The sequence below is a fragment of the Psychrobacter sp. S4(2024) genome, from assembly GCF_036861305.1.
GTDB classification, from domain to species: Bacteria; Pseudomonadota; Gammaproteobacteria; order Pseudomonadales; family Moraxellaceae; genus Psychrobacter; species Psychrobacter cryohalolentis.
In genome coordinates this window covers 1-57,671 of sequence record NZ_JAZAQR010000003.1, presented here as the reverse complement: position 1 = coordinate 57,671, position 57,671 = coordinate 1, and the positions used below count along the sequence as shown (strand labels likewise).

46 protein-coding genes, 2 pseudogenes and 2 riboswitches (1 of these 50 running past the window's edge) are annotated in these 57,671 nt (G+C 42.7%); of the genes and pseudogenes, 29 read left to right on the top strand and 19 right to left on the bottom strand.

What is annotated here, in order from left to right; translation table 11 throughout:
* Positions 1-231: the final stretch of an IclR family transcriptional regulator gene (locus tag VLA57_RS08210; RefSeq protein WP_011513163.1), read on the top strand. 528 nt of this gene lie to the left of the window's left edge; 231 of the gene's 759 nt are visible here — the last part of the coding sequence; its start codon lies off the left edge, out of view; its stop codon occupies positions 229-231.
* A gap of 184 nt (positions 232-415) precedes the next feature.
* Here VLA57_RS08210 and VLA57_RS08205 read toward each other — a convergent pair whose 3' ends face one another.
* On the bottom strand, positions 416-1,687 hold the full coding sequence (locus VLA57_RS08205; protein ID WP_133105327.1) for a CaiB/BaiF CoA transferase family protein: 1,272 nt from the start codon (positions 1,685-1,687) through the stop codon (positions 416-418).
* A 223-nt stretch (positions 1,688-1,910) separates the two neighbouring features.
* Positions 1,911-3,095 (bottom strand): acyl-CoA dehydrogenase, encoded by a 1,185-nt coding sequence (locus VLA57_RS08200; RefSeq protein WP_133105326.1) that lies wholly within the window; start codon positions 3,093-3,095, stop codon positions 1,911-1,913.
* A 187-nt stretch (positions 3,096-3,282) separates the two neighbouring features.
* Here VLA57_RS08200 and VLA57_RS08195 point away from each other — a divergent pair, with 187 nt between their 5' ends.
* From VLA57_RS08195 to VLA57_RS08180, 5 genes and pseudogenes are all read left to right on the top strand, one after another.
* Complete coding sequence (locus VLA57_RS08195) at positions 3,283-4,098, top strand: IclR family transcriptional regulator (RefSeq protein WP_333954803.1); 816 nt, start codon at positions 3,283-3,285, stop codon at positions 4,096-4,098.
* A gap of 560 nt (positions 4,099-4,658) precedes the next feature.
* Positions 4,659-6,461: an FMN-binding glutamate synthase family protein gene (locus VLA57_RS08190; RefSeq protein WP_133105324.1), complete on the top strand. Its 1,803-nt coding sequence runs from the start codon at positions 4,659-4,661 to the stop codon at positions 6,459-6,461.
* A 64-nt stretch (positions 6,462-6,525) separates the two neighbouring features.
* The gene (locus VLA57_RS08185) at positions 6,526-7,356 is read left to right on the top strand and encodes a phosphodiester glycosidase family protein (RefSeq protein ID WP_133105323.1); all 831 of its coding nucleotides are present in this window, start codon (positions 6,526-6,528) and stop codon (positions 7,354-7,356) included.
* A gap of 594 nt (positions 7,357-7,950) precedes the next feature.
* Positions 7,951-8,430 (top strand): annotated as a pseudogene (locus tag VLA57_RS12565) (glycine zipper domain-containing protein); the annotation flags it as partial.
* An 81-nt stretch (positions 8,431-8,511) separates the two neighbouring features.
* Positions 8,512-8,691: pseudogene (locus tag VLA57_RS08180) on the top strand (glycine zipper domain-containing protein); the annotation flags it as partial.
* A gap of 789 nt (positions 8,692-9,480) precedes the next feature.
* On the opposite strand, the gene VLA57_RS08170 reads toward VLA57_RS08180, so the two are convergent.
* The 4 genes from VLA57_RS08170 to VLA57_RS08155 form a co-directional block, all read right to left on the bottom strand.
* On the bottom strand, positions 9,481-10,704 hold the full coding sequence (locus VLA57_RS08170) for a vWA domain-containing protein (RefSeq protein ID WP_133105321.1): 1,224 nt from the start codon (positions 10,702-10,704) through the stop codon (positions 9,481-9,483).
* A 132-nt stretch (positions 10,705-10,836) separates the two neighbouring features.
* Positions 10,837-11,691 carry an AAA family ATPase gene (locus tag VLA57_RS08165; RefSeq protein ID WP_133105320.1) on the bottom strand — a complete coding sequence of 285 codons (855 nt, stop codon included), beginning with the start codon at positions 11,689-11,691 and terminating at the stop codon, positions 10,837-10,839.
* 243 nt (positions 11,692-11,934) lie between these two features.
* Positions 11,935-12,522, bottom strand: coding sequence for a hypothetical protein (locus VLA57_RS08160; RefSeq protein ID WP_133105319.1), 588 nt, complete (start codon positions 12,520-12,522; stop codon positions 11,935-11,937).
* 235 nt (positions 12,523-12,757) lie between these two features.
* Positions 12,758-13,081, bottom strand: coding sequence for a YcgL domain-containing protein (locus VLA57_RS08155; protein ID WP_020443088.1), 324 nt, complete (start codon positions 13,079-13,081; stop codon positions 12,758-12,760).
* A 383-nt stretch (positions 13,082-13,464) separates the two neighbouring features.
* A riboswitch (glycine riboswitch) is annotated at positions 13,465-13,602 on the top strand.
* 56 nt (positions 13,603-13,658) lie between these two features.
* Positions 13,659-13,797: riboswitch (glycine riboswitch) on the top strand.
* Between the two features lie 169 nt (positions 13,798-13,966).
* Here VLA57_RS08155 and gcvT point away from each other — a divergent pair.
* The 5 genes from gcvT to VLA57_RS08130 all read left to right on the top strand — a co-directional run bounded on the left by gcvT (position 13,967) and on the right by VLA57_RS08130 (position 20,496).
* Positions 13,967-15,139 carry a glycine cleavage system aminomethyltransferase GcvT gene (gcvT, locus tag VLA57_RS08150; protein WP_020443087.1) on the top strand — a complete coding sequence of 391 codons (1,173 nt, stop codon included), beginning with the start codon at positions 13,967-13,969 and terminating at the stop codon, positions 15,137-15,139.
* Between the two features lie 66 nt (positions 15,140-15,205).
* On the top strand, positions 15,206-15,586 hold the full coding sequence (gene gcvH / locus VLA57_RS08145; protein ID WP_011280078.1) for a glycine cleavage system protein GcvH: 381 nt from the start codon (positions 15,206-15,208) through the stop codon (positions 15,584-15,586).
* A gap of 350 nt (positions 15,587-15,936) precedes the next feature.
* Positions 15,937-16,695, top strand: coding sequence for a nitroreductase family protein (locus VLA57_RS08140; protein ID WP_333954802.1), 759 nt, complete (start codon positions 15,937-15,939; stop codon positions 16,693-16,695).
* A 63-nt stretch (positions 16,696-16,758) separates the two neighbouring features.
* Positions 16,759-19,656 (top strand): aminomethyl-transferring glycine dehydrogenase, encoded by a 2,898-nt coding sequence (gene gcvP, locus VLA57_RS08135; RefSeq protein ID WP_133105317.1) that lies wholly within the window; start codon positions 16,759-16,761, stop codon positions 19,654-19,656.
* A gap of 162 nt (positions 19,657-19,818) precedes the next feature.
* On the top strand, positions 19,819-20,496 hold the full coding sequence (locus VLA57_RS08130; RefSeq protein ID WP_133105316.1) for an esterase/lipase family protein: 678 nt from the start codon (positions 19,819-19,821) through the stop codon (positions 20,494-20,496).
* A 17-nt stretch (positions 20,497-20,513) separates the two neighbouring features.
* Here the strand turns inward: VLA57_RS08130 and VLA57_RS08125 are convergent, their stop codons facing one another.
* From VLA57_RS08125 to VLA57_RS08110, 4 genes are all read right to left on the bottom strand, one after another.
* A complete protein-coding gene (locus VLA57_RS08125; protein ID WP_133105315.1) occupies positions 20,514-21,812 on the bottom strand; it encodes a ribonuclease D in 1,299 nt (432 codons plus the stop codon).
* Between the two features lie 148 nt (positions 21,813-21,960).
* Positions 21,961-22,554 (bottom strand): recombination mediator RecR, encoded by a 594-nt coding sequence (gene recR / locus VLA57_RS08120; RefSeq protein ID WP_020443082.1) that lies wholly within the window; start codon positions 22,552-22,554, stop codon positions 21,961-21,963.
* Positions 22,555-22,664: 110 nt separating this feature from the next.
* A complete protein-coding gene (locus tag VLA57_RS08115; protein ID WP_011513146.1) occupies positions 22,665-22,994 on the bottom strand; it encodes a YbaB/EbfC family nucleoid-associated protein in 330 nt (109 codons plus the stop codon).
* A gap of 84 nt (positions 22,995-23,078) precedes the next feature.
* Positions 23,079-24,347 (bottom strand): O-succinylhomoserine sulfhydrylase, encoded by a 1,269-nt coding sequence (locus tag VLA57_RS08110; RefSeq protein ID WP_133105314.1) that lies wholly within the window; start codon positions 24,345-24,347, stop codon positions 23,079-23,081.
* Between the two features lie 424 nt (positions 24,348-24,771).
* Between VLA57_RS08110 and VLA57_RS08105 the strand changes: the two genes are divergently transcribed.
* The 3 genes from VLA57_RS08105 to dusA all read left to right on the top strand — a co-directional run bounded on the left by VLA57_RS08105 (position 24,772) and on the right by dusA (position 29,089).
* Positions 24,772-26,472, top strand: coding sequence for a phospholipase D family protein (locus tag VLA57_RS08105; protein ID WP_133105313.1), 1,701 nt, complete (start codon positions 24,772-24,774; stop codon positions 26,470-26,472).
* Between the two features lie 193 nt (positions 26,473-26,665).
* Complete coding sequence (locus VLA57_RS08100; RefSeq protein WP_133105312.1) at positions 26,666-27,967, top strand: MFS transporter; 1,302 nt, start codon at positions 26,666-26,668, stop codon at positions 27,965-27,967.
* 150 nt (positions 27,968-28,117) lie between these two features.
* The gene (dusA, locus tag VLA57_RS08095) at positions 28,118-29,089 is read left to right on the top strand and encodes a tRNA dihydrouridine(20/20a) synthase DusA (RefSeq protein WP_133105311.1); all 972 of its coding nucleotides are present in this window, start codon (positions 28,118-28,120) and stop codon (positions 29,087-29,089) included.
* Between the two features lie 75 nt (positions 29,090-29,164).
* On the opposite strand, the gene VLA57_RS08090 is transcribed toward dusA, so the two are convergent.
* The 4 genes from VLA57_RS08090 to VLA57_RS08075 all read right to left on the bottom strand — a co-directional run bounded on the left by VLA57_RS08090 (position 29,165) and on the right by VLA57_RS08075 (position 35,398).
* Positions 29,165-29,950 (bottom strand): CPBP family intramembrane glutamic endopeptidase, encoded by a 786-nt coding sequence (locus VLA57_RS08090; RefSeq protein WP_333954801.1) that lies wholly within the window; start codon positions 29,948-29,950, stop codon positions 29,165-29,167.
* Positions 29,951-30,062: 112 nt separating this feature from the next.
* Complete coding sequence (locus VLA57_RS08085) at positions 30,063-30,953, bottom strand: alpha/beta fold hydrolase (protein WP_133105309.1); 891 nt, start codon at positions 30,951-30,953, stop codon at positions 30,063-30,065.
* Between the two features lie 142 nt (positions 30,954-31,095).
* Entirely contained in the window at positions 31,096-32,151 is a 1,056-nt protein-coding gene (gene sppA / locus VLA57_RS08080) for a signal peptide peptidase SppA (RefSeq protein ID WP_133105308.1), read from the bottom strand.
* A gap of 256 nt (positions 32,152-32,407) precedes the next feature.
* The gene (locus VLA57_RS08075; protein WP_333954800.1) at positions 32,408-35,398 is read right to left on the bottom strand and encodes a ComEC/Rec2 family competence protein; all 2,991 of its coding nucleotides are present in this window, start codon (positions 35,396-35,398) and stop codon (positions 32,408-32,410) included.
* A 262-nt stretch (positions 35,399-35,660) separates the two neighbouring features.
* Between VLA57_RS08075 and VLA57_RS08070 the strand changes: the two genes are divergently transcribed.
* Positions 35,661-36,254, top strand: a complete 594-nt coding sequence (locus tag VLA57_RS08070; RefSeq protein ID WP_011513137.1) for a DUF2062 domain-containing protein — start codon at positions 35,661-35,663, stop codon at positions 36,252-36,254.
* Between the two features lie 9 nt (positions 36,255-36,263).
* Here VLA57_RS08070 and VLA57_RS08065 read toward each other — a convergent pair whose 3' ends face one another.
* From VLA57_RS08065 to VLA57_RS08055, 3 genes are read right to left on the bottom strand one after another with little or no spacing between them, the layout of a single operon-like run.
* Complete coding sequence (locus VLA57_RS08065; RefSeq protein ID WP_133105306.1) at positions 36,264-36,572, bottom strand: hypothetical protein; 309 nt, start codon at positions 36,570-36,572, stop codon at positions 36,264-36,266.
* A 58-nt stretch (positions 36,573-36,630) separates the two neighbouring features.
* On the bottom strand, positions 36,631-37,311 hold the full coding sequence (gene lolD, locus VLA57_RS08060) for a lipoprotein-releasing ABC transporter ATP-binding protein LolD (RefSeq protein ID WP_011513135.1): 681 nt from the start codon (positions 37,309-37,311) through the stop codon (positions 36,631-36,633).
* Between the two features lie 44 nt (positions 37,312-37,355).
* Positions 37,356-38,591: a lipoprotein-releasing ABC transporter permease subunit gene (locus VLA57_RS08055; RefSeq protein ID WP_333954799.1), complete on the bottom strand. Its 1,236-nt coding sequence runs from the start codon at positions 38,589-38,591 to the stop codon at positions 37,356-37,358.
* A gap of 449 nt (positions 38,592-39,040) precedes the next feature.
* On the opposite strand from VLA57_RS08055, the gene VLA57_RS08050 reads away from it, so the two are divergent.
* Positions 39,041-40,009: a hypothetical protein gene (locus VLA57_RS08050; RefSeq protein WP_333954798.1), complete on the top strand. Its 969-nt coding sequence runs from the start codon at positions 39,041-39,043 to the stop codon at positions 40,007-40,009.
* An 89-nt stretch (positions 40,010-40,098) separates the two neighbouring features.
* Here VLA57_RS08050 and VLA57_RS08045 read toward each other — a convergent pair whose 3' ends face one another.
* On the bottom strand, positions 40,099-40,488 hold the full coding sequence (locus VLA57_RS08045) for a hypothetical protein (RefSeq protein ID WP_011513132.1): 390 nt from the start codon (positions 40,486-40,488) through the stop codon (positions 40,099-40,101).
* Between the two features lie 872 nt (positions 40,489-41,360).
* On the opposite strand from VLA57_RS08045, the gene ccoN reads away from it, so the two are divergent.
* From ccoN to VLA57_RS08015, 6 genes are all read left to right on the top strand, one after another.
* Positions 41,361-42,842: a cytochrome-c oxidase, cbb3-type subunit I gene (gene ccoN / locus VLA57_RS08040; RefSeq protein WP_011513131.1), complete on the top strand. Its 1,482-nt coding sequence runs from the start codon at positions 41,361-41,363 to the stop codon at positions 42,840-42,842.
* A 9-nt stretch (positions 42,843-42,851) separates the two neighbouring features.
* Positions 42,852-43,490 carry a cytochrome-c oxidase, cbb3-type subunit II gene (gene ccoO, locus VLA57_RS08035; RefSeq protein WP_011513130.1) on the top strand — a complete coding sequence of 213 codons (639 nt, stop codon included), beginning with the start codon at positions 42,852-42,854 and terminating at the stop codon, positions 43,488-43,490.
* Positions 43,490-43,669, top strand: coding sequence for a CcoQ/FixQ family Cbb3-type cytochrome c oxidase assembly chaperone (locus tag VLA57_RS08030; protein WP_011513129.1), 180 nt, complete (start codon positions 43,490-43,492; stop codon positions 43,667-43,669). Before ccoO ends, VLA57_RS08030 begins: the two co-directional genes overlap by 1 nt.
* Positions 43,669-44,817 (top strand): cytochrome-c oxidase, cbb3-type subunit III, encoded by a 1,149-nt coding sequence (ccoP, locus tag VLA57_RS08025; RefSeq protein WP_011513128.1) that lies wholly within the window; start codon positions 43,669-43,671, stop codon positions 44,815-44,817. Before VLA57_RS08030 ends, ccoP begins: the two co-directional genes overlap by 1 nt.
* 440 nt (positions 44,818-45,257) lie before the next feature.
* Entirely contained in the window at positions 45,258-46,667 is a 1,410-nt protein-coding gene (gene ccoG / locus VLA57_RS08020) for a cytochrome c oxidase accessory protein CcoG (protein WP_333954797.1), read from the top strand.
* Positions 46,668-46,813: 146 nt separating this feature from the next.
* Complete coding sequence (locus VLA57_RS08015) at positions 46,814-47,395, top strand: FixH family protein (protein ID WP_011513126.1); 582 nt, start codon at positions 46,814-46,816, stop codon at positions 47,393-47,395.
* Between the two features lie 92 nt (positions 47,396-47,487).
* Here the strand turns inward: VLA57_RS08015 and ttcA are convergent, their stop codons facing one another.
* Complete coding sequence (gene ttcA / locus VLA57_RS08010) at positions 47,488-48,633, bottom strand: tRNA 2-thiocytidine(32) synthetase TtcA (RefSeq protein WP_333954796.1); 1,146 nt, start codon at positions 48,631-48,633, stop codon at positions 47,488-47,490.
* A gap of 354 nt (positions 48,634-48,987) precedes the next feature.
* On the opposite strand from ttcA, the gene queC reads away from it, so the two are divergent.
* From queC to VLA57_RS07975, 7 genes are all read left to right on the top strand, one after another.
* Positions 48,988-49,764, top strand: a complete 777-nt coding sequence (queC, locus tag VLA57_RS08005) for a 7-cyano-7-deazaguanine synthase QueC (protein WP_333954795.1) — start codon at positions 48,988-48,990, stop codon at positions 49,762-49,764.
* A gap of 274 nt (positions 49,765-50,038) precedes the next feature.
* Complete coding sequence (locus VLA57_RS08000) at positions 50,039-50,368, top strand: hypothetical protein (protein ID WP_133105298.1); 330 nt, start codon at positions 50,039-50,041, stop codon at positions 50,366-50,368.
* 161 nt (positions 50,369-50,529) lie between these two features.
* On the top strand, positions 50,530-51,027 hold the full coding sequence (locus VLA57_RS07995; RefSeq protein WP_333954794.1) for a peroxiredoxin: 498 nt from the start codon (positions 50,530-50,532) through the stop codon (positions 51,025-51,027).
* A 54-nt stretch (positions 51,028-51,081) separates the two neighbouring features.
* Positions 51,082-52,617, top strand: a complete 1,536-nt coding sequence (locus VLA57_RS07990) for a dihydrolipoyl dehydrogenase (protein WP_133105296.1) — start codon at positions 51,082-51,084, stop codon at positions 52,615-52,617.
* A gap of 212 nt (positions 52,618-52,829) precedes the next feature.
* Positions 52,830-54,023: a mechanosensitive ion channel family protein gene (locus tag VLA57_RS07985; RefSeq protein WP_227673075.1), complete on the top strand. Its 1,194-nt coding sequence runs from the start codon at positions 52,830-52,832 to the stop codon at positions 54,021-54,023.
* Between the two features lie 185 nt (positions 54,024-54,208).
* Positions 54,209-56,539, top strand: coding sequence for a bifunctional 23S rRNA (guanine(2069)-N(7))-methyltransferase RlmK/23S rRNA (guanine(2445)-N(2))-methyltransferase RlmL (gene rlmKL / locus VLA57_RS07980; protein ID WP_133105294.1), 2,331 nt, complete (start codon positions 54,209-54,211; stop codon positions 56,537-56,539).
* Positions 56,540-56,806: 267 nt separating this feature from the next.
* Positions 56,807-57,382: a TerD family protein gene (locus VLA57_RS07975; RefSeq protein WP_011513118.1), complete on the top strand. Its 576-nt coding sequence runs from the start codon at positions 56,807-56,809 to the stop codon at positions 57,380-57,382.
* Positions 57,383-57,671: the final 289 nt, after the last annotated feature.

Below are 57,671 nucleotides of genomic sequence, written 5' to 3'. Positions count from 1 at the left end.
GCGGATGAAATTGCTGCCATACAGCAGAGCCGTATTTCACTGGATGATGGGCAATTGCGTGATGGTATGTATTGCTTAGGGACTTACATACGCAATGCGTCGGGCAATGCGGTTGCGGGTATGGCAGTCAGCTTTTTACAAGCAGAATATGAGTCCAAGCGTGCTGAGGTCAGTGCTGTACTGATTGAATTGGCGAAGCAAATTGAACAGCGTTTAGGTTTCATTGATTAGCAATAAAACCTAAACGCTGCTATTTCCATGTTTAAAGAAAGAAAAATTTATACCAGTAGCACTTTATGATATTTGTCCTTATTTTATTTAGGACTGACTATAAGCCCTGACAAAAACGCCTGCAAATTGTCATTGAGCTTTTGCAGGTAATAACCGCCTTCGACCAAGAGAATCAAGGGTTTAATCAAACAATCCCATCAGCTTTCAATTTGGCGATCATATCGCTGTCATAGCCCAAATTACTAAGCGTGCTGTCAGTATGCTCGCTCAAACGCGGTGGCGGTGTACGATAGGTGACAGGCGAGCCTGAGAGTTTAATGGGACTACCAAGTGCTCTTACCGGACTGCCTTGCGCGGCAAAATTAACAATCATCCCTCGTGCCAGCGCTTGCGGCATAGCCAAAGCTTCTGCAACATTATGAATAGGACCGCAAGGAATACCCGCCTCATGCAAGCGCGTAAGCCAATATGCACGTGGATGCTCGGCAAATGCGTTTATGAGCCACTCACAAATCAGCTCACGATGGGCAACGCGTTGAGGGTTGGTCGCAAAACGACTGTCAGTATGCCACTCTACGGATAACATCTGGCATAGTCTGGCAAATTGACTGTCATTACCGCAGGCTAAAATGAAATGCTCCTCCCCTGCACCGGCAAACACTTGATAAGGAACGATGTTAGGGTGACCATTGCCCAGTCTTGGCGGCACCTCGCCAGATGCCAAATGATTCATACCAACATTGGCGAGCATTGCCAACGCACTGTCTAGTAACGCGACATCGACATGTTGACCAATTCCAGTATGCTGGCGCGCTATTAACGCCGCTTGAATACCAATCGTCAGCTGCAAGCCTGCAAATAAATCTACCACTGCCACGCCAACTTTATGCGGTTCGCCATCAGTAGGTCCAGTGATGCTCATTAGCCCTGACAAACCTTGAATAATATAGTCATAGCCCGGAAGCTCAGCATCGGGACCTGTCTGCCCAAAGCCCGTTAATGAGGCATAAATCAGACGTGGATTGCTTTGCTTTAGACTCTCATAGTCCAAACCGTATTTTTTCAGACCGCCAACTTTAAAGTTTTCTACCACGATATCGCTTGTTTCAGCGAGCTGCTTAATGATGGTTTGTCCAGCAGGCGTGGTGATATCGACCGTAAGGGATTTTTTATTGCGATTAATGGTGGCGTAATAAGCGGATGTATCATCGCCGAATTTTGGCGGCGCCCAATGACGGGTTTCATCACCGATATGTGGACGCTCAACCTTGATCACATCAGCACCAAGGTCGGCGAGCACTTGAGTGCAAGAAGGACCTGCCAATACCCGCGACAAATCAAGCACCTTGATACCATGCAATGCGCCTTTTGATACCGCATCAGTCGCAATATCAGCGGTAGAATTATTAGTAAAGTTGGCTTGTTCAGGCTGTTGTGTGGTTGTAGTGACAGTCATAATAATCCCTTATTGATAACGTATTTTTTATAATGATAAAAATGATAAGACAGTGCCTAGTCCTCATTTATCTAATTCTTTAAAGGTACTGCTAAACCAGATATAAATGAGGACTAATAACTAAAAAACGCACGCTACTGCTTATCAAGTGCTTCGTAAGAAGCACAACAGTAACGTACGTTAATGGTCGGGAAATTAGCTAATACTTATTAGCTAACAACGCTTAATAAAATGCCTGAATCCCAGTCTGCGCACGACCTAAGATGAGCGCATGAATATCATGGGTACCTTCATAAGTATTGACCGCTTCTAAATTCATCACATGACGAATAATATGAAACTCATCAGAGATACCATTGCCGCCATGCATATCACGGGCAATACGGGCAATCTCTAGCGCTTTGCCGCAATTATTACGCTTAATCAGTGAAATCATTTCAGGAGCAGCATTGTCCTCATCCATCAAACGACCAACACGCAATGCTGCTTGCAGACCTAGTGTGATTTCCGTTTGCATATTGGCAAGTTTTAGCTGTACCAACTGTGTCGCGGCTAGCGGACGACCAAATTGTTTACGGTCAAGGGTATACTGGCGTGATGCTTTCCAGCAGAATTCAGCGGCGCCCATTGAACCCCAAGCGATACCGTAACGGGCTTTATTTAGGCAACCAAACGGACCTTTTAGACCACGAATATCTGGGAAAGCATTGGCTTCAGGGACAAACACTTTGTCCATGACAATCTCACCCGTGACAGACGCACGCAATGAGAACTTGCCTTCGATTTTCGGTGCGGACAGCCCTTTCATACCTTTATCTAAGATAAAACCACGAATGTCACCGGCATCATCTTTTGCCCAAACGACAAATACATCAGAAATCGGGCTATTGGTAATCCACATTTTATTACCAGTCAGCTCATAACCGCCTGCCACTGCGCGCGCGCGCGTTGACATTGATGAAGGATCTGAACCCGAATCCGGCTCTGTCAGACCAAAGCAGCCGACATATTCTCCAGTTGCCAGTTTTGGTAGATATTTTTCTTTCTGCTCTTCTGTACCATAGGCATGTATCGGATGCATGACCAAGCTTGACTGCACGCTCATCGCTGAACGGTAGCCCGAATCCACCGCTTCCACTTCTCTCGCAATCAAGCCATAAGCCACGCTTGACATACCAGCACAACCATAACCGTCAATCGTTACACCAAGAAGACCCATCTCGCCCATCTGACGCATGATATCGCGGTCAAAATGTTCATTACGATTGGCCTGAATGATACCCGGCATCAGCTCTTTTTGAAAAAACTGACGCGCACTATCCGTTACCATGCGCTCTTCATCTGTAAGCTGGTCACGTAATAAAAATGGATCTTCCCAATCAAAACGTGGGCTGCTAGAAGTTGCCATGTGGTGCTCCTTGTTGTCAGTCATCCTGACCGACGATTAATGATGAATATGATGCTTTGGCTAAATTTACTATTGACTTCAAAATTCCGCTGTGCGAAACTTAGTTTCATAATATAAACTATTTAAGCAAAATTTTAGCGTCCTGTAAACCCTTATTCATTCAGATGGTTATAAAATGAGAAAAAACATGTCGGTAGCTGCACCATTATTGGATCGATTAAATAGCTCTCTTACCCAAGGTAAAGAAGACAACGATAGGCAATTTGTCACTGCCCTTGGACGTGGCTTAATGATATTGGCAGCTTTTGAGCATGAGGAGGCGCTTAGCCATCAGCAATTATGCCAGATGACAAAATTGCCAAAAGCGACGATTACTCGTCTGATTCATACCTTGATGACGCTTGGATTTTTGCGCGTGACGCTACATGGACAGTATCAATTGGGTAGTAGTGCGGTACGATTAAGTGCAACAGCGTGGAGTCGTCATGATTTAGTGGCAGCAGCTGAACCGTTATTGCGGCAGTTTGCCAGTCAAAACGAGGTGTCGGTGAATTTAGCAACCGAAGTCGAAGGGGAAATGCGCTATCACGCTTGTTGTCGTAGCCCTGCCCGCCTATCGGTCAATTTGCAAGTTGGCTCAGCCGTTCCCGTCGCCCGAACCGCTATTGGACGTGCTTTTTATGCAGCTAGTTCGCAAATACGACAGGCTGTTATTCGTAGTAATTTACAAGAGCAGCTATCAGCAGAAGATTATAACCATGCGCACGCTGCTTTATCTGACGCCGCAGAACATTATAAAATGCATGGTTATACCGTATCAGATGGTGAGTTCTCTACAGACATATTAGCAGTGGCCGTTGGTGTCTTTGATGTTGCGACTGGGCAATATGCCTATTCACTCAATGCCAGTGTCCCAAGTGCTAACTGGGAAAGCGAAGACTATGCGGCGATGATAGTACCTAAATTGCAAGTGTTGGCTGAAAGGATTGGTAGCGGGGTTTAGACTAATTGAGTTGCCAAGTAAGTTTTAACTTAGTTTACCAATGATACTAAAGCGTTTCGATGCAATCACAAAGTGATTTGGTCTAAGTGCTATAGCCATTGCTTTTTTTACCCTTCATGCCCCGTCCTCGTCACAGCTTACAAGGTACTTTGCATACCTTGCTACCAGATACTGAAAGTCGGTTTCAATTTTATTTTTAATATTTTCTGCCATTGATTATAGACAATTTAATCATAGCTACGCGACAAACGGTCATTAAAACATAAGCTTAAGGTTTTTTTTGGAATTATTAAAGCCTGAGAGTAGCAATTGCAAGGTCTTTATCGGTCTGCCGTTACTTAATTGATATGGAGCCGTGATATTATAGGCGTATGATACACACCACAAATTTGAGCCCCTAAGGGCGTTTGGCCTGCTTTTAACATGTTGGCTTTTAGCGCTTTTGCTCATTTTCAAACTCTCACTTAATCTTTCTATATTGAATCATGAATAGCGGCAAAGTTACCAAATAACTTACTGCCGCATTTTTTAATTCCTATTTTTTATAGTTGAGCCTTGTTATGCCCGATTCCAGAACCAATTTGAACCCTGAGCCTGAACACAACTCCCCTTACCTAACCGGTGTTTTGCTACGCTACAGCACCTTTGGCGCCGCAATCTTGCTGTTTTTAGCAGGATTACTCCTCGTCAACTGGGTACTCATCATCATCGGTGGTCTCGCCGTTGGGCTAGGTATTTATGACTTATTGCAATCTAAGCACTCTATCCTAAGCAACTATCCTATCGCCGGTCACATCCGCTATGTGTTAGAGGATTTCCGTCCTGAGATTCGCCAGTATTTGCTCGAAGACGATAAAGAGCAAGTGCCGTTCTCACGTCAGCAGCGGGCCTTGGTCTATCAGCGCGCCAAAAACGTCAGCGATACCAATGCTTTTGGCACTTTGGACAATTTATATGCTCATGGTAAAGAATGGTTTTTGCAATCTGCTGTCAGTGAGCCGATTAAGAATAAAGACTTCCGCATCATTGTGGGCGGTGAGCGGTGTAAGCAGCCGCATGATATGTCAGTGTTTAATATCTCAGCGATGAGCTTTGGCAGTTTGTCTGCCAATGCCATTATGGCGCTCAATCAAGGCGCAAAAATGGGCGGCTTCACTCATGATAGTGGTGAAGGTGCTATCAGTCCTTATCATCGTAAATTCGGTGGTGATTTGATTTGGGAGCTGGGTACAGGTTACTTCGGTTGCCGCGATGACAATGGCAACTTTGACCCACTGTCATTTGCCGAAAAAGCTGTTGACCCGCAAGTCAAAATGATTGAAATCAAACTGTCACAAGGTGCTAAGCCCGGTCAGGGTGGCGTGTTGCCAGCAGAAAAAATCACCCCAGAAATCGCTGAAACCCGTCAAGTGCCGATGGGTCAAGACTGCGTATCACCTGCGTCGCATTCTGCTTTTAGTACGCCTCGCGAATTGGTTGTGTTTTTACAGCAGCTACGGGATTTATCAGAAGGCAAGCCAGTTGGCTTTAAGCTTTGTATTGGTCAGCCTTGGCAGTTTATGGCGATTGTCAAAGCCATGATAGAAGCCGATAACTACCCTGATTTTATCGTCATTGATGGTGCTGAAGGCGGCACGGGTGCTGCACCTGTTGAGTTTATGGATAGCGTCGGCATGCCATTGATCGATGGTTTTTTATTCGTCCATAACACCTTAGTTGGGGCAGGCATTCGCAACCAAATCAAACTTGGCGTGAGTGGCAAAATCGTCTCAGGTTTTGATATCGCTCGCCTATTGGCATTGGGCGCTGATTGGTGTAACTCTGCGCGCGGCTTTATGTTTGCCGTCGGCTGTATCCAATCGCGCTCTTGTCATACCAATACCTGCCCGACAGGCGTTGCAACCCAAGACCCCTATCGTCAAAAAGCGCTGGATGTGCCAAGTAAGGCTGAACGCGTTGCCAGTTATCATAAAAACACCTTAAAATCACTTGCCAGCATCGTTGGCGCAGTCGGCTTACAGCACCCAAGTCAATTGCAGCCTTATCACATTGCACGCCGTTTGGATGATGGACAAATTAAGCTATTGTCGAAGTTCTTTTATTTCACCGATAAAGGCGCCTTACTTGATCATAATGCGCGATCAGAGGTCTTTAATCAGATGTGGGTAATGGCAGATTCGTCGAGCTTTTTAGCCAATAATGATGCGCTGATTGCTTATAATAAAGACTCGCGCGATATCGGTAAAGAAACCGGTGCGCCAACAGAAAAAACGGTTGGAGAGGTAGACGTCAATATTGATGGTGGTAAAATGATTGGCAATGTCAATAATACCGTCCGCGATTTTATACCGCCAACTGTTTAACCATTTAACAGTGTTTGGCTGTGACAATCACGCAATTTATTTCCTTATAAAAGATAGATGATTGATGCCAAACACTGTTTTCAAAAAACTTCTTCATGTACTGCCAATGATGCTTATGGCGCTTATGACTGTTGGTATAAGTGCTTGCCAACCAACTGATAGCAATCAGACGGACACTGCTTCTACTGATTGGTCATGTCAATCACACAACACACCGTTTGCTTATAGCACCTGTCATATTCAGTCTGATTTGTTGACAGATAAGCGCTATTCATTACAGTTGTTTTGGCAACAATCTGACAGTCGTCAACCGCTACTGACTTTCGATAATCTCTTGAGCAGCCTGCCCCCATCGCAATCTTTGAATTTTGCCATGAATGCGGGCATGTACAATGAAAATTATGCACCTATTGGCTATACCGTCATCAAATCTGAAGAGATACATGCATTAAACCTGAAAGAAGGCGGCGGCAATTTTCACCTCTTACCCAATGGCGTACTGTGGTGGGATAAGTCTGGCAAGGTACAAATTACTGAAAGTAATGCCTTAGCTGAGCAACTAAAAAACGGCACTGCACAGCCATTGTATGCTACCCAATCTGGTCCTATGCTGGTCATTAATGATGCTATCCATCCGCAGTTTGACCCTGATGGCACCTCAGCTAAAATTCGCAACGGTATAGGCGTGTGTAGCGATGGCAGTCTACAATTTGTCAATAGCGAAGCACCCGTGACCTTTTATCAGTTTGCCTCACTATTTAAAAACGAATTGAAGTGTCCAAATGCTTTATTTTTAGATGGCGGTATTGCATCCGCTTTATACGCACCCACGATAGACAAGCATGACAAAAAAGAGATGGGCGTGATGATTGGACTGGTTGAGTCAGCACAATAGACCATAGTCTGGTTACTTACATTCCACCAATTCATCATCATACCATGCCTACTGAGACTGCATTTTTTTAAACTCACTGAGCCACATTAAGTATTTTTTAATAAAAATGAAGGCACTATTATTCTTAATAATAGTGCCTTTTTTGTGCTTACTTAAACCTTCTCATAATATCAGTAATTGGAAATTAATGATTCCAATAAGCTCGACTTACATCTTATTTACTTTTGTGCGCTTTGATAATCATTGGTTAACAATAATGCTCATTATAGAAGTATCGTTTACATAGATGCTATACAGGTAGCAGCTACGTGCTACAGACTACTCCAGCACCCTTAGGCTATATTACTTAGCAAGCAAGGCTTACTATATTTCTTAAGGGTAATGCCAATGCGAAGTATTAAAATAAGTATTAGAAATTTGAACAGCTATACAGTGATTGCTAGCAAGCTTCAATAGCTAGCTAACAATCACTGATTTAGAGGACAAGCTAAGATTGGATGTCAAAAATGACCTTTATTTTAATGTCATTTAGATTGCAGGCTACTTATATCATTCTTCATAACTTAACAATAATAGTAAAAAGGATAATAGCTCATGGATAATATCAATCGTACAGTAGTAGTCAATGACAACGCTGACCCCATTACAGGTGAGCCAGGCTCACATCCAATAGGTACAGCTCTTGGTGGTACAGGCGGTGCAGCAGCAGGCGCAGCTATTGGCGCTATCGGTGGTCCATTAGGCATGCTGATTGGTGGTGCTATTGGTGCTATCGTCGGCGGTGTCGCAGGTAGCTCGGTCGGTGAGATGCTAGACCCAACAGTAGAATATGAATACTGGCAAGAAACTCATACCACGCGTCCTTATTATCATGAAGATTATGATTATGATACCGATTATCATCCAGCCTATGCAGTAGGTTATGCTACCCGTGCGCATTATCCAAATGCGACGCGTTTCGAAGAAGTTGAAGCTGAGCTTGAACAGCGCTGGTATGAGGTAAAAGGCGATTCACGCATGACTTGGCTACAAGCAAAAGACATGGTACGTGATGGCTGGGATAAGACCCATGCCCGTATGAATGGTGAAAACTATGAGCCAAAAGAGTACGTCCATTATGCAGGTCATAGAGAGCCTATTGAGCCGATCCATCATGGTGAAGATAAGCCGCATCCAGTAGCAACAGGTACTGGCGCGCTTAGTGGCGCAGCAGCAGGTGCAGCCGTAGGCACAGCAGTTGGAGGTCCAGTTGGCACCTTAGTAGGCGGTGCTGTTGGAGCAATCACAGGTAGCAAAGTTGGACATGAAGCAGGCGAGATGGTCAATCCTACCGATAGCTTAGAAGCTCATGAGAAGCCGCATCCTATTGCTAGTGGTACTGGTGCACTGGGCGGTGCAGCAGCAGGCGCTGCTGTAGGTACGGCAGTTGGTGGTCCAGTCGGTACAGTAATCGGCGGCTTAGCAGGCGCAGTTGCTGGTGGTGCTGGTGGCCAAGAAGTTGGTGAAGCCATTAATCCTACTGATCAAAATGAAGTACAACGAGAAGCCAATCCTGTTAGTAGTGGTACAGGTATGGTCGGCGGTGCAGCAGCAGGTGCAGCTATCGGTGCAGTAGGTGGTCCAGTAGGTTCTGTCGTAGGCGGTGCCGTTGGTGCAGTCGTCGGTGCAACAGCTGGTAACGCTGTTGCCAATGCCTTTGAAGGCAATATGGAAGAAGACACTTACTGGCGTACTCAGCATGCGACGACTGACTACTATAACCCGCAATATGACTACGATACCGACTATCGTAATGCCTATGGTTATGGTTATGCACAGCGCAAGCAGTATGGTAAAGATCAAACGTTTGAGCTGGTAGAGCAAGATTTGCAGAGAGATTGGTTAAATTCACGTGGCAACTCACGCTTAGAATGGTCAGATGCTAGATTTGCCGTACGTGATGCGTGGAATCGTCCTATTATTTAATTATTAATGATGAGGCAATGATTGCTTATCGTAGACAATTAGAATGTTATGAAAAAACAGCTTCTATTAAATAATAGAAGCTGTTTCTTTATTCTGATTTATATCATCTAAAAACTGACTGCAAAGCTAACATTCAATTACTCTAAAGCTAATATAATATTACCGTGCCATATAATTGGTCATATCTTCCACGCCATGTAACGTCATCGGATACATTTTATTATCAAACAGTTTTTTAATCTCAACGATGGTTTGGGTATATTGCCAATAGGTTGGAGTCTCAGGATTGAGCCAAGCAACTTTATCAAAGTGTGCAAGCACCCTCTTTAACCAGATGATGCCTGCTTCATTATTCATATATTCAACGCTACCGCCCACTGTCATGAGCTCATAAGGTGACATCGATGCATCACCCACGAAAATAACACGATACTCTCGCCCATACTTATTAAGCAATTCAAACGTTGACATCGGTGCGCTATGGCGACGGTTATTATCCTTCCAGACATAATCGTAAAGGCAGTTATGAAAGTAAAAAAACTCTAATGTTTTAAATTCATTTTTCGCCGCAGAAAACAGTTTTTCGAGCGCTTCGACATGGATATCCATACTGCCGCCCACATCAAACAACATTAGCACTTTGACACGGTTACGGCGCTCTGCTTGCATGTGTATATCGAGCACACCCTTTTTTGCCGTGCGCTTAATCGTCTCATGAATATCGAGCTCATCAGCACTACCGGTCCGTGCAAACTGGCGCAGATTGCGTAGCGCCATTTGAATTTGACGAGTACCGAGCTGATTATCGTCATCGAGATTGCGATATTTACGCTGCTCCCAGACTTTGGCAGCGCTACGTTTGCGTGACTCACCGCCGACACGCACGCCCTCAGGATGGTCACCATAAGCACCAAATGGCGAAGTGCCGCCCGTCCCTACCCATTTACTACCACCTTCATGACGCTCTTTTTGCTCTTTTAACCGCTCTTCCAACGCCTTCATCAACTCCTCAAGCGAGCCGTACTTTTTTAGCAGACGTCTCTGCTCATTGGTCAGGTTCTTTGGATCGAGCTTTAAATCGAGCCATTCTTTGGGCACGTCTGTTAGCTTGGCCAACAGCTCATCCATGTCTAGACTATCGACGCCTTCGAAATAATCCGCCATGGCACGATCAAACTTATCAAAATGGCGCTCGTCTTTGACCATGCACAATCGAATCAGACGATACATATCTTCACGACTGGCAAAAGTAGTCAATGCTGGATCTTCAGGATGCGGCTGCATCATCAGCCCTTGCTCTAACGCAGCATTTAAATCGAGCAGCTCGCGCGTACTGACTGGCACGCCATAAGTACGCAAGGTGTAAAATAGTTTGATAAACATAAGAGTCGTATCACTTATTGGCTGACATTATTATCTGGTGATATTGCTGATATCATTAATTGATACAGTCATAGGCTAAGCGCTGGCATTGACTTTGATATCTGATGTTAAAATCAATGCAAGCTACAAATATTAACGACGCATCATATTAGCAAAACGCTGCAACAAATTCACATCGGCTTCGTTTTTCAGTAATGCACCATATAGTGGTGGAATAGACTTTTCACCACGCAAGTTTTCTTCTAACTCTGCTTGTGCCATATCATCCGCCAATAATAGCGTCAGCCAATCGACCAATTCTGAGGTTGATGGTGGCTTTTTGAGTCCTTGAACGTTACGTAGTTTATAAAAGATATCCAGCGCGTCATTGACCAGTTTTTCTTGAATATTGGGAAAATGCACCTCAATGATTTGGCGCATGGTTTCTTCCTCAGGGAAGTCAATATAATGAAAGAAGCAACGACGCAAAAATGCATCCGGTAGCTCTTTTTCATTGTTTGAGGTGATAATAACCACGGGACGCTGCGCCGCTGTGATGGTTTCGCCCGTCTCATAAACATAAAAAGACATCTTATCAAGCTCATGCAACAAGTCATTTGGGAACTCAATATCTGCTTTATCAATTTCATCAATCAATAATACACTACGCTCTTTGCTGGTAAAGGCATCCCACAATTTACCCGGCTTGATATAATTGCCAATCTCATAGACTTTATCGTCACCCATTTGCGAATCACGCAGACGCGATACCGCATCATACTCGTACAAACCCTGCTCTGCCTTAGTAGTCGACTTGATATGCCACGTAATCAGTGGCATACCTAAACTTTCAGCAACCTCTTCTGCTAGTAAAGTCTTGCCTGTACCCGGCTCACCTTTGATAAGTAGCGGTTTTTGTAGCGTCATTGCCGCATTGACTGCCAATTGCAAATCATCAGTAGCGATATAGCTTTGCGTACCCGTAAATTTGGTTTTTTTATCGGTCATAATACAATCTCATTTATTGTTATCGTTAAAAGGTTTTAAGAGCGTTAATAAATTGTCATTTAGATTAGCACAGCCTTATTGATTGCCAAAATACTCATGCGTTCGCAGATATTTCTCATATAAAAAAAGACACGCATGGTGTCTTTTATAATCATTAGAAAAATGCATGAATCAGGCATCAACACTGTCAACTAGAAAGGAAATACTTTAAAAGGTTATAGCGTTAAAGCAATCGCATTCAGACTAATCATTATTTTTAGATACAGGCGTATCCTTTTTTAGATTAATTGCTGGATCAATATCTTTAACTGCCTCCACTTCATCAGATTCTGTCGCCAAATAATTGCCAGAAGCTAGCTGCATATTTGCTTGCGTGTCCTGTGCGGTACGACTTCGAGCTTTATCTAAGCTTGATTCAAAGGCGCCGCGAATCAGCTGCCACACAAAACCAACAAATAAACCAACAAGTAATACCACCATGATGGGCAGCATATTGGCAATCGCACCAGTCGTGTCCTTCATCATAATCGCATAGACCACGCTGATGCTGGCAGGCGCAATCACGCTTGGATCGCCCAGTGCTGTACCTGGTGCTAACAATACAGCAAACAGTATCATCCAACTCATGCCGCCTAATGGACGGGGTAATATGCGCGCGACCAGTAGCCAAAGTACTAACACGATAATGACACCACCAAGATAAGCATACATTGGTAAATCTGCTACCGGTACGTCTTTTACCAGCTGCCCCCACCAAATAGCAATCTCACCGAGAATATCGCTGATCGCTTCTAGTGGTAAGCTGTGTAAGATGTTTTTTAACCAGTCCATGCGTGTTTTATTACCTGCGTTCGTAAATAGTGCGGGATAGTGATTATATTATATTAATAAACTGCTAGTTTATCATGACTATTCACTAAAATGCATGACACTATAGATTTTGATATTTTGACATTTCATCTGTATCTATCCACTCTGTTCAAAAAAGCCAGCTAAAAAATTAGACTTGATAAAACGAGCTGCAAAATATCGACGTAAACCTTGTTAAAATGTACTTTTATAACTATTACGTATTATAAATACTGTCTTGAGATTCACGGGCACGCAATTCTGCTTGGCGGCGCATGACATCTTGTGGTGGTAATTGTACAAAATACCCTTGCGACGCTAGCTTTTCTAGCACTTCTTCTTTGTCCACTCTAGCAAGTGTAGGCGTTGTAGCCAAATCCAGATGCATGACAAACTTGCTACGACCTAAGCCTGCACGAAAGTCTTTGGGTAACACACCCAGCCAATCTTTGATTTCATCCGTATCATTCGGATAATCAGGACGGGCAATATAGATATACATATCATCATGTTTAAGGAATTTATAAATATCGCAATGCATAAAAACAACCTATCAGAAACTATCGTCATAGATTAGCATATTTCAGGCCATTATCAGTAGTGACTTTACGTTCAGATAAGGTAAAGCATCCCAAATACTATCGCAACTTAGCTTAAGAGAAAGTAAGGAGCATCTTCATATGAGCACTCTGTTTCCCTTGTACCGTCAGGCATGATGCTCATAGATAAATTTTATACTTTTAAATTTTTATAACAAATGCTTCAGCTTTATTTTTTATTGACGCTATGTAATTTTACAGAAACACATGTACTCTATTTTGCTGTCGTTCGGTGTATTGTCCGTATAAAAAAGCATGTTTGCTAAAATTATTCACTATAATTTATATGATGGGTTGTAAAAAAGCTGTGAACCTTTCATAATAAAAGCGTTTTTCAGGAGAGAGTCTTTAGCCTAATGTTAGTAATGCTCATATTAACGAGTTTGTACTGACAGCCGCTACATGACCACCGAAGGCGCATCCACCCTGCTAATCGCTCAGGTAAAAGGACTGAAAAACACATGTCATAACGGTTTATTTGCATCACGCTGATTGGCGTATTGCTCTTTAAACCTTAGGCATAACAAATCTGGAGAGCGGTAAGGACGGACGACGTCTTACCCACCGAAGGGGAGAAAACGCGACATCATTGCTCTGTTGAAGAATTACGATGATGGATCGTGTTGAAAATCTCAGGTCACAGGACAGATAGGGCTTCCCTCTAAACTGACGTTAAGCGTTTGTTTGGCGGATAGTTTTATCTTATTTCTGTACTACCCTTGGTTGCAATGCTTGTACCCTGCAATATTGCTTCTCGCTACTATGATCATGTACATCAGCCCTAATACTTTTACTAAGTATAGCTAATGTCCACATAAGGATTTGTTATGACCGATACTCAAAATACTAACAGCCAAGCTCCTCAACGCACACCCCTTTATCAGTCTCATGTCGAGAGTGATGGCAAACTGGTGGATTTTTCTGGTTGGGAATTGCCAATCCATTATGGCTCACAAATCGAAGAGCACGAAGCGGTGCGTACTGATGCTGGTATGTTTGATGTCTCACATATGGTCGTCGCTGATGTCACAGGTGCTGACAGCAAAGCATGGCTACAAAAGCTACTGGCTAATGATGTCGATAAACTCAAAACCGTCGGTAAAGCGCTATATTCTGGCATGCTCAACGAGCAAGGTGGCGTCATCGATGACTTAATCGTTTACCTGATGAACGAAAACGCTACTGAATACCGTATCGTCTCAAACGCTGCTACTCGCGATAAAGACATGGCGCAATTTGACAAAGTCGCTGAAGGTTTTGACATCAGCATCACTGAGCGTCCAGAGCTTGCCATGATTGCCGTGCAAGGACCAAACGCCGTTGAAAAACTGGCGCAAACCAAACCTAGCTGGGCAGATACCTTAGCTGGTCTTAAGCCTTTCGTTGGTGCTGATTTAACAGACATCGAAGGCACAGATTGGTTCGTCGCTCGTACGGGCTACACCGGTGAAGATGGCGTCGAAGTCATTATGCATGGCGATGATGCGCCGGCGTTCTTTGAGCAATTAAAAGCCAATGGTATAAAGCCTGCCGGTCTTGGCGCTCGTGATACTTTGCGTATGGAAGCTGGCATGAACCTCTATGGTCATGATATGAATGAAGATGTTAGCCCTTATGAGTGCAACATGGGCTGGACACTGGCGCTAAAAGACGATCGTGACTTTATTGGTCGCGATGCTATGGTCAGCAAACGCAAACAGTCAAAAGATGACAATACTGCTATGAAGCAAGTGGGCTTATTAATGACTAGCCGTGGCGTATTACGTGAAGGTATGGAAGTGACCATTAATCAAGGCACTGATAAAGAGCAAAAAGGTATCATTACTAGTGGTACTTTCTCTCCTAGCCTCAAAAATTCTATCGCTATCGCCCGTGTTCCTGCTACCCTAGCAGAAGATGACAATGTGCAAATTGATCTGCGCGGTAAAGGTAAGTTCGTCGATGTACGCGTGCTTAAGCTACCGTTTGTCCGTAATGGCAAGCAGCAGTTTGACTCGTAGGCAACAGAAAATTTATTATTAGCTTTCTTTTTTATTAATTAACCTCTATCACCTAGGAGAGAAACCATGAGTAATATCCCAGCAGAACTAAAATACATCGCCAGCCACGAGTGGTTACGCTTAGAAGACGACGGTACTATCACGGTTGGTATCACTGATCATGCTCAAGACCTATTGGGTGACGTAGTATTTGTTGAATTGCCAGATGTTGGTGACATCATCGCTGTTGATGACGAAATCTCTGTTGTTGAATCAGTAAAAGCAGCTTCTGACGTTTACGCGCCTATTTCAGGTGAAGTGGTTGCTATCAATGAGGCCTTAGAAGATGATCCAGAAATCATCAACTCTGATCCATATGGTGAAGGTTGGTTCTTCAGAATGAAGCCTGACAATATCGCTGACTATGAAGCACTGCTAACCGCTGATGAGTACGAAAACGAGCTGTAATATCAGTCTTACGCTCTCTTAAAGGCAGCATTTAACTTTAGTATTGCTGCTTTTAATATTTTTATTGATAAGACAGTCTTTGATAAGATTGTCATTTATAAAATGTTTACTGATTAAAAGAAGCAACTCGACAGATACTGGCAAGCGCTGGTATCTGTGTGCTTTACTTTTAAGACAATAATGGCAAGACCGTGTTTTCACATGCAGTATTTTCAAGACAATCAGCACTCAATTTATGACGCCCAACTGCTATCTGATTTATTCATATTAATCACTCGTCAGACATTATTGAAGATATGCAATCGATAATGCCTGAAGCTGATTACTCATTCCTCAGCATGGATCCTACTATGAATTCTAATACTGGCAATAAAGACAGTCTTGCGACGCCTAGTCACACCCCGCAGCTGCAAGCATTTTGTGAGGTGCTAGAGTCGCGCCGTTCGGTACGCCGATTTACAGATGCGCCGATACCTGACGATGTATTAGCAGACTGCCTGCGTTTGGCGATGCTTGCCCCAAACTCAAGCAATCTTCAGCCATGGGAATTTTATGTTATTGATGATGCTGGTAAGCGTAAGCGCGCGGTTAAAAACTGTATGAATCAAAACGCAGCAAAAACCTCAGCACGTTTAATCGCTGTCGTTGCTCGTACTGACGTTTGGCATGACCATGCAAAGCAAATATTGCGTGAATACCCTGATATGCCGGTGCCAAAAAAAGTCAAAGACTACTACAACAAAGTCGTTGCGTTAGATTTTTTGCGTGGACCTGCTAACGTGGTATCAGTAGCCAAATGGAGCGCCATTCAAGTAGTCAGACGTATAAAGGGTCCTATAAAATCGCCTTATTATACCTTTGAAGATACCAAAAATTGGGCAACCAATAACACCGCATTAGCGGCTGGAAACCTGATGCTTGCCTTACGCGCGCATGGATTTGATAGCTGCCCGATGGGCGGTTTCGATGAGCCTGCTATGAAGCGCTTATTAAAACTGAGTGATAATCACCATATTGTTATGATGATTGGTGCTGGGGAGCGTGCTGATAATGGCGTTTACAATACCCAGTTCCGCTTTGAGCAAGACCAATTTGTACATTACGTATAACCTGCTACTACCCTATTTTTATTATAGCCATCTCCTTTATTCCTATATTTACCAAGGATCACCATGACTATCTCTCAAAACCCAACGCTTGATACGTTTGAAGGCTTGTTCAACGAAGCCGAATTTGTTTATCGTCATCTTGGCTCAAATGATGCCAAACAAGCTGACCTGCTTAGCGCTATTGGTTACAGCGACATGGCAACTTTTATCAATGATACCGTGCCTGAACCAGTACGTCTGCATAAAGAGTTAGATTTGCCAGTGGCGATGAGTGAGCACGCAGCGCTTGCCAAACTGCGTACCATGGCAGATGACATCACTGTTAATAAGAGCTATATCGGTCAAGGTTACTCACCTGTGCGTATGCCAGCAGTTATTCAGCGCAACGTCCTTGAAAATCCAGGTTGGTATACCGCTTACACGCCTTATCAGGCGGAAATCGCTCAAGGTCGCCTAGAAGCCTTGCTTAACTTCCAACAAGTTTGTATCGACCTGACTGGTCTTGAGCTTGCTGGCGCCTCACTGCTTGATGAAGCAACGGCTGCTGCTGAAGCGATGGCAATGTCAAAACGTGTCAGCAAAAGCAAGTCTATGCAGTTTTTCGTTGATGACCGCGTCTATCCGCAAACGCTAGACGTTATTAATACTCGCGCCAAATATTTTGGTTGGGAAGTGGTTGTTGGTGATTTTGAACTGGCTAAATCAGGCGACTATTTTGGTGCATTATTCCAATATGTCGGTGTTGAAGGCGATATTAAAGACCTAACCGACGTTATCGCTGCCGTTAAGAAAAATAAAACTTATGTGAGCGTCGTGAGTGACATCATGAGCTTAGTATTATTAAAATCACCAGCGGATATGGGCGCAGACGTGGCATTGGGTAGCACCCAGCGTTTTGGTATTCCAATGGGCTTTGGTGGTCCACATGCCGCCTACTTTGCGTTCTCTGATAAAGCCAAGCGCTCAGCACCTGGTCGTATCATCGGGGTATCAAAAGACTCACAAGGCAATACTGCTCTACGTATGGCGCTACAGACTCGTGAGCAGCATATCCGCCGCGAAAAAGCCAACTCAAATATCTGTACCTCACAAGTACTACTTGCAAACCTAGCGGGTATGTATGCGGTTTATCATGGTCCAGGTGGTGTAAAGCGTATTGCCACTCGTATCCATGCATTTGCCACTGCTTTCGCTGATGTCATCAAAAACGCCAACGACAGCAATTTGAACGTGGTACATGATCAATTCTTCGATAGCGTTGTGGTTGATTGTGGCTCAGAAAAACTTGCTAGCCAAATCTTTCAAAATGCTGACAATGTTGGTTATAACTTATGGCGTCTTGGTGAGACCAAATTAAGCGTTGCGTTCAGTGAAACCAGCGATCAGAAAGACTTTAATGTCCTAACTCAGCTTTTCGTTACTAAAGCATATGACTTACCAGAAGACGCTCGTGTCTCTCTTGATAGTGCTCATTTGCGTACTGATGCCATCTTATCGCATCCAGTATTCAACTCGCATCATACCGAGCATGAAATGCTGCGTTATTTAAAATCGCTTGAAGATAAAGATTTGGCGATGAACCGCAGCATGATTTCACTTGGTAGCTGTACCATGAAATTGAATGCCACCAGTGAGATGCTACCGATCACTTGGCCTGAATTTGCCAATGTGCATCCTTTTGCACCGCGTGACCAAGTCACAGGCTACGTTGCCATGATTGATAGCTTGCAAGAGCAATTAAAAGCCATTACCGGCTTTGATGATGTCTCTATGCAGCCAAACTCTGGCGCTTCAGGTGAATATGCAGGCTTGCTAGCGATTCGCCGTTATCATGAATCACTTGGTGAGACTGACCGTGATGTTTGCTTGATCCCTATGTCAGCGCATGGTACTAACCCTGCGACTGCTATGATGATGGGCATGAAAGTGGTTGTGGTCAAAACTGACGACAATGGCAACGTTGATATCGATGACCTAACTGCCAAATCTGAAGAACATAGCACGCGTCTAGGTGCATTGATGATCACCTACCCATCGACGCATGGTGTGTTTGAAGAAGGTATCCGTAAAATCTGTGACCTCATCCATAAACATGGCGGTCAAGTTTATATGGATGGCGCTAATATGAATGCGCAGGTTGGCATGATGCAGCCAGCTGACGTTGGTGCTGATGTACTGCACATGAACTTGCACAAAACCTTCTGTATCCCACATGGTGGCGGTGGTCCAGGTATGGGTCCTATCGGTATGAAGGCGCATCTGGCGCCATTTATGGCCAACCATACTCTAAGTCCTGTACACAACGCGCAAAAAGACTGCTCAGCAGTATCAGCAGCTCCTTATGGTTCAGCGAGCATTTTGCCTATTTCATGGATGTACATTGCCATGATGGGTCGTGATGGTTTATTAAAAGCGACCGAGCTTGCGCTACTGAATGCCAACTATGTTGCCGCTGAATTAAAAGACCATTACCCTGTGCTATATACGGGCAAAAACGGCCGCGTTGCTCACGAATGTATCATCGATATTCGTCCTTTAAAAGAAGAGACGGGCATCAGTGAAAGCGATATCGCGAAACGCTTGATGGATTATGGTTTCCACTCACCAACCATGAGTTTCCCAGTAGCGGGCACCTTGATGATTGAGCCGACAGAATCAGAGTCAAAAGAAGAGCTTGACCGCTTTATCAGTGCTCTAAAATCTATTAAAGCGGAAGCGCTGAAAGCCAAAGCGGGCGAAGACAACTGGACGTTAGAGAACAATCCATTGGTCAATGCCCCGCATACAGCTGCTATGGTAATTGACGGCGAATGGACCTATCCATACAGCCGTGAGACAGCAGCCTTCCCACTGCCTTATATCCGTACCAATAAGTTCTGGCCAAGTGTGGCACGTGTTGATGACGCCTATGGTGATAAGAACCTAATGTGTTCTTGCCCAAGTATCGAAAACTATATGTAATCCCAATTTTATGTAGTCCTAGCTTTTGATACTTTATAAAAGATAAAAACAAACCTCCAACTCAGTAGCTGATTTGGAGGTTTTTATTTTGCTAATAATATTTAGCGTTATAATAAAATGGCTATTAATCTATTCACATCATTCACTTGGTTAAAATTAAATATGCAGAAAAATAATCTTGTCATTCTTATCCATGGTCTGCACCAAACGGCTTGGATCATGCGACCACTTGCCAAACGCTTGCAAACAGCAGGATTTGATACTCATCAATTTGGCTATCGTAGTATGCGAGATGGTATTCAAACCAATAGTCAGCGGCTTAATAAATGGCTTGAAGAAAACCATCATCCTGATGAGCCGATACATTTAGTCGGTCATAGCTTGGGCGGTTTGATTATTCGTGATTTTGTCACTCAGTACCCTAAGTGGCAAATTAGTCGTTGCGTGACCCTTGGGACACCGCATATGGGCAGTATTTGTGCGGATTATATTTGGCGACTGAGCCCTGCTATCGTTGGGCAATCGTACATCGATGCATTAGATGGCACAGTTGCGCCGTTACCTGAGCATATCACCCTTGGCGTGATTGCTGGGAATCGTCCATACGGTTTGGGTCAAATATTTCTGCAATACCACAATCGTAAATTACGCCAAGCTCATAACCCATTGCTTGATGAACATCTGGTGCATGATGGCACCGTCTATTTAAAAGAGACCAAACTTGAAGCAGCGGCTGACCATTTACTCCTGCCTGTATCGCATACCGGCATGTTGATTGATACTAACGTTGCCAAGCAGACAGGATATTTTTTACAGTGTGGTCAATTTGAACGCAGATAAGTGTCAGGCGTTAAACCTTATACATTGATACCCATACCTTGCTGTAGCTCGATTTTATGCGCTTCGATAACAGGAATAAAGGTGTGCATTACCCAATCATGACGCCAGCCTTTCAACCCTTGCGGCAACTCGCTGATATCTTTATCAAAAGCAATCACTTCATATAATTGCCCAAGCCATTTTTTACGCATCAAGACATTGGCAGGTACGCCAGTAACTTTTGCTTGATCATCTATCGCTTGTTGCACCGCTTTTGACAGTACTTTGTTTTTTGAGCGATACGGCGGTAATAGACAATCAGGATATTCAGCAGGATGAAGGTTTTTCGCCTCTTTTATCACTTTGAGTAGCTCTTCACCATATAGTCGCAACATACTGCGATGTATCGTAGTCTTATGCGCAAGCTCACGCATCGTGTTTGGTTTTTCAGTGATAATCTCACGCACCGCTTGTTTTTTTATGACAAAAGTACGTGGCTGATTGGTCGAACGCGCCAGCTCTTCACGCCATGTGGCTACCGCCTGCAATATGGCCATTTGCTCAGAGCTATAGCGATAATCTGCCATGGTTAGATACATCTGCTCGTCTGCAACATTTTGAGCATCATATAAGTCGTTGGCGTAAAGCTGACAGTCTTCCCACACATACTCATAGAGACCTTGAGATTTTAGGGCGTATTCAAGACTCAAATATAACGCAGGTAAAAAGCGCACGTCATCAATCGCATATTGCTCTTGCTCATCTGATAATGGACGCTGTAACCAATCTGACTGGCTTTGTTCCTTATCAATATGCATATCGAGCTGCTCATCAAGCGCCTGCTGATAGCCCATCTGTAATTGACCTGTTAAGTAGGACAAGGCAATTTGCGTATCAAAAATATTGGTCAGCGGTGGGCAGCCGGACAATAGATAAAATATACCTAAATCTTCACCACAAGCATGCCAGATAGCCACATCAACTTTCATAAGTGCTTGCCATAGCTCACTCAGCTGTAACTGCGGCGCATCTAATAAATATACATGATTTCCAGTATTTAGCTGTATCAGTGCTAAGCGTGGATAATAGGTATCGCGCTTGATAAACTCGGTATCTAATGCCACACGCCCGCAAGTGGCCAATGCCTCAATCACTTCATCCAACTGGCTTTGCTTACGTACCCAAGTGACGGCAACCTCATCAGCAATATCTAATAATGCGTCAATATCCGGCTCTACTGGCAGGTCTACTAATTTGGCTGGATTGACTGAATGCTGTACTTCGTCAGCCGAAAATGTATTTTGAAGGTTTGATTCGGTTGGAGCAGTGTTAGACACGGGCAGATACCTGCATTGATAAGAGAGAATAAAACGCTAAAGCACGTCTTAATAAAATTAAAAGAGAAAGCGATAAAATAATATAAGCAATTATAACCACATCATTGAATAAAATGCGCAAGATTTTAATCTGATAAAGATAAGAAGGTTATAAAAAGGAGCGATTTTGCATCGCTTGTCCAAGGGTCATGCTGTCAAGATATTCAAGCTCGCCGCCCATAGGTACGCCTTGCGCCAGACGCGTAACCTTATTGACATGACGACTGACTGCTTCACTGATAAAGTGCGCGGTCGTTTGCCCTTCGACCGTCGTACCGGTCGCCAATATCAGCTCTTCAACAGGCTCTTGCTTGACGCGCCAGACCAGTTGCTCAATATTTAAATCATCAGCACTAATGCCATCAATCGGTGATAAGTGACCCCCTAACACAAAATAACGCCCACGATAGCCTGCCGTCTGCTCTATCGCCATCACGTCAGCTGCAGTCTCAACCACGCATAGCAATGCATCATCACGTCTAGGATCTTGGCATAATGGGCAAACAGCCTCATCGCTAAAGCTATGGCAGCGCTGACATTCGACGATATCACGCATCGCTTCATCAAGCGCTTGAGCAAGTGCCATGCCTTGTGGGCGTTTTTTGGTGAGCAGATGCAGCGCCATACGTTGAGCGCTTTTTTGACCAACGCCCGGCAAGATACGCAACTGTTTGACCAGCTGATCAAATTTGGCTGTCAGCAAAGTGATGTCCTTTGTTTATAAATCATAGCTATGAAAATGGGGTCGTATCATGTCGATAACAACCCCATTTTTCTTTAATATGTCGCCTTTAGCGTTTAAGAACCAGCTACTTAGAACATGCCTTGCATACCTGGTGGCAAGCCCATACCTGAAGTCGCACCAGCCATGGTTTCTTCATATAGTGCATCTGCTTGGCGCACCGCGTCATTGATAGCAGCAGCGATAAGATCTTCGATCATATCTGGCTCATCTTCTAATAAGCTTGGATCAATGGTCAAGCGCTTAACCACATGACGACCCGTCATGGTTACTTTTACCAGACCACTGCCCGCTTCTGCATGCACTTCTTTATTGCCAAGCTCTTTTTTAGCATTTTCGACGTTTGCTTCGACTTTCTTTTGCATGGTTTGTGCTTGTTGCATCAATGCTTGGATATTCATAGTTGCCTCTTGGTTTTTTAATAATAAATAATGGGGGTTTTGATAATAAAAAATAAAATACTAATAGCAATTATACCGTTATCTTTACAAACTGTCTAAACCACGCGCCAAATCTTTGATGATATCTTCCACATCTTCTAGACCGACCGACAGACGAATAAGACCATCTTTTACGCCTGCTTCTGCGCGCTCTTGGGCGCTCAAACGAAAATGGGTCGTTGTTGCAGGATGGGTAATCGTTGTTTTCGCATCACCCAAATTATTGGTGATAGAGACCATTTGAGTTGAATCAATGACATGCCATGCGGCAGATTTTGAATCACGCGTCTCTGATGGCTGCACTTCAAAACCCATAATGGCTCCAAAGCCGTCTTTCATATGATGCTGACGTTTGGTCAACTCATGCGATGGATGGTCGCTCAAGCCTGAAAAGTGTACGGTGCTGACATTGGGATGATTAACCAAAAACTTTGCCACTTGATTGGCATTACTACAATGCGCTTGCATACGTAATTTAAGTGTTTCAAGTCCTTTGGTAAAGACCCAAGCATTAAAAGGGCTCATGCTGATACCGCCTGAACGTATGACGGTAAACGCTTCTTGCATCAGCTTATCGCTACCGACTAACGCGCCACCAAGTACTCGACCCTGACCGTCTAAGTATTTGGTTGCAGAATGAATCACCACATCGGCACCCAAATCAAGCGGACGTTGCAAAGCTGGGGTGGCAAAGCAGTTGTCAACGACCAAGAGTATATCATTGGCTTTACATAGCTGGCTTAAAAAGCCAATATCACAAATCTGTGCCAATGGATTACTGGGGCTTTCGCAATAAATCACCTTGGTATTTGGTTGAACAGCATTTGCCCATGCGTCATTGTCGAAACAATCAACGTAACTGACTTCTACACCAAACTTTGCCATATAGTTATTAAACAGACCAATAGAGGAGCCAAATAGCTGATTAGCAGCAAGTAAATGGTCACCGGCTTTTAAGTACGCCAAACACATGGTCAAAATCGCACCCATGCCAGAGGCTGTTGCGACTGCACGCTCACCATTTTCAAGTGCTGCTAAACGGCGCTCAAAGGTACGTACGCTTGGATTGGTATGACGTGAGTAGACATTGCCCGTTTTAGTGCCATCAAAATGACTGGCAGCATCAGCTGCTGAGCTATATACATAAGAGCTGGTCGTAAAAATAGCTTCTGAATGTTCGCCCTCATCGGTACGATGCTGACCTGCACGTACTGCAATGGTTTGCATACCATAATCGAGTTCTAAATCCAGTGCATCATTGCACCAGTTTGCATCCAAGCCGTTTATATTGTCTTTATTTTGCGGTTGACTCATAAAGTTTCCATTGCCTTGATTGTTATTTACAATAGCGTTTATTTTTGATTATAAACTTCACGTATTCGCGTTATCATATCATGATAAATTATTCCAAGCAGCAGCTTCAAAGCAGCAGTTTTCAGCGCTGACTGTCTATTATTTTGCCTAACGTATCACTTATTAGAAAGAAGAAGCAAAAATTGTGCTACCTAGATCCAATAAGAACAAGATCTAATACAGGCAATATTTTATAAAAGTAACGTATTTATAATAGGCACAGATGCCGACACCTGATAAGCTTAGCGGCGATTTAAACTTTGCCTTAGGCGATATTATCATATGCCTTATAATCAGTGTTATTATCTGCAAAACCACCAAGAAATCCATACATATTTTTTGGCAACTTCTCCATTATATAAAGGCTCACTAAGGTAATTTATTTATGTCGATGTTCAGTATAGAACCCAGCAACTTATCGTTGAGCCTGACACTCGGTCTCACCTTAGGTCTTAGTGGATGCCAAAGCTTACCTAAGCAGCCGCACTTGCCTGAAAGCCAAGCACTATCTGCACGGGTCAATGCTTTATACCAATCGGACATCAGCAAACAAGCTGAAATAGAAAAAGACGCCCAAAAAGAGGGCGATCCTATAAATACTACGACTGTTAGCACAGACCTTGCTATCCCAAACACGGATAGTCTTGATTTGGTTGCTGCCATCAGTCAACAGAGTGAGATTCACCCTGATTTATCAGGCTATCATCCAATTGTGACGGGCGCCAATGCTTTTGCCTCACGCAGTATATTGACGGGTATGGCAACGCGAAATATCGATGCCCAGTACTATATTTGGCACGATGATCAAGCCGGTCAGCTGATGCTCAAAGACTTATGGGATGCGGCAGAGCGCGGCGTGATCGTACGTTTACTGCTCGATGATTTTAATAATAATGCTAAGTTTGATCAGCATTTACTGCGTTTTGCCAGTCACCCTAATATTGCGGTGCGTATCATCAATCCACTCATGCATCGTAAATTTCAGACTTTAAATTTTGTCACCGGTCTGCCACGTATCAATAGACGCATGCACAATAAAAGCATGATTTTTGATAAACAAATCACCATTATTGGTGGTCGTAATATCGGTGATGAATACCTAAGCAATGACAAAAGCAGTCAGTTCGCAGATTTGGATGTACTATTGATTGGTAAAGTGGTGGCAGATATTGATAATAGCTTTGCCAGCTACTGGTCAGCACCAATATCATTCGATATTCAAACCTTAGCCACTCTTGATAAAGGAGAGACGACTGACTTCGTACAAGGGCTCGATAAGTTAAAAGCCGATGAGAAAAGTAGTAGCAGTGGCAGCTTATCAGTGTATAAAGCAGCCATAGAAGACTCCTCTATCGATACGGATTTGATTAATAAACGAGTGCCGTTTCGCTGGACGGACATGCAATTCTTAAGTGATGACGTCGGTAAATTGACTAAAACTGTGCCAGCAGACACCAATTTGGTGCATCAGCTGCGCACTTTGCTTGGTAGTCCATCAAAGAAACTGACTATTATCTCCTCCTACTTTGTACCGACCAAAGACGGTGTTAATACGTTGGTCGCATTAGCGGAATCTGGTATCGAAATCAAAATTCTCACCAATTCATTTGATGCAACCGACGTAACAGCGGTACATTCTGGCTATAGCCAATGGCGTCCTAGTTTACTGCGCGCAGGAGTCAAGATTTATGAGCTAAAATCAACCGCTTCTGAAGAAAAGCGTGAAAACAAACTTTGGAAAGCGCGTAGCCAATCTTCAACCAGTTTACATGCAAAAGCTTTCGCCGTTGATGACTATCAAGTATTCATTGGCTCATATAATGTTGACCCGCGCTCGGCTAATATCAATACTGAGATGGGCGTGATTATCAATGATGAGGAGCTTGCCACTCAGTTGCATGGTGCATTGAGCGATGACTTACTAAACCAAGCGTATGAAGTGAAGTTACTAGAAAACGGTGATTTACAATGGCATACCATGGAAAAAGATAAGAAAGTCATTTATGATTCAGAGCCGCGCGTCGATGTCAGTGACCATGTTTGGCTAACCATCATGTCATGGTTACCTATTGATTGGCTGTTATAGTTGGCTCAATATAAAAAAACAGAAGTTGAATGCTCTTGGCTTAATTCTGTTTCATATAATCATATTTGACATAAACGTCTTTATTTTGACGATAAATCATTAGCAATGATGATTTATCGTTTTTTATTATAGGCAGTTATTTAGATAATGACTGCCTTAACGAATACCTTAATGTCTGGATGCGTGACCTAATATGCCTTCTCGTTCTCAATATGCACTTATGTCTTCTAAAGATAAAAATACGGTACTGTTTACTTGCTATAGCAGTGCAATAGCGTTTTTCGACTTTTTAATATACCTATATCTTGCAGATATGTTGGCAGCGACTTTATTTCCTGTTAGCTCAGATCCCAATCTTATGAAGATACAGGGGCTGTCATTATTTGCAATTGGTTATGTGGCACGCCCAATTGGCGGTGTTATCTTTGGACGTTATGGCGATATAAAAGGTCGTAAACCGTTATTACTAATCAGTATCTTGATTACGGCAGCAAGCTTATTGGCGATGGGATGTTTGCCTACTTATGCACAATGGGGTTTGGCAGCGCCTGCATTGTTTATCGTCTTGCGAATCATACATGGCATGGCCTATGGTCTTTATGTGCCACTCTCTTGGGTGTTCGTTGCAGAGCACGTACCGCGCCAATATCTGTCAGTAGGCTGTAGCTATGTGACTGCCAGTTTTTTTGTGGGTGTTTTATTTTCTAATGGTTTTTTTCTTTGGTTAAGCAGTACGTTGACCACTGAGCAATTGGCAGATTATGGCTGGCGTTTGCCTTTCTTTATAGCGGCTATCCTGACAGTTTTACCGCTCCTTGCCTGGCGATGGATAGAAGAAACTCCGTTTTTCACTCAGATGAAAAAATCAAGACCTAGCGATTATGTTGCTAAGCCTTTTACGACCCTATTTAAGCATTGCAAGCATGCTATCTTTATAGGTCTGGTTCTCACTTTAATTGTCTCAAGCATCACCACAGTAGTGGTTATTTTATTGCCTGATTTGATTGAATTACGCTTTACGCTCGATACTGACTTGTTTGGATTCTCACACAGTCTTGGCATCGTTTTTATGATTTTTGGCTGTATTTTTTATGGCATCATCTCTAACCACCAAAACTTTGGCAAAATTTTGGCGATAGGCTCTATTATCTTAATCGCTCAAATGCTTGCTTTCTTCTATCATTTAGAGGCAAGTGGCGACTATATCCTTATTATGTATGCACTTTTAGGCTTTTGTGCAGGTGTTATCGGCATGATACCTGCCATCTTGATTCAGCTTTTTCCTACCAATGTGCGGCTCACCGGAATGGCTTTTTGCTACAATGTCACTTATGGTATCGTTGGGGTATTGGTGCCATTTGGGCTCGGCTATGCCACTTTATATGTGAGCTTTTCACCCGCACTCTATATCACTTTTATCGGTTTTATTGCCATCATCATGGGGATTTATTTTTATAATCTGCCTGAATTCAAAAAAATCGATCAGGTCATATAATGTTATTTTATCCAAATAGGCTGATCTCTTATTAGCCTATTCATTATAGCTTTACAAGCCATTGCAAGTGATACGTAAACTGACACATATACCATCAGCATTTAGCATATACATCTTCAAAAATTTCTAAAAAATTAAGGCTTAACCATTATGGTTGATATGACCAACAAACGTATTTCGGTTGCACCCATGATCGATTGGACAACGACGGATTATCGTTATTTTGCCCGTCTTTTTAACCCACATGTCTATTTGTACACCGAGATGATCAGTACGGGCGCGCTGATACATGGCAATCGTGCACGGCATTTACGCTTTGATACTCTTGAACATCCGTTGGTATTGCAACTTGGCGGCGCAGATATCACTGAGATGACGCAGTGTGCAGAATTTGCTCAGCAGCATGGTTATGATGAGGTTAATATTAATGTGGGCTGCCCCTCTGATCGTGTACAGCACAATAAAATCGGTGCCTGCTTAATGGCAGAACCCAATACCGTTGCAGATTTGATTAAGCATATGCAAGCGGCAGTCGACATTCCAGTCACGGTCAAGCATCGTATTGGCATTGATGACTTTGACAGTTATGAATTTATGGCAGATTTTGTACAAAAGGTAGCAGCAGGTGGTTGTACACGCTTTATCGTTCATGCGCGTACGGCGTGGCTACAAGGCTTGAGCCCAAAGCAAAATCGTGAAATACCGCCACTGCGTTATGAAGATGTGTATCGTTTAAAGCAGGACTTTCCTACCCTTGATATTGAGATAAATGGTGGGATTGAGACCGTCGCTGATATTGAGGCGCATCTTGAGCATATCGATGGCGTTATGATTGGACGCGCCTTTTATCACAACCCGTATTTGTTAGCCGAAGCCAATAGCTTGTGGGACACCCCTGTCCCGAAGCGTTCAGATATACTAGCTCAGCTGTATCCTTATTTAGAAGAGCAAATAGCTAAAGGTGAAGCGCTTCCAACGATGACTCGGCACTATTTAGGGTTATTCCAAGGATTAGTGGGTGCTCGAAAATGGCGTCAAGCATTGAGCGGTAAGCCTCACTTGACCCTCGATGATATCAAGCACGCGGCGACTGAGGTATTAGCCCTTAATCCTGACGCTTGACGCTTGATAAAATCTATTATTAAATAACAATGCATACGGCGTGAGTATTAATTATCAAATATTCACTGTTATTCTTTATGTTCCTTGCGCCAAATACTGCCACATAGCCGCGCCGTTATTTATAATATGTAATAACATGGGCAATATCAGCGAGCCTGATTTGATCCGCGCATAGCAAAATAGTAATGCCAGTACCACGATGGTACTGATCTCATAAATTCCATATTGTAAATGAATGACCGCAAATATCAAACTGGTCACCAGACTTGCTACGATTGCCCCGCGATATTCTGTATCAGGTGGCGAGGTAAACTGCTCTGCAATCGCCGACCACAATATGCCACGAAATATGAGCTCCTCATAAATGGGCGCGACGATAACCATCGCAAAAATAAGTAGCCATACTGAGTTGACAGACTGATATAAAGGATCTACAAACGCCAGCGGTGATTTATCAAGCACATACGTCAATGCCTGACTGCCAATCATAAATATCAACAGCAGCCCTATCATGCCCATACCAACCGCCAATGAGAACGGTCTTAATGCTAAATACTGCTTTAAATTGCCGCCTCTCACGCGTATAACCAACGCACTGATTGCCATTAATAGCACGCAGCCTATCATGATAGAAATACTGACAACCGTTCCATCATTGCTGCCAAAAAAGAAAATGTCGCCGACCGTTGCGCTTTTGGCAGTTGGTAATACCAGTTTGCCAGCGATGTAAATCCCGATTAATTGACTGATAAAGAAAAAAACCACCATGCCTATGATAAGCAGTAAAGTGCCTAAGCGTGTAAATAAAGGCTGAGGATGTATGACAACTTTATTGGTTTCAGCGGCGCTCTTATTTGGCATTCGCATTGACATAATAGGTTTACTCGAAAAGATACTGAAGCATTGCTTAAAAAACTGCTCACAAAGACAATCGGTTTAGCGTAAGGAAATTGATTAAAAATAAAGCCTGTTGTTATTTGGCAGATAACTGTTTTTCAATCAATGCTAATACCTGCTCTGACACAGACTCTGGATGCTCAAGTGGAAACATATGACCGCCCGCATGAGTAATATAAGGAATACGTAAGCGCGACTTTATTTGTTGCGGGAATCGACGTTTTAAAAAGATACTGTGCTCACCAATAATCAAGGTAACTGGCACTTTAGGGGCACGATTTGGGGTCAACCAATACCAAGAAGGGTTAGTCCGAAAGACGGCGACTTCACTGGCTTTTGGAATCGCCAAGGTAACTTTACCATCGGCACGCTTATGCAGACCATGCTCAATATAACCTTGAAAACTGCGCTCAGTAAAATCTTTAAAAAATCCTTTATGGCGCAGTTTGTCATACGCATCTTCTCGGCTATCCCATACGTCACGGCGATGCTTAGACACGCCAGCTGGCGATAGCTTATCCATCAAACGATTATTCATCAATGGCAATCGATCTGCTGTCTTGGCAAGATGCCATAACAAGCTAACTTTGCCATAAATCCATGGTGGATCCATCAGAACGGCTTGCGAAAAGTACTCGGGTGCACGGTACAACGCTTGCAAGGTACACATGGCACCAAGCGAATGCCCGACGGCTACGACTTGCTTAACGCCATGTTTTTTACAGGTATCTTTAACACTATCGACAATGTGCTGCGTGAGACTTCGCCATTGGTTATCGACCGGATAATCAGCCGTATCGCCTAACATGGAAATATATTCAATGGTAAAAAATTCAGCCAATTTCTCAAAAAATGGCTCATAGACAGGACTTGGCATCCCGTTGGCATGAGCAAAATGGATGACTGGTTTTTGGGTTATTTTCGATATCGGTAAGGACGCAAAAGACTGCAAATTGACTTCACTCATGACACATTCTCATTAGTTGTTATAACGGTTTGTATTGTATTTATGGTTTTAAATGCTAGATAGCGACACATAAATAAGGCTGAGCGTAATCATACGCTCAGCCTTAACAATCATACACGGTAACGCTAAAAATTAAAGTCTATTAACGCATCTGGGCGTTGCCTTCTTCTTGTGGCAAGAGATCAAGATTGATGCTTGAACCCACACCTGCGCCCAATTTAACGGCGAAGCGATCCATAAATAATTGGAACGGATCACTTGGCGTATAATTAACCACGTTATTTAATTTAAGCTGCTTCTCTAAACTTGAAATACTGCCTTTTTTATCCGCCAAGCCAAGCTCGATAGATTGCTCACCTGTCCAAAACAGTCCCGAAAACAGCTTATTTTGTTCAGGATTTTTTAGACGATCGCCACGACCTTCTTTTACGGCATTAATAAAGTGCTTATGAGTATTGTCTAGCACTTTTTCAACATGCTTTTCTTCATAATCCGTTAGGGGACGTGACAAACTCAAGATATCTTTATATTCACCTGCTGTAATGGTACGATCTTCTACGCCGACCTTGTCCATCAAGCCTTTTACATTATAGCTTGGCATAATGACGCCGATCGAACCGACTAGGCTTGATGGGTTGACATAAATCTCATCAGCCGCTGATGCGATATAATACGCGCCAGAAGCCCCCATATCACCAATCACTGCATAAAGCTTTTTATCTGGATATTCTTTACGCAAATCCATCATAGTCTGCCAGATTTCATCTGACTGCACAGGCGAGCCACCCGGTGAGTTGATGTCGAGCGCCACTGCCTTTGAGTTACTGTTTTTAAAGGCGCGTGTGAGCGCATCATTGACATCATAAGCATTAGCGACATCACCACTGCTAATAGTTCCTTGAAGCTCAACCACTGCCAAATGCGGCTTACTGGTATCGATACCATCAAGACCAGTGGGTGCTTCAGTACTACAGCTACGACCAATCGTCAAAAATATCAATAAAATATAGCCAAAGGTCAATAGCTTAAAGAAAATACTCCAACGACGGGCACGGCGTTGCTCGACCACGCTTGCTAATAAAGTATTTTCAATCAGTCGCCATTCTTGCCCGCTCGGCTGGTTTGACTGCTGCATCGGTGCTGGCTGATTTGCCGAATTATCAGGACGTTTGTTAGGGTCTGGCGGCCAGTTGGGCATATAACTTCCTAAGTAGAAACAATGTAAAACGATAAAAGACAGATTATATAAACTTGCGACAGAAAATTCGAGATTCTTACTGTTTAAGTTTTCTGTATGAATAGGTGGTTAAGTATGGTGCCATTTTACTCGTGGTTCAATAGCATCGCTGTGAAATACGTGTATTTTATAAATGTGATATCACAAATAAAACACTATCGCTAGATATTAGGAGTTCCCAATAACATCTGCAACATTATTGATATTGGAACAATTCCTAATCACCCTCTTTGAATAGCGCATCAGAAGATAAAGCCACTTCTAACGGTTTATTATCATAGGTTATTATCTCATCTATTTGTTGCTGGCTGATTACCTCATTCGGGATATGTGAGGTACTGTGACCTAACCATGTCGTATGATTCATGGCTATATTGCTATTGGTTAAATCAGCCGAGCATAGCAACGACCACATTTGCCAAATTCTCTCATGCGTATCTGCATTCAAAATTAGCCGCGATTGCAACATATTTGCTTGGTTAGATAGTGGTTGGCTTTTTGACATGAGTGTTTGCGAGTTAGCAGGTAATGACTTGAGAGGATCGTTTGCTTGATACTTGAGCACTCGTATGGTCGTGCTGCTATCAATAGCCACAGTACAATCCCAAACACTGGCATCCTCTATCTTGCTCCAGCCTGTGATTGCTTGCAACGTTAAGTTGCCATTTGGCAGCTGCCATATTTCACCAGATTCGCAACGTTGGGCGCTAATAGTTGCCGTCTTTTGAGAGTCCGTAGTAACTTTATAAGCTTGATGTAGCGCAGACCAACGCTCACTACGTCCTGCTTGCCAGTATTGGCTCACAGGCAATCTCTGACTGAGCTGAGCGACTATCATGGGTAAGAGTTCTGAATCATTAGGACTCACTGCGCTGCTCTTTTTATCGTAAACGCGTGAATCAGTCACGCCACTACTACTGCTTTGTACGACGATGCCCTCTAGCTTGTTGACAGATAAGCTGCCCAATTGTTGCTCTAACGTGGTAGAGAATTTATCTGCCGTCAGATTGCTGGGCATGGTCTTAGTTTTAGTGTTACTGGGTCTATGATCTGCCAAAAACAGCCAGCTGGTATTTTTGGCATCTTTATCATTGACGACAGGATATTGTAATAAAGCGGCACTTATATAATGATCACCCGTTGGCAATATATATAGAGTGGGTGTCGTAGTCAGTGACTGCTGATTGGCATATACCGTCATTACCAAAAGACTGAGCGGTGGCAATACTAGCCAATGACTGATCAGACCGCGAGGTAGCAACCAAGGTAACATGGTTAATAATGCCATGAGCAAAATAGCGGCATTGACGGGCGTATAAAGCCACGCATCTGATAGCACAGGCATTGCCGTTAGCCATCCTATCAGTTCGTGTAGGTTACTGATAATCGCAGTGACTAACATCCAAATAATATCGGCTACAGACGGCAATATAAGATAGCAAAGCCCAGCCAATAAATTAAGCGGTACGATAATCCAACCAAATAAGCCAATAGCAAAGAGATTGACGATTAATCCCCATAGTGATGCTTTGCCAAAGAGCAACAAAGTCACAGGTAATAGAGCGAGGAATAGCCAACACTGCAACTTAAATAAGCGCTTAAAGTTTAGCCATAAACGTCTGAGTAATTTGTCATAGGAAGTAGAGGGTTGGTTTGATGTTAATGGCTGATTTTGTGAGGTATCTTCATATTTAAGCAATAATGCCACGGCAATAAAAGACAGCCAATAACCTGCTTGCCATAATACATAAGGGTCATGCCATGCCATCAGTACTGCCAGAGCAAATAATACGCGCATGGTACTGACAGGTAATAAAGTTAGTCTTGTCAGACCAATTGCCAGTAGCATCCATGCGGTACGTGCAGCGGGCACATCAAACCCTGTAAACAATGCATAAATAAATGCGGCGCTAATCATCACCCACCAACGTACGTGCCAGCGCGGAATATAGCGATATAAAGCGGGATACATACGATTAGCTAGTAGAATAACTATACCAGCCAGCACAATCGCTAAAAACAAAACATGCGTACCCGATATTGCTAATAAGTGTGAAATGCCAGCCAACTGATATAGATCTTTGGTCTCACGATTAATTAAACTGCGATCACCGGTCAGCAAGCTTAATGTGACCGCTTTTGCTTGTTGCTCTGCAGCAGTATTTGTAGCCCAATCTTTATAAAAGTGCTGGCGTAATTGCCAACGCCCTTGGTCAATAGCAGTACGCAACCGTGTTAAATAAGAATCAGAAGAGAGTAAATGCGAATTTGAATTTGAATGTGACTGTATCTGTGGGTGACTGGATGGCAAAATCGCGCTGCTGGTAGCCAGTATATTGGCAACGCCGTCAATGTGCCGACTACGTAGCCAGCGATAACTATCAAACCCTGATGGGTTATTTGATACTTGCTCAGAAGTAGCAAGCGGTGCCAGCGTCAAGGTCATAAACAATCTATCACCCGGCTGCAAATGATTTAAGTCAGCAATCTGACTTTGTTTTTCTGTTTTCTTAGATTTTTTCTGAGAGTTAGTCTTAGATGACTGTTTGGCTGGCTTTTTTGGATAAGCATTGAGTAGGACGCGGTATACCTTATCTTGAACAGCGTTTTCAGCAAGTGTGTTTTGATGTGAAGATATGGCATTTGAAGACTCATACTTGATATCATTGCCGCTTAGGCTATTATTTAGCCCTGCTCCATATTCCGCTGTCACTCTATTCAAGTCTTGCGCTGTCAGCTCAGAAACCAATGGCAATATTTGACTGATGATCGCCACTTGCCGATAGCCAGTATCGGTACCAGCATCATACACACTATCGCTTATTCCCTCTATATGAACCAAAGCCTGCACACGCATAGGCTCAGTAATTTTTTGATCGTCTGCTTGTTGATGACTTACTAGTGCCTTCAAACCACTGCCGATAACCAAAGTGCTTGCTAGTATAGCGATTGATATAAAATAGAGAATACGAGAAGCAAACCTAGAGTGATGAGACGTATTTTTTACAGAATTGATAGGATAAGCTGACGGGATAGTAAACTGGCTGATCAAAATTAAAATAAAGGTAAGAAGTACGAATGAAATAGTCAGAACAGGAGTGCTGGCGCTATCCATAAATAGCGGCATTATTGGTATAGGCGTGCTATCAGCAACCGCCAAAACACCCATCATAGCAAGGATGATAAAGCTACCTATTAACCAATACACCAGTGCTCCTTGCGTGATATTTGAAATAATATATAGCATCCACTAAAAAACTGTAATGCGCTTGCTATATTACCTTGGCGCTAAATACCACTACATCAAGCCATGGTATTTATCCGGATATTATCCTATACTAATTGCACACACTAGGATGGTGATTGTCTAACGTTCTCTTTACGTTTTTCTGATAGAATTCTTATCTATACTTTTATCAATAACATGACTGCCTATCTGCCTATTATTATGATTGAGCGGGCTGCGGACAATGAGTAAAGGCAAATCTGTGCCAAAAAAACGTTTAAAAGACTTATTACCTACCCCTGAGAAAGTGTTAGAAAGTCGCACATTAAAACTGTTTGCGCCGCAACTTTCTGACCCACGATTGTGGCATTTTAATCGCCATAGCTTAAATAAAGCCGTCTATATCGGCGTGCTGAGTGCCTTTTTTCCATTGCCAGGACAGATGTTATTAGCATTGATTGGTGCGCTTATTTTCCGTGCCAATGTCCCTATGGCACTGGGCTTAACATGGATTACCAATCCACTCACCACCTTACCGGTATTTTACGCTGGATACTATATCGGTGCCGAAATACTCGATCTGCCAATGATTAGCTTGCGCACGATTGGCAGGATGATCTCTGACTTAAGTTTATGGATTATATCGGACGGCGCCAACCCCTTTATTACTTATAAAGGCACTGTGTCCTTGACCGCATTTTGCCTAGGTCTGACTATCTTAGCCATTATTACAAGCATCGTCTGCGGCTTAGCGTTTAAAGCCATTTGGCGCTATAAGACTGTCACGAGTTGGCAAAAAAGGCAGCTTAGCTCTTTAGATAAGCCGCCCGAACTTTAATAAATGCTATCAATCCTCATCTCTATTTGCTTCAATAGCATTAAGGATGTTGTCAGTGAGCTTATTATCCATCACAAAAACTTCAACCACTTCTTCGTTTTTGAGCAATACATAACGCTTACCTGTCGCACTGTCTTGAACCTTTAAATCAAAATCAACACCTGCCAAAGTAATACGATCGAAAACGGGCGTCAGTAAATCTATTTGACCTTGTTTATCGAGCGTATCAAATAACGCGGTATCCATATAAAGGTTTAGTGGCTCATCGCCTTCTTCAATACTGCCAAAAGCAGCAATCGGGTCGTCATCTTTATCCATTCTATTTATCCTTACTCAATCAATAGACTGCTATCTTGCAGTCCTTTCCTATTATATTTTAATAATTTTCCCAATGACCATTACGTAAAAGCAGCTGACGATCAGCAAGCGCCGCTAGATTTCGATCATGAGTGACCATTAATAGTGCCGTTTGCATCGTACTTTGCAGCTCTGATAATAATCCAAAAACACTTTGTGCGTTATCATAATCTAGGTTACCTGTTGGCTCATCTGCCAAGATAAGCGACGGTTTGGTGACTAAAGCACGCGCAATCGCCACGCGCTGACGCTCACCGCCTGACAACTCACCCGGTCTATGAGCCAAACGATGCTCAAGACCAACACTGTTTAAAATATCGATGGCTTGCTGACGCGCTTCAGCCGTCGATACTTCTGGGCGCATCAATAGTGGCATGGCAACGTTTTCAATGGCAGTAAATTCAGCCAATAGATGATGAAACTGATAAATAAATCCCAAATGCTTATTGCGCATCGCACCGCGTTCGGTCTCATTCATACTGTTTAACAACTGACCATGCAACCAAACCTCACCGCTGGTTGGCGTATCAAGTCCGCCGAGCAGATGGAGCAAAGTACTCTTTCCTGAGCCACTGGTACCAACGATAGCGATACGCTCACCAGCGGTGACAGTCAAATCTAAACCAGTCAAGACTTGGGTGCTCACGGCACCTTCATCGTATATCTTATTAATATTGGTCGCTTTTAAGATAGCAGACATAATGCTTCCTTTATTTTATTTATAACGGCATTAACGCCTATAAATTACTCGTAACGCAGCGTTTGTGCAGGCTGAATTTTAGCTGCTCGGCGTGCTGGATAAATGGTCGCCAAAAAGCTCAATATAAATGACGCACTGGTAATCAATACCACATCTGCCAAACGCAGCTGCGATGGTAGATAGTTCACAAAATAGGCATCAAATAAATTTAGACCAAAGCTATTATTGATAAAGCCCAAAATATCACTGACCGTTAATGCAAATATCACGCCCAATATCGTACCTGCAATGGTACCAATAAAACCAATCACCACACCTTGTACCATAAAGACTTGGGTAATCAGACGCGGTGAGGCGCCAAAAGTTTTTAAGATAGCGATGTCTGCTTTTTTATCTGTGACTAGCATCACTAAACTTGAAACAATATTAAAAGCTGCCACGAGGATAATTAAGAACAGTAGCAAGCCAACCATGGCTTTTTCCATTTGGATAGCACCAAATAGATTGCCATGCGTCTGGGTCCAATCACTAGGATACAATTGCTCTGGCGCAATCGCAGCCGCTTTTTGTGCTGCTATTGGCGCTGTAAAGATATCATGAAGCTTCATACGGATACCTTGGGCGCCCTCTGGTAAACGCAGTAATTTTGCCGCATCGCCCATGGGAATAAATGCCATGAGACTGTCTACTTCTGGACTGATAGAAAATATACCGGTCAAGGTAAAGCGCTTAAAGCGTGGTATCACGCCAGCAGGTGACGGCGATGCTTCTGGCAGTACGAGAGTGACTTTGTCACCCAATTGTAGCCCTAGTGATTGCACCATACCTTCACCAAGCACAATACCGAACTCGCCATTTTTTAGGGTATCAATATTGCCTTCTACCATATGCTCATTGATGATAGAAACGTTTTTCTCATACTCAGGATCAACACCTGTCACCATGATGCCAGCTACTTGACCATTCGAGGTCAACATACCTTGCAACTGGATAAAAGGCGCGGCCGCAACCACTTCCGGATCTTCTTTAATCTTATCAGCGACTTGCTTCCAATCACCGATAATCTCGGTTGATGTGACAGTCGCTTGCGGTACCATACCCAAAATACGCGTTTTTAGCTCACGATCGAAGCCGTTCATGACTGACAGTACGGTAATCAATACTGCCACGCCAAGCGTCAGACCAATCATTGAGATCAGTGATATAAAAGAGATAAAACCATTACTACGTTCTGCTCGGGTGTACCGTAAGCCGATAAATAACGCTAAAGGACGAAACATATTCAAACTCTTTATCTTATCTACGTGCGACTTTATGTAGGTTACAAAACAAATAGCGGCAATTGCATCATACTTTTGCAGCTGCCACAAAAACATATCAATCGAACACAAAAACAGGGTGTAAGACAAGCCAAATGTGGCTGTCAAAAGGGAGCTAGTTTGACACAATTTGGCTAACAGGTGCCAGTCATTACCGAAAACTGTCCAGATTTTATAATAAAAAATGCGGTTTTATGATTATTTTTTATAACAGACTTGCTATTCTCTGTGTCTATACCTATATATTGTATGCTAAGGACAATTGTCATTAACCCCTCATTGTTGTTTGTTGCCTCTTTACTGACGGCATTGCTGACCATCATAAACCCCTCTTTTAAAGTGGCACATGGTACTCAGCGATCACAGTTTCAGACCCAAACCTCATGGCTGACTTAAGTTTGAGTATTTTCATGACCATTAATTATCAATATAAAAACATCCAATCTCCTACCAAAATCACCTTAACTGCTGAGCAATCAGCTGGTCACGGTGACCATTGGCGTATTCTGACTGATGACATGAGTCATGATGTACCTGAATGGTTACAACAGATGATTGAAAAAGCAGCGATGCCTAAAGGCCTTAATACCGATGTCAGTGCCAAAGACAGCTGTTTATTGCTATCTGAGAACCAACCTTGTCATATCAATCAAGTACTGGCAATGAAGGATGGCAAGCCTGAATGCTTTATCAATGCCTACCCTTGTGTCGATAGCCCATATGGATTGAGCTGTAAAATCGAGCGTATGATTGTCAATGACAACTCACACGATGCCGTATTACGCTTACGTACCTCTGATGGCAGCATCATCTATGCTTTTGATCAGCTATATACCGCTAATCGTCATCTGTATCAACGTGACACCACCTATTTTGTGAATTTTAGCGCCTGGGCACATGAGATCAAAATCAGTGAACAAAATGAAGTCATCAAAGTAGAAGACCAAGAAGCGATACGCTATCACCGTGCTTTTAATGATATCGTTGCGGCAAACGATGGAAAGATGCCGGATGACCTACAAGAACAAATCAAAGCATGGCAACCAGAAACCAAAGAACAAATGGCGCCGGTCGAGATCAATCTGGGTCATATGTGTGCTTATTTGTTTGGCGATACGTTAGGTCAAGAAGATGAAGCGTGGTGTCAAGGTCAAGTACTTGGCAAGCAAGAAACCCTATTTAATGGTAAAACGATTATTCTGTTTGATGTCGTGGTACTGCGCGAACAAGATGCTGATCCGTTTGTGATGCGTATTGGGGCGCTAAAAACACCTGATACTGCCTCTATTAACGTTCATGATTACGTACAAGCAAACGTATGGCTACAAGCGGCTATTTATAAAGAAAATCAGCAAGTAGCACAATCGAAAGCCAGCTAGTCAGATTTAGATTATTTTAGACAAATAAAAAGCCCCTAATTGATTTTAGGGGCTTTTTTTATCTAAATACGATTAAATTAATAATGACTCTAAGCCATTGTAGTCATTGACTTAATATTGCTATAAAGCGCTTTTTGCTCAGCACTTGGACGAGCCGTCTGTACTGCCATCAACTGTGACATATCGCCTTCGACACGAATCTTGCCACCCATAAAGGCGCCCATGATTTCATTGGTATCGAAATCAGTGATGATGGATTGTAGGATACTACGATCAAGCAATAACGTGGTGGTTGCTCCATCGTTTAAGCCGCGATGTAATAGACCGTTTGCAAAGTTGGCTTCGATGTCTTGATCGCTATCAGATACTTTTAGATTGACGATCATATTCGCAAGTGCGGGCGGCAAATTAAGCTCACCTGCTTCTTGACCCATTTGCTCGACTTGCTCAAACCATTCATCTGTCAAAAAAACTGCCATATTATTATCCTTAATACCTATTGTTGTTAATCGGTGCTAGGTCAGCACCTTTCGTGCTCTAACCTAACAGTCAGTTAAATATCAAAAAACTTACTACTACAAGGTGACTATTTTATATAATAAGCACTTTATTATGTATGCTGCTCAGTGGCATTATAAGATGCGACTTTACAATAAGTAAAACTTATTTGTAGAACAAATAATAAAATTGTTACAAAACCTTGTTCATAGTTGGTCCATACAAACTTGTGAATACTATCTTTTTTCATCTATAGAATAGTCATGAAATTGGGTATAAAATAAGTGGATAGCGTAGCAGTGATAAGTTGCTTGCTAAGATTTTACTAAAGAGTTTGTATTTTGGCGCATAGTTCTGATGATATTTGATTAGGTTTGCGTTACAATACCCTTAAACAGAGTCGGGAGTTTTAACTAAACATTACGTAAATATGTTTTTTTGTCAGCTATCGCTAGCATACATTGACGGTCGATACCTTCTTATCACCGGTTGAACATCAGTATCTATCTTGGTTTGTACGGCTTTTGGCGGTGACAATTAAGATAAATACTCAGCCTCAATAGATGTTTGATGCTCGAGAACGGCACATTTTCTTATTAAACCTGACAATATATTAACAATCCTACTATCAATCAGCTTCGCGGGCAGTCCGCTTTAGTACTGCTCTCTACCCATCAGCAATCACTGATATCTAGACCATGCTTAGCTTGATAGTTAATACCGTCAGCCTGATAAGACGAGTGAAAACAGCCTTTACCAAAGCCATTGTTTGGTTATGATCTTTATCATGATCTAGATTACATGGCATGTTAGTTAATTCTGTTGATAATTCGGGCTGTAAAGGAATCATCCAATGAGTTTACAAAACACAGCACTCGCCCCCATTGACCGTGAATATGAAATTACTATCGTAAGATTCTTTACGGTTATGGCCGTGGTATGGGGCATCGTCGGCATGAGTATTGGTGTGTTCATTGCTTCTCAGTTAGCATGGCCAGCACTCAATTTTGACATTCCATGGCTGACTTTTAGTCGTTTAAGACCACTGCACACCAATGCGGTTATTTTTGCGTTCGGTGGATCAGCCTTGTTCGCAACGTCTTATTACATCGTTCAGCGTACTTGTAAGACAAGATTATTTGCGCCATATTTAGCTTGGTTTACCTTTTGGGGTTGGCAGACGGTTATCGTAGCGGCTGTTATCACCTTACCCTTAGGTCTAACCTCGACTAAAGAATATGCTGAGCTTGAGTGGCCGATTGATATCCTTATCGCATTGGTATGGATTTCATATGCCATTGTCTTCTTCGGTACGCTAATTAAGCGTAAAACGTCACATATCTATGTGGCTAACTGGTTCTTTGCTGCTTTTATTATTACGATTGCGCTACTGCATATTGTAAATAGCATGGCGATTCCTGTTAGTGCATTTAAGTCTTACTCGCTATTTGGCGGTGCAACCGATGCCATGGTGCAGTGGTGGTACGGGCATAATGCGGTAGGCTTCTATTTGACGGCTGCTTTCTTAGGCATGATGTATTATTTCGTGCCAGTACAGATTGGTCGCCCTATTTATTCTTACCGTTTGTCTATCGTTCACTTTTGGGCATTGATTGCTTCATATATGTGGGCTGGTGGTCACCATTTGCATTATTCAGCGCTTCCAGATTGGACGCAGTCTCTAGCAATGGTATTCTCTATTATTCTATTTGCTCCATCTTGGGGTGGTATGATTAACGGTGTACTAACGCTTTCAGGTAGTTGGGATAAGCTGCGTACCGATCCGATCATTCGCTTTATGATTGTCGCTTTGTCATTCTATGCCATGTCGACGTTTGAAGGTCCAATGATGTCTATTAAGACCGTCAATGCGCTATCGCATAATACGGATTGGACAGTCGGTCACGTACACTCAGGTGCGCTTGGCTGGGTTGGTATGATTACCATTGGTTCGCTATATGTACTGTTACCACGTATTTATAACAAGCCAAAAATGTATTCTATCAGCTTGATCACAACGCATTTCTGGCTAGCAACAGCAGGTACCATCTTCTATATCGTCTCTATGTGGATTTCAGGTATTGGTCAAGGCATGATGTGGCTTGCGACCAACCCTGATGGTACTTTGGTATACAGCTTTGTTGATACCGTTGAGTTCTCGCATTTCCCATATATTGGTCGTGCGTTTGGTGGTCTTCTGTATGTATCTGGTATGTTTGTGATGGCATATAATGTCTATAGAACAATCAAGATGCCAGAAGGTAAGCCAGTAGACATTGCTGATCCGACTGATCATGAACCTAGTGTCGATCAAATCTCGACAGCTAAAGTATAAGGAGCGATCATGGCTGGTACACCGCATGAAATTATTGAAAAAAATACAGGCTTGTTGGTCATCGGTATCGTTATCGCTATTAGCTTTGCAACGCTCGTTGAGATTGTACCGCTGATATACGATTATAGAGGTGCTGAAGAAGGTGGTGTGAACACTCCTCTCCCTTCTATGGAGCCTTGGACTGCGCTTGAATTTGAAGGTCGTGACATCTACATTCGTGAAGGTTGTCATGTCTGCCACACCCAAATGGTACGTCCATTACGTGCTGAAGTTGAGCGTTATGGACCATATTCACGTGCTGCCGAATCAACGTGGGATCACCCTTTTCTTTGGGGCTCAAAACGTACTGGTCCTGATTTAGCACGTGTGGGCGGACGTTATTCTGAAGATTGGCAAAGACAACATCTGATTGACCCACGTTCATTAGTGCCTGAATCAGTCATGCCTGGTTTCCCATGGCTTGCGACCAATGAAGTAAATGGTTCTAATGTTCAAGCCAAAATGCGTCTCTTCCGTGATCGCTTCGGTGTGCCTTATACTGAAGAAGATATCGAAGGCGCTCCAGATGCTGTGCTTGGTGCTACTGAGCTTGATGCTTTGGTTGCCTACCTTCAGCAGTTAGGTACCGCAATGGAAGGACAGCGCTAATGGGTATTGGTGAATTACAAACAATTGCGACCGTTTCTGCCTTTATTGCCTTCGTAGGTGTTGCATGGTGGGCGTATTCGCCAAAAAACAAAAAACGCTTCGAAGAAGATGCACAACTTGCGCTTGATGACGAGGATATCAAATCTCTGTCTGACGAGCAGCGCGATAAGGATAAATGATGACATTCTTTTGGAGTTCTTGGATAACTATACTAAGTATCATGTGCTGGGCGTTTATCCTCGGTATTTTACTAATGGTCTTAAAATTCAAACCAGAAGTAGAAGACGATGGTACCACAGGGCATGAATACGACGGTATTCGAGAATATGATAAAGCGCTGCCTAAATGGTGGCTAGTGATATTTTTTGGATCAATCATTTGGGGTGTTGCTTACTGGGTGTTCTTTCCAGGTATTTTCCCCTCAAAATGGGAAGGTATCACAACCGTAGAAGTCGATGGCAAAACTTTGCCATGGACTTCTAAAAACGAGCTTTACAGCGAGCTTGAGAGTAACAACAAAGTATTTACGGATAACTTTGAGAAAAACATTTTGGCAAAAGCAGATGCCAGTGGTGCTACTAAGACCCTAGCCAGCTTGTCTGAGATGCAAGCGACTATGCGTCGCAGTGAAAAGCCGCCTGCAGATCTGCAAGCTCAAATTGATGAGAAAATTGCCGAACTGTCACCTTATGTAGAAAAGCTATCTGAAAACCCGAATGCGTTAAAAGTCGGTAGTCGCTTATTCTTACAGAACTGTGCGGTCTGTCATGGCTCAAACGCCAAAGGTGCTACAGGTTATCCAAATCTAACCGATAATGATTGGTTATATGGCGGCGAAGCGTCAAACATCTTAACGACGTTACATAATGGTCGAGTCGGCGGCATGGCTGCATGGCGTGATCAACTTGGTGAAGATGGTATTCGTGCTGTTTCTGAATATGTGCTGTCACTATCTGGTAACCAACCTGGTTACGAGCTTGATAAAGCCCAAGTTGCTCAAGGTGAAGCTATCTTTAAAGAACCTACCAACTGTGTGCTTTGTCATGGTCCAGAGGGTAAAGGTATGATTTCAGCGGGTGCGCCAAACTTAACAGATAATATCTGGTTATATGGTGGCGATCGCGAGACTATTCGAGAAACATTACGTTATGGTCGTGCAGGTGTGATGCCTGAGTGGGAAACCAAGCTAGGTAATGAACGTATTATGTTGCTTGCTGCCTACGTATATTCATTATCAGATAGAACTGTTCAACCTGCTGCTAAGGCAACTTCTGTTGCTGCTGCAATGCCGAAACAAGTGGTAAGTACAGAGAAGACGGTTAACTAATACGGTTAATTTTAACTATAGTTACTTGGTTAGCAGCTATCTCATTGACGAGTAGATTTAGATAAAGGGAGGTCTGTCATTACAGTCCTCTCTTTTTTATTAAAAATATTTAAGCTTTGTCATCAATTATGGCTTTTAGCAGTACTACTATTTGTAGCGTAATAGCCCTCATATAGATATTGCTTTTTAACACTCTCACCCCATTTATAGTAGGGAGAATGTTAAAATAGTTAGACCATAAGACATTGGTGACAGAGCCATTTCAGCTTTTTTGCCAATTATTGACCATCCCTCATTTGGTAGACGAATTAAAGGTATTTTAATTTTTATCTTTCTACTTACTGACATTGATAACTCCGCACATCCAACTATCTTATTTTTATAATAGATGTTTGTTACCCATGCCAGCAGACTGATTCTTTTTTTAAAGAGGCACGTTTATGTCAGCACCACAATCTAATAAAATCCCTGTACAGCAAGTAGATCTTGATGCCACCAAGCATCGTGTCCATCCACGATTTGTGACTGGTTTCTATCAAAACATTCGTGTTATTACGATGTATGCACTTTTAGCCGCGTTTTTGCTGTTGCCGTGGTTGCGCTATAACGGAAGACAAGCTATTTGGTTGGATGTGCCATCGCAGCATTATTATATTTTTGGCATGACATTTTTGACGCAGGATTTTTATTTTATTGCCGCCTTTGCTATCATTGCAGCCTTCGCCTTATTTATGGTAACAGTCTATGCAGGGCGAGTTTGGTGTGGCTATGCTTGTCCTCAGACCATTTGGACGCATTTATTTCAATATGTAGAAAAATGGGTGATTGGCGATCGTAATAAACGCATTAAGTTTGATAAAGAACCAATGAGCGCAACTAAGGTGTTTAAACGCTTCTTGATATATTTCATCTGGTTTGTGTTTTCCATGATTACCGCCACGACCTTTGTAAGTTATGTATCGGGTACAGATGCTCTATACAATAGCTGGCAGATGATTGGTTTTATCCCCTTCCCTGATTGGGCGACGTGGATTTGGGTATCAGTATTTATTTTTGCATTTTCGACCTACGTCAATGCAGGTTATATGCGCGAGCAGATGTGTATCCAAATCTGCCCTTATGGTCGTTTTCAAAGTGTGATGTTTGATAAAGATACGTTAATCGTTTCTTATGATTATGAGCGCGGCGAGCCTCGCGGTGCTCGTAAAAAAGGCACTAACCCTGAGAATTTAGGCGACTGTATCGAGTGTCAGATGTGTGTACAGGTCTGCCCTACTGGGATTGATATTCGTGATGGATTACAAGTAGCTTGTATTCAATGCGCCGCCTGTGTGGATGCTTGTAATGAGATAATGGATAAAGTGGGCTATCCACGCGGACTTATCCGTTATACCACAGAGCGTCAATTGGCTGAAAAAGAGAAGAGCCGTGTCTTTCGCCCTCGTTTCTTCGCTTATTTAACACTTCTCACGATACTTTGTGGCGGTGTTTTATACGCTTTGAATGACCGTGTGCCATTAGAGATTGATATACGGCGTGACCGCAATCAGTTGTCTTCATTGAATCAGCAAGGCATGATTGAAAACAGTTATATCGTTAAGTTGACTAATAAAACCCAAGATGCCCATACTTATAAAATAACGCTCGCACCGCAAGAGGGTTTGAGCTTGGAGATTCGCTTTAACGATGTACCGTTAGATGCCGGTGAAAGCTTTGATATGCCAGTTAGTATCTATGGCGACCCTGATGTGATTGAATTTGGTCAAACACCCGTGACTTTGAATGTCAGTAGTGAAGACGGCAAATATCATGTTAGTAAGCAGAATGTTTTTACCACTCAAGGTCAGTAAATATTAACATTCATTGTTAAATGATACCTACCAGTGAGTTAGCGCTTGATAGCTCACTGGTTATTGAGTTACTTTACCTTGGCAGCTTTTGGCTGTCAGCTTTATCCGTTGATACGGTTACTAGATATCTGATTAATAGGTATGTTATGTCCAGTCCAGCCCCAAATTTTAAGCATCAAGACAGCCAGCCATGGTATAAAAACTATATGGTGGTTATCTTTGTCATTGGTATGCCAGCTTTTGTCGTCATTGCTTGCATCTGGTTTGTTTATTACTCTTATCAGATTCGTGATAGCGTGGTACGCGACGACTGGTATATGGATGGTAAAACCCTTTATCATGATGTGTCGCGTGACAAGTTGACCTATGATTTAGACTTGCATGGACAAATGCAATTTGCAGACAATGGCGATGTTGTGTTTTATCTGAATTATCCTGAGCAAAGTTTACAGTCGGGCAAACTGATTAATGGCAGTCCACTTAGCTATCCTGAAACACTGGATTTGTCTATATCTCATGCCACTGACATCAAAAAAGACCGTGATGCGGTGTTAAAGCATCTAGAAGGCAATAAATATAGCGCCCAAGTAGATATCGATCCTCTTAAAGCAAAATATTATTTACAAGTAAGTCATAAGGGTAAAGACGATTGGCGCATGCAAGATGTTGCCAAGTTACCACGATCAGAGGTTAGCTTTGATCCTCTACCAGTATTTGGCGAAAGCTAAACTGTTTAAAATATGATTAAAATAAAAAAACCAGCCATGAATCTATCATGAGCTGGTTTTTTTATTTGAAGAACGTAGACAGCATCAAGTCATTAAATCACTGGATTAATCGTTGGAATTTTTTTCGGCGCACGGCCGCCCTTTTCTGCATTAGCAAAGTCTGGATTGAATATCTGCGTTTCTGGTGATACTGGCAAACCAATCTCAGCCAGACTCTCTATTTGCCCCGCTTGGATATTGTCACCTTCAAACAAACGCTCGTTATCGTCACGATCCAGACTTAATGTCTCAAAATCAAACAGCTCTCTATCTGCCAATTGCGAGGGCGCAACATTTTGCATCGCTTTAAAAATAGACGCTAGGCGCTGGGGATGGGCATCGTCCCATTCTCGTAACATGTCATTGATAATGGCCCGTTGCAGATTGGTCTGGCTGCCACAGAGATTACACGGGATAATTGGGAATTCTTTTAGGTTCGCATATTCAATGATGTCTTTTTCTTCCACATAAGCCAGTGGACGGATGAGCATGTTTTGCTTGTCGTCACTGAGTAATTTGGGCGGCATCGATTTCAACGCGCCGCCATGGAATAAGTTCAAAAAGAAAGTCGCCAACATATCGTCGCGATGGTGCCCAAGCGCAATCTTTGTCGCACCGATTTGTTTGGCGAAACCATACAGTGAGCCACGACGCAGACGTGAACATGCCGAGCAATAAGTTTTCCCTTCTGGCACCACACTTTTGACAATACTATAAGTGTCTTTTTCCAGAATATAATGCGCGATGCCCTGCTCGTTTAGATAGGCGGGCAACACCTCTTCTGGATAGCCGGGCTGCTTTTGGTCAAGATTGACGGCAACGATATCAAAATGAATCGGGGCGATACGTTTTAATAGCAGCAAGATATCGAGCAACGTATAACTGTCTTTACCGCCTGATACACAGACCATTACCACATCGCCATCTTCAATCATATTAAAGTCGCGAATCGCCCATGATACTTGACGACGGAGCTTCTTTTGCAATTTCCGAAAGTGAGCCGATTCGGTCAGTGATTGCGTATCAGCCAATATGTTATCTGCTTGCTCATCCATAAAATCATCATTTCTGTCATCGACATCATCATATAACATCTGTTCGATATCAGTTTTTTTATCATGATGATTCACATCAGTATTGATAGAAGCCTTGTCAAACTGAGGCGTGATTGATGGTGTAAATAAGGTTGCTGCAGTCATAAGTTACTCAATATCTTGACAAGAATGGCGTTACTTCAAAAGAGATAATAAATCGATTTATTCAAAAGGCTGCGATAAAAGCTATCTGCGTATGGCTAACAATGATGCTTCATAAGGCAACGCTTCAAACATGATTTAAAACAGCAGCGATTATAACAAAATTTGCTAACAGATTGAAAAGATGACATTAAATTATCGTCTTAAATGCGACTGCTTATCTAAAGCTACTAATTATCGATTTCCTAAACTTTATCCTATTACTTGCATGATGTTTTAATGCTGCTTTCAAGGTTCTGTAATGGTAGAATTTTTGCTAAAATAGGCGTTTTTCGCTAACCAATAATAGATGCCATTATGACAAATACTGCTCTGCCAACCTCTTCTGCTGATCAAGAAAACGATACCCAATTAAATGAGCTGCATAAAAGCCAAAATGCGGTCGTACTGCTATCAGGTGGGCTTGATTCCGTGACTTGTTTGTATTGGGCAAAGGCGCGCTATGCTTCTGTGACGGCGGTCAGTTTTAATTACGGTCAACGTCATAATAGTGAGCTTGTTGCCGCTAAAGCCATCGCTGAAACCGCAGGTGTCAATCATCGCATTATTGATATCGATATCGCGCAGCTTGGTGGCTCATCACTCACCGACCACAGCATGATTGTCCCTGATGGCGATACCGATAAATTCCCCAGTAAAAAACGTGATGAGATCGATAACGACGCTATTCCAAACACTTATGTGCCTGCGCGTAATACCATATTTTTATCTTATGCCTTGGCAGTCGCTGAAGTGACCGATGCCAACCATATCGTCATTGGCGTAAGCTCCGTCGATTATTCAGGCTACCCTGATTGCCGTCCGGAATATATCGCTGCTTTTGAACACATGGCCAATCTTGCCACCAAAGCTGGCGTCACCGGTCACCATTTATCGATTCAAACCCCGCTACAACAATTATCGAAAGCCAAAACCATCGAGCTGGGTCTGTCGCTAGGGGTTGATTACGGACAAACAATTTCTTGTTATCAAGCAGATGCCAATGGTCTTGCCTGCGGCGTTTGTGACAGTTGCGCGCTGCGCCGTCAAGGGTTCGCTCAGGCAGGCGTTGCTGACCCTACCCATTATCAGTAATGATTTTAGAAGTTTCGCCTCAGAACATGAATAAACGGTCTTAAAATAAAGGCAATTAAACATTGGCGAAACATTCGCTTGCATTAACACAGCACGCTGCCGTTGTATTTTAAATACAATCATTGCTATGGTATGAGCCACTTTATCTACCACAAGATATAAATGCTCATCAAAGTAGCAACGTTTTATTAGAAGTAATATTTTATCATTTGTACAAAATCTAATTCATTTATAAAAAATTCAAGTTATCGCTGTCACATGTAAAAGGATATTTATGAAATTTTTGCCAGTACTACCCCTAGCTTTTGCTGCACTATTTGCCATGCCACAAGCGAACGCTGTTGATATTAAGCAGAATAATATCAATACTTGCGTCAACGGCGCGGTCAAATATAAAGTCGCTGACAAGAGCACCGCAACCAAGCTTTGTGATTGTACGATCGGTGTCCGTAGCAATATGACCATTGGTCAGATGTGGGAGATTGAGAGCTATGCGCAAAGTAAAAAAGACCCATCAAGCCTCTCGTATGTGAAAAAAATGCAAAAAGATTTGCAACAGTGTACCGTTGGTTTGGACTTAAAACAGCCACAAAAACCTGCTTAATCCTCAAATCTTTAGATATATAAAAGGCTGGCCATTGCCAGTCTTTTTTGTTGCTCATCCATAAGTGATGTGTAAAATCGAGGATTTATTTCTATGAATCTGCCTATAATGGGATGACCAATAATAATATAACCGCAATCAAAATAAATAAGGATTTTATGATGGCAAAGCCAACCACAGAAACCATTACTCTACCTAATTTTCCAGTCACTATCGTGCGTGAGCTTGATGGTCATTTTATTCATGATGATATTAGCCTAAAAGAGCTGGTCGCCAACACCAGCAAAGGACTTATCCTTTATTTTTATCCAAAAGACAATACACCTGGCTGTACCACACAAGCGACAGAGTTTACCGCCCATCTTAACGAATTTGATGATTTAGGTTACGACATTATTGGTGTCTCACGTGATAGCGTTGAATCACACGAAAATTTTATTAGCAAATATAATCTACATATTCCACTTATCAGTGATGCCGATGAAAAACTCTGCCACTATTTTGATGTGATTAAAGAAAAGAACATGTATGGCAATATTACTCTAGGTCTTGTACGTTCGGCGTTTGTCTTTGATAAAAATGGTACGCTCACTCATGCACAGCGTAACCTTAAAGCAAAGGATTATACTGAGCGTTTATTAACTACACTTGCACCTTAGTCTTCTAATCGATCTTACGATAAACCTTAAAATTATTTTTTATTTGAGAATACTATGAATAAACAGCCTGATACCGCCTCTGATTCTTCTGTTCCCTTTGATCATAGCAATCATCAAAACGTGACTCGCAAGGTATCTGTTGCGGTCATTGGTGCTGGGACTGCCGGACAAAACGCTTTTCGCCAAGCAAAAAAGTTCTTAGAAGATGTCATTATTATCAATGATGGCTTTTGGACAACGACTTGTATTGCGGTAGGTTGCATGCCAAGCAAGCTACTCATTGCAGCCGCTGACCGCGCTCATAATACCAATCATTCTGCTGAGTTTGGCGTACATGCCACTGCTCGCATAGATGGCAAACAGGTGATGGAACGGGTGCGCGCTGAGCGTGATCATTTTGCCAGCTACATCGAAAAACAAGTCGATAGCTGGCCTGAGGATAGTAAGATAGCGGGACGGGCTTATATTAATAAGCAAGGCTTGATTGAGGTCAATGATGAATTGATCAAAGCAGATAAAATCATTGTCGCCACTGGCAGCTCGACCTTTATTCCAGATGGCTGGGAAAATAAGCTTGGTGATACTATGCTGACCTCAGATGCTGTCTTTGAATTAGCCGACTTGCCAAAATCTATGGCTGTGATTGGCGCAGGTGCGATAGGTTTAGAGCTTGCCCAAGCTTTCACACGATTGGGTGTCAAGGTAACGGTATTTAATCGCGCCAAACGCGTTGCTGGTCTAAAAGACGAAGACATCAATAACAAAGCTATTGATTGCTTAAGTCGTGAGCTGACCATGCACTTGGGCAGCAAAATTACTGATGTCGGTCAAAGATCAGATGAAAATAGCGATAAAAGCATAAATAAAAATAGCACTGTTGCCTTTATTGATTATGAAGACAGTGCTGGCGAAGTGCAACAATGGCAAGGTGACTATGTACTGGTCGCGACTGGTCGACGTAATAATATAGAGGCATTGGGTGTTGAAAACCTAGGCGTTGAGCTTGATGAAAAAAATCGCCCACAACAGCTGGATAAAAAAACTGGTAAAATCGGTGATTTAGACGTTTATATCGTTGGCGATGCCAATGCTAATATTCCCTTGTTGCATGTAGCAAGCGATGAAGGTTTTAGCGCCGGGAGTATGGTCTGTGACAATAAAAAGGATGCTTATATTCGTCCACCTGCGACGCCGTTTTCTATCGTCTTTAGTTCACCGCAAATCGTTAATGTTGGTATGTCTTTGCCAGAAATCCAAGAAGATTCAACACTTGAGCATGTGATTGGGAAAGTCAGCTTCGACAATCAAGGTCGTAGCCGCGTCATGGGTGTTAACTGTGGTCTATTGCATATTTATGGCTGCAAAAAAACAGACAGAATCTTGGGTGCAAGTATGGTCGGTCCGGATGCAGAATACATCGGGCATATCTTAGCAATGGCGATTACTAATGACTTGAGTATTAAAGACATGCTTGATACGCCTTTTTACCATCCTACTATCTTAGAAGGCTTGCGTACCGCCTTGCGTGATGTTCAGGATCTGATGGAAATACCGTATCAGTCGCTTGATATCCATCAAAACAATTCTTAATCAGCTGTTAAATGCTTTGTTTTAAAGGTAATGAAGTAGACTTACTGGCGATGACTTCAGAAGATCTAAACTTGATTTGCCGTCAGGACGTAAGCTACTTTATATGGTTAAAGCAGTATTTGGTAAAAGCGGTTTTATTTATAATGATACGGTTAAAATCCTATTAGTACAGAGTAATATTTTTTAGAACCACATCTTTCATGGATAAGATAATGGCAATCGCTAGTATTACTGAATTTTTTCAAGAGATTGCTCGTGATCTACATACCAGCCTTTTTCTTGCCATTGGTGGTTCTATCGAGGAAGGCACCTTAGATTGGTCGTCTAAATCAGTAGAACTGGTGAGCACTGGCATCAAAATTCTAATACTGCTTGCGATATCGGGGTTTATGTATTGGCTAGCTATTTATGTACTAAAAAAAAGCAAAGCACGCATTCGTCTGAATGAGCGCCGCGCTAAAATTGCCCGCTCAATCTTGCGTTATGTATGGGCTGTGACCAGTGTCATTGCTATTATGAGTCAGCTGAATTTTGAGCCAGATACCATTAAAGCCACTGCCAAAGCCAGTACATGGGCAGGGATATATTACGTGCTATGGACATCATCTGGACAAATTGTCCATAAAATCCTACAGCACTATGGTTTAAACGCTTCTATTGAGCAGCTGCTTAAAAATATCTTATCTGTGCTATTACTGGTATTAGGGCTTGCCAGCGTCATGGCACAGTTTGGCTTTGATATCGTCTCTTTAGTAGCAGGTCTGGGTATTGCTGGTTTGGCGGTCGGCTTTGCCGCGCAGTCAACGCTTGCCAATTTTATCGCAGGTATTACCATTTTGCTTGAGCAGTCCTTTCAAGTTGGTGACTGGGTCAATATCAATGACAATGAAGGGCGCGTGGTGGTGATTGCCTTACGTACGACCCACGTCTTAACTCGTGATAATATTACGGTCATCATACCCAATTCGAATGTGGCCTCCTCCGTCGTTACCAACCTGACCTCCAAAAACTTTATACGCTTTGATATTCAGATGCGTATTGCTTTTGAAGATGATATTGATAAAGCACGTGATGAGATTTTGCAGGTACTGTCTGATAGTGAGGCGGTCCTCAACCGACCTGAGTCTTCTGCGACTGTGGCAGAGATTGGCGAGTATGGCGTATATTTTATTGTACGCTTTTGGGTCAAACCAGCGGCAGTTGCGCGTATGCCCAAAATCAAAGAAGATTTACGAGAGAATATCAAACGCGCTTTTGATGCCGCTGATATCTCGACCCCTTATCCTCATATGCGCCTACTTATGCCAAGAGAAGACGTCTATCCGATTGTGACCAAACCCAAGCCATTGGCAACGACCGCGCAAACTGTTTCAGAGTCATTAGCGCTGAACAAAGACCAGCATTAATATCCTTGCAACTTATTTAGCATTTATATGCCATAAAAAGTTCTTTCAGATAGACATCTTTTAATCATCGCTTTCTTAAACATCAGCGCTTTAAACCATCCGCTATAGAATTATGGTAAAATTAGCGGTTAAACATCTTATTTTATGATGTGCACTATTTATCAATTTAGCCCACAGGTATCCGTATGACCGAAACAACCGCGCTCGCCTCATCCACAGCGTCTTCGCAACCATCTTCACAAGCATCTTCACAGGTATTGTCGCTTGACCTTATCATCACCTGCGCCGATGGGTTAGAAGCACCGCTACAGACTGAGCTGACCAGTTTTGGTATTGCAAGTGAGATAAAGAGTACCGGTCGCCTTGCTGTTACGGGTACCTTGCGTGATTTATATAAGATCTGTCTTTGGTCGCGCGTGGCATCGCGCGTATTAATGCTGATTAAACGCAAAAATATCAATGCCGAATATGATGTAGCTGAGCAGCTGTATGGTTTGGCGAAATCGGTCAATTGGACAGAGCAATTTAGCCTAGAGCAAACCTTTGCGATTCGTCTGTCTGTTGATAAACGTGTGGCTGTCAGCCAACAGTTTGCCATGCTACGTATTAAAGATGCGATTGCGGATACCTTTAACGAAGTGTATGAGAGCCGCCCTAACGTCGATAGTAAAAACCCAGACTTTTCTGTTTTTGCGACCGTCAATGATAAGCAAGCTGAGTTATATCTAGATTTATCAGGGACAAGTTTACACCGCCGTGGTTATCGTGTGGCCATGACAGAAGCACCACTAAAAGAGAATTTAGCAGCGGCGCTACTTTATAGCGCAGGCTGGCATAAGAAAAATGAGGCAGGTGATGCGCCTTTTTATAATGCCTTAATCGACCCGATGTGTGGCTCTGGCACCTTTATTATTGAAGCGCTACTCATGCACTGCGATTATGCTGTCGGTATCGATAAAGCCGCCAATCAGTTTGGTTTTTATGAGTGGCAGCATCATGACGCGGCACTATGGCAAGAAATGATTGATGATGCACAGACACGTTTCCGTGCAGCCTTAGAGATTGCTAATGAGCAGCCAGATACATTACCGCTTATCTTTGGATTTGATGCCGATAATGGCGCTATCATTGCCACAGAAAAGAATCTGATTGCTGCTGGTTTACAAGACCTGTTACCGCTACTCGACATCGAAACGCGCGCCCTTGATCAGCTAAGCACGCTATTAAAACCTTTGGTCGCTGACGGTCGTTTGAGCAATCCTTTAATTATCACCAACCCACCTTATGGTGAGCGTCTGGGTGATGAAGAAATGATTAAGCCGTTATATCAATCGATTGGGCTTATCTTACAAGACAGCTTTGCCGGTAGTGGTATTGACCCGATGCTTGGTATATTGGCATCTCACGTTGAGCAAGTCGATATTTTGCCGATTAGAGAACCAAAAACGTTACGGTGTCATAATGGCGCCATTACCGTGTACTTCCGCTACGGCACCTTGATTGCTGGTCAGACAGGGAATCTCGTTAGCCGTTTTGAGAAACGTGAAATTGAGGTTGAAGACGGTCAAGATTTTATCAATCGTTTGCAAAAAAACCTGACCCGACTAAAGAAATTGGCTAAAAAAGACAACGTGAGTAATATCCGTGTTTATAACGCTGACTTACCTGATTTCAAAGTGGCAATCGACTTATATGGTGATTATGCCCATGTACAAGAGTACGCGCCGCCAAAGACCATTCCACCAGAAACCGCCAAAAAACGCTTTAATTTGGCGCTAATGGGTATTCGTGAAGTATTCGGTATTAACCGCGAACAAATCTTTATTAAAACCCGTGCTCGTCAATCTGGTAATGATCAATATAGCAAACAAGGCAATACCGAAAAGCGTGGCAAGTTTTATATTGCCCGCGAAGATGGTGCTTATCTTTATGTCAATTTCACCGATTACCTCGATACGGGTCTATTTATTGACCATCGCAATATGCGTGCGCGTATCAAAGACAACAGTCGTAATAAATCGGTATTGAACTTATTCGCTTATACTTGTACGGCGAGTGTGCATGCAGCATTGGCAGGTGCTAAGAAAGTCACCAGCGTTGACTTATCACAGAACTATCTGGACTGGGGCAAACAAAACTTTGCCTTAAATGGCTTAAATGTCAGTGGTAATAAATATCAATTCGTTGCTGCCGATATTTTTGAGTGGATCAAAGACAATACGGAACAATTCGATATTATCTTTATTGATCCGCCAACCTTTTCAAACTCTAAAAAGTTTCAAGGTACCTTTGATGTCCAGCGTGACCATGCTGCACTAATCAACCGCGCGATGAACCGCTTAACGGCAGATGGCATCTTATACTTCTCTAATAACTTTACCCGTTTTGAGTTGGATGAACAGCTGACTGAGCGTTATGACATCATCGACATTACCCAAAAAACCATTGGTTTTGATTTTGATATCAAAAAACCGATTCATCAAAGCTTTGAGATTCGTCATCGTCAGAGTCTATAACAAACACTAAATCTTAGCTTTGACGCCTAACTTGCTATAAAACATAACAATGACCCAATCAGCTTTGATTGGGTCATTTTTTGTTGGTATGATAGAGAGCTACTAGCGATCGTTTTATCGTTATTGAATCCCATTATCGCTGGTATAGCGTATCTAATTCAAAAGCGACACAGCACTATTTTGAACTGACGGTCTCAAAATAGTTATTACTTTTACCGTTGTAAACGTGCAGTCCACCCTACTCCAATAAATAACAAGGACCATTCCATGGCATTATCTCTAAACAAAGGCGGTAATTTATCGCTAACCAAAACGGATCCAAACTTAACTAAGCTGCTTATTGGTCTTGGTTGGGATGAGCGTGCAACCTCTGGTGCCGAATTCGATCTTGATGCAAGCGTATTCTTATTAAATGCAGCTGGCAAAGTACGCGGCGACCATGACTTTATCTTTTACAACCAACTCAAGTCTGACAATGGTGCAGTAGAGCATACCGGTGATAACCGTACAGGCGAAGGCGACGGTGATGACGAAGTGGTCAAAGTCAACCTAACGCAAGTACCTGCTGATGTCGATAAAATCGTTGTGACAGTCACTATTCATGATGCAGCGGCTCGTAGCCAAAACTTCGGTCAAGTTGCTAATGCCTTTATTCGCGTTGTGAATGAAGAAACGGGTGCTGAAGTGGTCCGTTTTGATTTAGCAGAAGACTACTCTGTTGAGACAGCAATGGTATTTGGAGAAGTCTATCGCCACAATGCAGAATGGAAATTCCGCGCCGTTGGTCAAGGTTACTCTGGTGGCTTACAAGCGATGTGCCAGCAATATGGTGTCGTTATTTAAACTGTTATTTAAACTACTATCTAAATCGATATTTAGCCCGTGCTAAAACCATCCATTAGATGATAAGCACTCTCAAAACATACAGTAATTATGCTTTGCTATTGGCTGTGATAATGGCTGTAAAATATGGTTGCAAAATAGTCACAATCTTTGATAGCCAAATGACTGATAATACTTTATATTTTATTAAAAATCACACATGGAAAAGTGGCTAGCGATAGCCACTTTTTTTATGCTGCGTCTATAATAGACAACCTTAGCTTTACGCAACCAGACAGGATGTGTCATG

Excerpts from the sequence above, each read along its gene's own strand:
- VLA57_RS08205 (WP_133105327.1), bottom strand. The coding sequence starts at position 1,687 with ATGACTGTCACTACAACCACACAACAGCCTGAACAAGCCAACTTTACT.
- VLA57_RS08200 (WP_133105326.1), bottom strand. The coding sequence starts at position 3,095 with ATGGCAACTTCTAGCAGCCCACGTTTTGATTGGGAAGATCCATTTTTA.
- VLA57_RS08195 (WP_333954803.1), top strand. The coding sequence starts at position 3,283 with ATGTCGGTAGCTGCACCATTATTGGATCGATTAAATAGCTCTCTTACC.
- VLA57_RS08190 (WP_133105324.1), top strand. The coding sequence starts at position 4,659 with ATGCCCGATTCCAGAACCAATTTGAACCCTGAGCCTGAACACAACTCC.
- VLA57_RS08185 (WP_133105323.1), top strand. The coding sequence starts at position 6,526 with ATGCCAAACACTGTTTTCAAAAAACTTCTTCATGTACTGCCAATGATG.
- VLA57_RS08170 (WP_133105321.1), bottom strand. The coding sequence starts at position 10,704 with ATGTTTATCAAACTATTTTACACCTTGCGTACTTATGGCGTGCCAGTC.
- VLA57_RS08165 (WP_133105320.1), bottom strand. The coding sequence starts at position 11,691 with ATGACCGATAAAAAAACCAAATTTACGGGTACGCAAAGCTATATCGCT.
- VLA57_RS08160 (WP_133105319.1), bottom strand. The coding sequence starts at position 12,522 with ATGGACTGGTTAAAAAACATCTTACACAGCTTACCACTAGAAGCGATC.
- VLA57_RS08155 (WP_020443088.1), bottom strand. The coding sequence starts at position 13,081 with ATGCATTGCGATATTTATAAATTCCTTAAACATGATGATATGTATATC.
- gcvT (WP_020443087.1), top strand. The coding sequence starts at position 13,967 with ATGACCGATACTCAAAATACTAACAGCCAAGCTCCTCAACGCACACCC.
- gcvH (WP_011280078.1), top strand. The coding sequence starts at position 15,206 with ATGAGTAATATCCCAGCAGAACTAAAATACATCGCCAGCCACGAGTGG.
- VLA57_RS08140 (WP_333954802.1), top strand. The coding sequence starts at position 15,937 with ATGAATTCTAATACTGGCAATAAAGACAGTCTTGCGACGCCTAGTCAC.
- gcvP (WP_133105317.1), top strand. The coding sequence starts at position 16,759 with ATGACTATCTCTCAAAACCCAACGCTTGATACGTTTGAAGGCTTGTTC.
- VLA57_RS08130 (WP_133105316.1), top strand. The coding sequence starts at position 19,819 with ATGCAGAAAAATAATCTTGTCATTCTTATCCATGGTCTGCACCAAACG.
- VLA57_RS08115 (WP_011513146.1), bottom strand. The coding sequence starts at position 22,994 with ATGAATATCCAAGCATTGATGCAACAAGCACAAACCATGCAAAAGAAA.
- VLA57_RS08110 (WP_133105314.1), bottom strand. The coding sequence starts at position 24,347 with ATGAGTCAACCGCAAAATAAAGACAATATAAACGGCTTGGATGCAAAC.
- VLA57_RS08105 (WP_133105313.1), top strand. The coding sequence starts at position 24,772 with ATGTCGATGTTCAGTATAGAACCCAGCAACTTATCGTTGAGCCTGACA.
- VLA57_RS08100 (WP_133105312.1), top strand. The coding sequence starts at position 26,666 with ATGCCTTCTCGTTCTCAATATGCACTTATGTCTTCTAAAGATAAAAAT.
- dusA (WP_133105311.1), top strand. The coding sequence starts at position 28,118 with ATGGTTGATATGACCAACAAACGTATTTCGGTTGCACCCATGATCGAT.
- VLA57_RS08090 (WP_333954801.1), bottom strand. The coding sequence starts at position 29,950 with ATGCCAAATAAGAGCGCCGCTGAAACCAATAAAGTTGTCATACATCCT.
- VLA57_RS08085 (WP_133105309.1), bottom strand. The coding sequence starts at position 30,953 with ATGAGTGAAGTCAATTTGCAGTCTTTTGCGTCCTTACCGATATCGAAA.
- sppA (WP_133105308.1), bottom strand. The coding sequence starts at position 32,151 with ATGCCCAACTGGCCGCCAGACCCTAACAAACGTCCTGATAATTCGGCA.
- VLA57_RS08070 (WP_011513137.1), top strand. The coding sequence starts at position 35,661 with ATGAGTAAAGGCAAATCTGTGCCAAAAAAACGTTTAAAAGACTTATTA.
- VLA57_RS08065 (WP_133105306.1), bottom strand. The coding sequence starts at position 36,572 with ATGGATAAAGATGACGACCCGATTGCTGCTTTTGGCAGTATTGAAGAA.
- lolD (WP_011513135.1), bottom strand. The coding sequence starts at position 37,311 with ATGTCTGCTATCTTAAAAGCGACCAATATTAATAAGATATACGATGAA.
- VLA57_RS08055 (WP_333954799.1), bottom strand. The coding sequence starts at position 38,591 with ATGTTTCGTCCTTTAGCGTTATTTATCGGCTTACGGTACACCCGAGCA.
- VLA57_RS08050 (WP_333954798.1), top strand. The coding sequence starts at position 39,041 with ATGACCATTAATTATCAATATAAAAACATCCAATCTCCTACCAAAATC.
- VLA57_RS08045 (WP_011513132.1), bottom strand. The coding sequence starts at position 40,488 with ATGGCAGTTTTTTTGACAGATGAATGGTTTGAGCAAGTCGAGCAAATG.
- ccoN (WP_011513131.1), top strand. The coding sequence starts at position 41,361 with ATGAGTTTACAAAACACAGCACTCGCCCCCATTGACCGTGAATATGAA.
- ccoO (WP_011513130.1), top strand. The coding sequence starts at position 42,852 with ATGGCTGGTACACCGCATGAAATTATTGAAAAAAATACAGGCTTGTTG.
- VLA57_RS08030 (WP_011513129.1), top strand. The coding sequence starts at position 43,490 with ATGGGTATTGGTGAATTACAAACAATTGCGACCGTTTCTGCCTTTATT.
- ccoP (WP_011513128.1), top strand. The coding sequence starts at position 43,669 with ATGACATTCTTTTGGAGTTCTTGGATAACTATACTAAGTATCATGTGC.
- ccoG (WP_333954797.1), top strand. The coding sequence starts at position 45,258 with ATGTCAGCACCACAATCTAATAAAATCCCTGTACAGCAAGTAGATCTT.
- VLA57_RS08015 (WP_011513126.1), top strand. The coding sequence starts at position 46,814 with ATGTCCAGTCCAGCCCCAAATTTTAAGCATCAAGACAGCCAGCCATGG.
- ttcA (WP_333954796.1), bottom strand. The coding sequence starts at position 48,633 with ATGACTGCAGCAACCTTATTTACACCATCAATCACGCCTCAGTTTGAC.
- queC (WP_333954795.1), top strand. The coding sequence starts at position 48,988 with ATGACAAATACTGCTCTGCCAACCTCTTCTGCTGATCAAGAAAACGAT.
- VLA57_RS08000 (WP_133105298.1), top strand. The coding sequence starts at position 50,039 with ATGAAATTTTTGCCAGTACTACCCCTAGCTTTTGCTGCACTATTTGCC.
- VLA57_RS07995 (WP_333954794.1), top strand. The coding sequence starts at position 50,530 with ATGGCAAAGCCAACCACAGAAACCATTACTCTACCTAATTTTCCAGTC.
- VLA57_RS07990 (WP_133105296.1), top strand. The coding sequence starts at position 51,082 with ATGAATAAACAGCCTGATACCGCCTCTGATTCTTCTGTTCCCTTTGAT.
- VLA57_RS07985 (WP_227673075.1), top strand. The coding sequence starts at position 52,830 with ATGGCAATCGCTAGTATTACTGAATTTTTTCAAGAGATTGCTCGTGAT.
- rlmKL (WP_133105294.1), top strand. The coding sequence starts at position 54,209 with ATGACCGAAACAACCGCGCTCGCCTCATCCACAGCGTCTTCGCAACCA.
- VLA57_RS07975 (WP_011513118.1), top strand. The coding sequence starts at position 56,807 with ATGGCATTATCTCTAAACAAAGGCGGTAATTTATCGCTAACCAAAACG.